Raw genomic sequence first — 57,671 nt, forward strand, 5'->3', positions numbered from 1 at the left:
TGTAAGCTTTTTGACTCCCCAATCAAGAAAATATGAAGAGAAGGAGTCAAAAGGTAATAAAGATAAACATTTACTTAAAACAGATTGATTTGTTATACTAGTGTTATCCATAAGAAATCTCCTTTATATAGAATTACGGATAACGTTGGTTGCGGATATCCTTCTACATTAGGAGATTTTTTTTATTTCGTCCAGTAATTATTTGGAAATTGAATTCATTTGAAAATGGATACCAGTTACGGGAAATATTTAACCTGTGGATACATTTGCAAGGCTAGTGATCCTCATTCCGTTATTTCCTTAAAAATGCCTGTTTTGAATGTGTTATGTAATCCTCATTCCGCTATTTACCCTTTTTAACCACATTTTTGATTATTATTAGGTAAATAACGGAACCAGGAACCGCTTCAACCTTCTAGAACGGATTTTTCACCCATTTAGCGGAACCACGATCCACTTAACTGATTTTGAAATTCACAATCCGCTCCCTTGAACCATCATCCATACTACTATGTCTTTAATACACTTTAATATTGGATCAATGACCTGTCCGATCGTGCCGCTGATAAATGAGGACTGTCTAACCAGCAATTAGTTGTCTTTTTTACCTAATACTCGATTCACACGCTTGCGAAGCATTTTCATCCCGCTTCCACCAGCTTGAAAATGTCTTAATTTCCCTTCAGAATCAAATACATAATAAGCAGGTACATACTTATTTTGAAAAGCATCTGTTAATGTATGATCATTATCTACAAATATTGGCTGTGTAATATCATGTTGATTCGCAACTTTTTTTATCTGATCAAGATCTAAATCTTTTTCGGAACGAGGCATATGAACCGCGATTACGTTTAAATCTCGTTTGTATTCGTCACGAAATTCATTTATTTTTGGCATCGCCTCTTTACAAGTTCCGCAGCTTACAGACCAGAAATGAATAAGTGTTGGTTTATTTCCAATTAAAGATTCTCTTTTAATCGCTTTACTATTAAACCACTTTGTAGCTCCTTCTAATTCGGGCATTTGATCTCTTAACCTCATAATGACTACCTCCTGTTAAATAAGCAAAAAGGCTGACTCTAATTTTCATTTTGTAAGCTATGAGCCAGCTCTAATAATATTTATACATTTATTATATATGATAATTTTTTTATAATGTTTCCTGGCCAGGTTTCCAGTTTGCCGGACAAAGCCCACCTGTTTGAAGAGCCTGCAGGACACGCAACGTTTCATCAACATCTCGACCTATGTTATTATGAAAAATTGTCTGATATTGCAATTCACCCTCTGGATTAATGATGAATAGTCCTCGTAAAGCAACGCCTTCTTCTTCAATTAATACCCCGTAATCCTTGGATACAATATGATTTGTGTCTGCAGCTAGTGGATAACCTAACTCTTCTAATCCATTATCATCACGAGACGTATTAATCCAGGCTTTATGTGTATGAATTGTATCGGTTGATACACCTATTACTTCCGCATCCAAATCTTCAAATTCATCATATCGATCTGACATTGCAGTTATTTCTGTTGGACATACAAATGTGAAATCCATTGGATAGAAGAAAAGTACTGTCCACATATCGTTTTTCATATTTTCTTCTAAACTAACTTTACCAAATTCCTTATCAGGCATTACAGCGTCCATTTCAAATCGCGGTGCTTGTTTTCCTACCATTCTTTCAGCCATATGTAATTCCTCCGTTTAAATATTTTATCAATCTAATATTAATTATAGATTACCCTGTAAACTGGTCTATATGGTACTTTAACCTTTTAAAAAGTACATATAAATGACACAATATGTTCTTATTATTGACAAAAATCTTCTCCGGTATAACCATTTATAGCGTGGATATTGTTTATAAATGAACAAATTGTGGTAAATTAATAGGGTCTGTCGAATTAGACACATTAAAATACTGGAGGGAAGATACATATGGAGATATTCGGAATCGAGGTAGATTTATCTAATCTGATAAATATAGGTTTAAAGATTGGTTTACTTATTTTAGCCTTCATTATTTTCATTCCAATTGGCAAAAAAATTATTGAACGAACAATAAACAAGGCTGGCTCTAATCAAAGAATATCAGAGAGTCGTGTGAAGACACTGGAAAAGCTATTAGTCAATCTGTTTTCCTATGTGATGATTTTTGTATTTATTGTTATGTTGTTTGCAATCTTTGCTATTCCAATTGGACCTCTACTTGCAGGTGCCGGTGTAGTTGGTTTAGCAATCGGATTTGGTGCGCAGGGACTTGTAAGTGATGTTGTTACAGGGTTTTTCCTATTACTTGAACGCCAGGTAGAAGTCGACGATTATATAACAGCTGGTGGATATGATGGGATTGTAGAGGAACTTGGCCTCAGAACAACAAAAATCCGCAGTTTTAATGGAACATTAAATTTTGTTCCAAACCGGGAAATCATTGGTGTTGCCAACCATTCACGCGGAAATATGCGTGCATTGGTTGATATAGGAATTAGCTATGATGAAAATATTGATGAAGCTATTAGTTTATTGGAAAAGGTCTGTGCTGAATTCCAGCAGGATGAACGATTTAAGGATGGCCCTAATCCAATAGGTGTTCAAGGTTTAGGTTCATCAGACGTTGTTCTCCGTGTTGTGGGACAAACCGAAAATGGAGAACAGTTCGGCTCCCAACGCGATATGCTTAAGCGGATAAAAGAAGCATTTGATGAAGCAAATATTGAGATACCTTTCCCACACCAGGTCAATATTCAAAAAGACAAGTAATACTTGGCATTTGTTTATGCTTAATTGCGAGTTTTTATAAATGCGAAAAACCCCCAGTTCATTACTAGAAGAACTGGGGGTTACTATTTTAACCATTTCCATTCAATTTCTGATTTACCATTTGGCACACATCTTCTGCACTATAACCTTCTGCATTAATTACAGGGCCGGCGATACTTGTTGTAGACATACCCATTACATTTTTATCCTGTCCTGTAATAACACAGCAATCACAATATTCAGTGTCATCCTCGGAGTGCAGATCAACTACATCATGTCCCATTTCCATCAGACCATCCTTCACATCTGAAAGACTTTCTTCAACACCAATACGCGCCATTCATATACCTCCTCTAGATACAAAGCATTTACGCATCTAGTTTTTCCAGAAGATAAAATGATATACAGAAATTAACGAGCAGATAGGGCTTGTATTGTATTTTTAACAGCCTTGACACCTATACCAAGCGCATCTTCATCAGGCTTTAATTGAGCATTGTGTAAACCAGCTGAAGAATCAACACCAAGCCAGAACATGAATCCTGGAATATCTTTTAGCATATAGCCAAAGTCTTCTCCAGTCATTGCAGGATTAGCCTCCTGATAATTAATATTATTAGTTTTCATAGCTTCAGCAAATATATCAACATACTCCTGCTCATTGTATACCTGATAATAATTTGCACCATAATCAATAGCAATCTTACATTCATGGGAGATTTCAAACCCTTGAATTAATCGTTCCAGCTTATGCTTAATTACATTAATTGTAGCTGGTTCGAGTGTACGGATTGTCCCTTCCAATCTTGCTGATTCAGCAATTGCATTTTGCACAAACCCACTTTCCATCTTCCCAACTGTAACCACTGCACTTTCCAATGGGTTAAGGTTTCTTGCGACAATTTGCTGCAATTCCACAACAAAGGAACTTGCTGCAACAGTCATATCCCTAGTTAAGTGTGGGTATGCAGCATGTCCCCCTTTACCCGAAAAATCAAGAAACAATTCACTCGTATTTGCGAATAATAATCCTGGACGACTGGATACCGTTCCAGTAGATAGATCAGGAGCGATGTGTAAAGCAAAGATAACATCCGGCCTCCATTCCTTAAAACTATTTGACTCCATCATTGGTAATGCGCCACCAGGTCCTTCTTCAGCGGGTTGAAACAGGAACACAACATCATTATCAATCGGATGATCAATTATGTGTTTAAGTGATCCTAGTGCAATTGTCATGTGAAAGTCATGTCCACAAGCATGCATTCGACCTTCATGTGTGGATTGGAATGGATAATCTGTCTGTTCCGTAATCGGCAGACCATCCATATCGCAGCGAAATCCAATCGTTTTATTGGGGTTAGTTCCTGAAACACGAACGAGGATTCCAGTTCGCCACTTTTTTACTTCCACCCTATCGGTTTGCATTGCATTAATCTTATCCAGCAAATAGCTTTGTGTTTTATATTCCTGAAAACCCAACTCGGGAATTTGGTGCAGTTCCCTTCTGATTTCTACTAAATCCATGCCAATCCCCTGCTTTAGTTATCTAATTTACGAAGCTCTTGTTTGATCTCTGTTTTTGATTTTGTACTATCATCGATTTCTTTTAATACTTTAGCAGGTGTACCTGCAACCAATGTATTTGGTTCAACATCCTTCGTAACTATTGATCCGGCAGCTACAATTGATCCCTTTCCTACTGTTACTCCTTCCAGAATAACAGCATTGGCACCAATAACTACTTCATCTTCAATGACAACCGGTTTCGCAGAAGGTGGTTCGATAACGCCCGCAAGCACTGTCCCAGCACCAATATGGCAATTTTTTCCAACAGTAGCACGACCACCAAGAACAACATTCATATCAATCATGGTGCCCTCACCAACAACTGAACCAATGTTAATGCTTGCGCCCATCATAATAACTGCTCCATCTCCAATCTCAACTTGGTCACGGATAATAGCTCCAGGCTCAATTCGTGCATTAACCTCTTTTAAATCAAGTAATGGAATGGCAGAGTTCCTGCGATCATTTTCCACTGCATAATCTTCAATTTGCTCTTTATTATTTTCCAAAAAGGATTGAATGTCCTTCCACTGTCCAAATAAGACACCACTATTTTTCTCAACAAATGACTGAATTGACTCACCGTAGTTTAATTCATTCAATTGATTACCTTTAATATATACTTTCACAGGTGTACTCTTTGTACTATTTGAAATAAAGCTGATAATCTCATTTGCATCCATCATTTTCATAATTTGTTCCTCCAATTTTATGTATTTATTTTACTTTAGCAGACCACACAATCACTCGCAAGAACAAGCTACTCCTGTCCTTTTTTTGGCAAAAAATAAATTAGGGTAAAACTAATCACTGCCAGTATTAACAGGCCTGTATAAACAAGATGTAATCCTGAAGTAAGACCTTCCTGCAATACAGATGTAACCTTCTGTGAAAGTGAAGCATTTTGATGTGGATCCAATAAACTGTTTGCCGTATCGACAGAGACTTTACTTTCCAGTTCTTTATTCTGAATAAAGGTTTGAATTCTGCTGTTTAGCAAACCTCCAAGTAATGCCGCACCCAGTGCACTGCCAATCGAGCGCATAAACATATTTGCAGCAGTTGCAATACCACGCGCTTCCCATTCAACCGCATTTTGTATCCCAACAATAAATGATGTGTTCGTTAAACCCATACCTATTCCCACAAAGAATGATCCTGCCGCCGCCCATACCGGCCCTTTATCAGGGGACAGCAGGAAAAACAATAGTGCTCCAATAATTAATGATGTACCACCAATTAATGATGTTGCTCTATATCCTATTACCAGCAAAAGCCTGCCCCCGACCATAGCTGCAATTGGCCACCCAATAGACATTGTTGTTAACGTAAACCCTGCTACTGTTGCAGAATAACCCATAACACCCTGCACAAAAGCAGGTAAGTAACTGGAAACACCAATAAGAATCATTCCAGTCGTCAGTGAAGTTAAATTTGCTATACTGATTATTCGATGTTTCCAAATTTCAAACGGCATCATCGGGTCCGCTGCACGCCTTTCCTGGATTACGAATAAAAGTAATCCCACAACGACTAAACAAATCAGACCATACATGGCACCAGAGTTCCACGAAATTCCTATACCACCTTCAACTAAAATGAAGAGCAAAGATGTAACAGCTATTACAATCCACACCGACCCAAGGTAGTCAACAGAACGTTTTTGCTTTTCCACATTTTCATGGAAAAAGAAAAATATCCCTAGCATAGCAAATATACCTAAGGGAATATTCATCCAAAATACATAACGCCAACTTAAGACATCGACAAAAAAACCACCAAGCAACGGCCCAGTAACAGCAGATATTCCCCATACACTAGACAGTTGCCCTTGGATTTTGGCCCGCTCTTCTTTGCTGTAAATATCACCAATTATCGTAGTTGCAATTGGCATCAAAGCGCCTGCACCAACCCCTTGAACAAACCTTGATATAATTAGCATTGTCATGGATTCACTAAAGCCCGAGAGCGTAGAACCAGTCAGGAAAATGGTAATGCCAAGCATAAAAATAGGCTTTCTTCCAAAAATATCAGAAAGCTTGCCAAATATTAATACTGTAGCAGCATTAGTCAGTAAATAAGCAGAAAAAACCCAACTGTAAAGTGAAAAACCGCCAAGATCTGCTACAATGCTGGGTATTGCTGTTGCAACAATTGTCGCCTCTATCGCAGCTAAAAACATGCCAAGCATAACGGCTGCCAATACAAAGGGGCGCTTCATCGTTTTTATTTTTTTAAGACTTGTTACCATAGGCTATCACAGCTTCTTCTGTTAGAAAACTTAAGGTTAATTAATAGGTAATTCTTATCTGCTAAAGAACAAAAGCGAGAAGCATCCGTTTAGCGACGTACGAAGGTGAAGGAAGTTGCGCTGGGCGCTGTAGCTGGACATCGCTAGATAGCTTAGTCAGTTATACACAGCACTCAAATTTTGTAGTTCCCCAAAATTTAAAAAACACCCTACGCATTATAATTCTGCAAGGGTGCAGCAATAACTCAATTTTATAATTGGTCATTTCTGTTTGTATAAAAATCTCGATTAGTCTGTTTTAGAATAGCACGTCTGGTTACAATTCCATCAAAATAACCCTCTTCATCAGAAACACATACAAATGTATTGTTAATAAGTGCTTTTAACCCATCCATAAATGAATCGTCTTTTGACAGTGATGGTATATCAGTATTCATAACTTCATGAACGCGCATATCAGAAAGTTTTTCAATCTCAAATCGCTCCAAACCTAAAATTTCATTCAGAATGATTGTCTTACCAATGGTTCCTACTAACTTATATGATGCATCTAATACCGGGACAGCGGAATAACCGGATTTCACCAATACTAATAATGCGTGTTCCAATGGATTATTCAACTGAACATGGGCAACTTTTTCAGATGATATCATTATATCTTTTATTACAATATCTGTTAATTGCTTTTCCTGTGTCGTACTCATACTAAATCGCTCCTTTTGAATACTAGCAACAACAATTTTTTTAGAGAACGTGACATCCGTTAAAGGGATTCTTAGGAAAGCGTGCTTTGCTTTCTTTAGACCCCTATACTCTGAAGTGCAAATCTTAATGACGAGTGACTAAGTTGCACCTATGGAGTAAGAAAGTATGTATACTTTCTTATCTTTAAATAAAGGAATTATAATCTACATCCACATCCTTAGTTTACCATAGTTAATGTTCGAGAAACATATATAGTTCCTACATATTCCTAATATTATCGAATAATTTTTAGAGTTTCATGTGAGTATACAATAACAAGTGACAATCAGTGGTGTGAATGATTGTGACTTTTGTAACTGTTTTTTTAATAATTTCAGTTTACAATAATTATATATCGAAACAGAAAGAGGCTGCGTAATTGGAAATACACACTTTTACAAGAAAAGAAGAAATTATCCATGCAATAACTCATGGTATAGGCGCATTATTAAGTATTGTTGGTCTTGTGCTATTGATTATTTTTGCTTCACTTAACGGAAACCCATGGCAAATTATTTCGGTTTCCGTATTCGGAACAACAATGCTGATCATGTATTTATCATCAACGATCGTTCACAGTCTGCCGGAAGGAAAATGGAAAGATATCTTTCAAATCTTTGATCATTCGTCGATATATTTGTTTATCGCAGGTACATACACCCCGTTCCTGCTTGTGCATTTACGTTATGAATTGGGCTGGATTTTGTTTGGTACTGTATGGGGAATTGCATTAATCGGGGTTCTCTTCAAAATATTTTTCGTTAAAAAATTCCTTGTTTTGTCAACACTATTTTATGTTTTAATGGGTTGGTTAATTACACTGGTATGGAATCCACTTACTACTATTATGGATGGAACAGGTATGCTGCTATTAATCATTGGTGGAATGTTATATACACTTGGGGCTATCTTTTATATATGGCGCGGTTTTATTTATCACCATGCTGTATGGCATTTATTCGTCCTGGCAGGATCCATTTTTCATTTCTTTACTGTATTTTATTATGTTATTTAAACAACTGAGCTGGCGTGCTATCCCAATGGATAGCACGCTTTAATGTTTAAAATGGGAACTTATTAAGCCACTGTCCTCCATCCATTGTTATAACCTCTCCATTAATATAGGCAGCCTTGTCGGAGAGTAAGAAGTGAGCAAGGTCAGCAATTTCCTCCGGCTTACCCAACCTCTGTAGCGGAACTGAATTTATGGTACGTTTCGCAGCTTTTTCTGACTCAAATAATTTTTCCGCACCGCCAGTACGCTCAATTGGTCCCGGTGCAATAGCATTTACACGAATACCATATTTTGTCCCCCACTCCACCGCTAAAGTGCGTGTCAGATTAAGCACCCCTGCTTTTGCTGCAGATGAATGGACAACGCCTGCCCCAGCATTCCAAGCATAAGTCGCAACCATGTTAATAACTGAACCTTTTATTTCATTCTCAATCCAATACTTCCCTACCTCTTGGCTGCAATAAAATGTGCCATTTAACACAATGTCAATTACTGAATTCCAGCCATTAATTGAAAGGTCTTCTGCTGCAGCAATAAAGTTACCCGCTGCATTGTTCACAAGATGATCAATTGACCCAAATTTTTCGACTGTTTTTTCGACCATCCGTTTCACGTCTTCAGGTTTTCTTACATCCATTGAAACGGTGTATATTTCACCGGTTGAATTTTTATCCAGCTCCTCTTTCGTCGCTTGTAACCGGTCGTCATTTCTGCCAGTAAGCACAACATTTGCACCTTCAACAGCAAACTTTTCTGCCATGTACTTTCCCATTCCACTAGAACTTCCTGTTACAATAACTGTTTTATTTTTCATATAATCCCCCTTTTATCCATTAGGTTATTTTCGTATGTTTTGTTGCACAACAAATACCCTGGGAACTGCGCTGCTTCCTTCGCTCGCAGAGACAATCATTACAGGAAATCATTCCCTTCATTTTCCCGCATAGATCTTCGTAAAGTCCCTTCACTAGCAAACCAAGTTCCTAACAACAATCATTTGGAAAACAACCTTCATCTATATTTATAATCATATTTATAACAATCACAAAAGTCAAAAAAATAACTGTAAACAGGATGCATTGATAAACCAGAATATTGTTTAATCTCCTAATAAAATAAGGTATGATTACTATCATACGAGAAATTAATTAAATCTGTTTTCTAATAGGTGTGGCTTTACCAAAGAAATGAAATCATAAAGAAGTAAACTGCCCCACAGAATATGGATAACCGATTCGTAGTATTTAGTGTAGCTCTCCGACCACGCAGCTGAAATATACTAGGCGCACCGAGGGCTCACCACGAGCCTCGACGCACAGGACTTGCTAGTGAAGACGTTCCTACAAGACGTGGCATAATTACTCTGCCACGATCGTGTGTAACGCTCAATTTGAGGTCTCCTAGAATCGCTGTCCCACAGAAGTCTCTCAATTTCCAACTGCTGGTTTAAATAGTTAAAATAAAGTGAGCATAATACAGCGCAGGAAATATACAGAGACTCCTGTGAGAGGAAAGGCATCGGCAAGACCCCGGACTGCGCAGCACGAGTAGTCTTGCCAGCGAACTAAGGTGCGCGGAGTGTTTTTTCACACTGTGTCGAAGTCTACATCAATTGCGAAGATTAAAAGACAACAAAGTCTGCAAAGAGCCTTATTAAAAGAATTTTAAACCCGGTGAAAGGTTTGACATATATGAACAGACGCACTTTCTTAAAAAAATCTATTGGAAGTTTACTAGCTTTGGTTGGCTTAAGTGGGGGTTCTTATTATTATGCACGAGAAATTGAACCAACAATGCTTGACATCAACCAGCAGATATTATCATCATCCAAGTTACCCGAATCCTTTAACAACTTTAAAATCGTACAATTTTCTGATACACATATTGGTTATCACTATTCACTAGAACAATTTACTGAACTGGTATCAACAATAAATGCCCAAAAGCCAGATATAATCGTATTTACTGGAGACCTTGTCGACAAACCACACATGTATAACTGGGACAGTGAACTCATCAAAACACTACGAAAGCTCAAAGCAAATCATGGTAAATACTGGATTTATGGTAACCATGACCATGGTGGATACGGAACCGACATCGTAAAGAATGTCATGGACAAAGCCGAATTTCAACTGTTAAAGAACAGCTATACATCAATTAACCTAAATAACGAAAAAATTGCCTTGGCTGGTATAGATGATGTAATGCTGGGCAGTCCGGATTTAGAAAAAACATTAACAAATTCAGACCCGAACCTGTTTACAATACTTCTTGCACACGAGCCTGATTTTGCTGATACGACAGTTCACTTCCCTGTAGATGTTCAGCTGTCAGGACATAGTCATGGCGGACAGGTTCGCCTTCCTTTTATTGGACATTTATATACGCCAATGTATGCGGAGAAGTATGTTCAAGGAAAACACATGTTACAAAACGGAAAGTTAACACTATATGTGAGCAGAGGCTTAGGGACAACCCGATTACCGTATCGCTTCTTATGCAAACCGGAAATCCATACCTTTACATTAAAAAGCTAGTTGTAAAGTCCCCTCCTTCTTCAACCTTGAATTGTAACAGTTTGTTCATAGTCTTTTCACCAAAAACATGCTACAATTGTTACGATTTCAATTAGGAGGAAATACATATGTCAAAATTAAAAATAATACTTCCTTTATTATTGGTTATTATATTAAGTGCATGTGGTGAAAAATATGAAGGTGACTATTCTTACGCAGTAAAGAATTTTACGTTTACAAATCAGGATGGTGAACAGGTCAGTAAAAGTGATATGGAAGGCAAGTTTTGGGTGGTAGATTTCATCTTTACTAATTGTACTACTGTTTGCCCACCGATGACTTCAAATATGGCTGATTTACAAAAACAATTAAAAGAGGCTGGTCTTGAAGAAGAAGTTCAACTTGTTTCATTTAGTGTTGATCCTAAGAATGATACCCCGGAAACACTAAAGTCTTATGCCAAGGCACGTGGTGGTACGTTTGACAATTGGCATTTGCTTACTGGATATGACTTTGAGACAATTAAAGAATTCTCTATAAAATCCTTTAAATCGGCAGTTGAAAAGGTTGCAGACTCCAATCAGGTGATGCATTCAACCAGATTTTTCATTGTGACACCAGAAGGAAATGCTATCAAAGGCTATGATGGCAGAGAACAAGCAAATATGGAGAAAATTGTTCAGGATATTGAAGATATGAGCTAAGAAGTTTGAAACAGGCCTTGCCCTGTTTCTTTTTTTGGCAGTTTTTTAAAATATTGCAATAGGACAAGCTTTACGATACGATATAGAGAAGTAATTCTAACAATTTAGAGAGGAGAGAATCCTATGAACGAGAAACAATCGATTCCTTTAAGCGAAATTGCCAAAGCACTCTTTACCATTAACCGTCATGCCAAAACTGCACCAGAACCAAAGCATCTCTATTTTATAAAGAAGGAAGCAATTAACCGCTTGTTAAAAGAAAGACGTGCTCAGAAAGTTGGTTTACACTTCTCAAATCATCCAAAGTTCAGTAATCAGCATTCTACACTTCTAGTAAAAGTGGACGACTATTTTTTTCATATTCCCCCAACAAAAGATGACTTCAAAAAACTTGACCATTTAGGTGATCTTGATTCAAGCTACCGAAATCCTCAAACAAAGATGTCACTTTCACATGCGAAAAAAATCGTCTATAACTATATTAATTGGCACCCCGCAGATAAACAGCAACGTGTTTCGCAAAAAAAATACACATCTTCTTATTTCACCCCTTCTTCTCTTGGGAAAATGGAATGGCCTCCTACCAAAACACGCCGCAATTATTAGAAAACTTGGCTTATCGCCAAGCTTTAATATAGATAAGCCTTAGTTGCACTTATGCAGTAAGAAAGGATTAATACTTTCTTACTGCTTAGAATATTGCCTGTACTGCTAATGGGTTAGAGTTTTGGGGACAAAAAATGCTAATTATATTAGAAGTCACATGATAATTAGCTTACATTTCGCCCCAGTTGTTGAAAAATCCATTGTTAGCAGAAGGAGAATCATGTTTACTAATTTGGCGGATCCTTATTCCGTTATTTGATATTTCCTCCTCAAATTCGGCTGATTTTCTGCTTTTAACGGAACAAGGATCTGCCTCACCCTTCCAAGAGCACCTTTGAGGATTCACTTAGACTGTTTGTCGGATCCTCACTCCGAGTGGCATTAATTCCTCCCCTTAGATTGTTATTTACAATGTTAATTAATGTGTTAAATCAAATAATTCTTATTCTATTAATTAGGATCACGAAACGGTATGTGTTTTATACACTTTACCCTCCTAAACCGTGCTGCATTCTCTTATTTATATGCTTTTGTTTTTTCTGAATAGATACTGGAGAGCATGAATAATAATAAGGCATCCACCAAAGATGGCAAGACACTGCAACGTCATAGCCAATAGCGTTAAATTAAGAACCGTAGTTAAACTAATACCTAACAGAAATAGTACCAAAAAAGCCAAACTACTCATGATATACGCCAATAATTTAGTCGATTGCATTGAAATCACCCAATTTACAAGTGGATGCACTATTAAATAGACTAATATAACTCCAATAAATATATATACATACTCTACTTTAATTTCTGCTGGTAACAGATTATTTATTATATTATTGGCTGTATTTAAACTTCCAATCATTTATTTCAACTACTTTCCAAAGATTTACTATTCAATATATACAATTTGCGTTAGGAATATACAAAACATACTAATCTGATATAATTGCTATTATTGAATGGTAAAGGGGGAATCTGCCATGAATAGAGCTTTCATCTATATCATCTTAGGTGCTGCGCTTTGGGGTACAATCGGCTGGTATGTAAAAAACTTATATTCGTTTGGATTCACACCTATGGAAGTTGTTACACTTCGAGCTTGGTCTGCTGCTATTATACTAGTCATCTATCTAATTTTTACTTCACCAAAGAAATTAAAACTTAACTCCATACGAGATATTAAGTATTTTATCGGTACCGGGATTTTCAGCATCATTTTTTTCAATTACTGTATGTTTACGGCAATTGAGCTATCGACAATTCCTGTTGCCACAGCTTTGCTATATACAGCGCCTGCATTCGTTACGCTTTTATCTTTTTTTCTTTTCAAAGAAGCCCTGACAAGACTCAAAATCATCGCACTTTTAATTACACTAATGGGAACTGCACTAGTTGTTGGATTAGTACCCTTGAATCTAGCGACGTTTCAGCTGACAAGTATTCTATTCGGATTAGGGTCAGGTATTGGATATGCCCTATATAGTATTTTCAGTAAATTTGCATTAAAAAAATACTCCAGTCTTAGTATCACAACCTATACATTTATTATAGCTGCTGTCACATTATTGCCATTTTTCCCTTATCAGGAAAAATTTCATATGCTACTGGACCCCACAGTATTGTTTTATGCATTCGGATTAGGCTTCCTCCCAACCGCATTTGCCTATATTATTTACACACACGGTTTAAACAACACAGAAGCTTCCAAAGCGTCTATACTCACGACAATCGAGCCTGTTGTTGCAACATTAATTGGGATATTCATTTTTCACGAAGCCTTTTCCTTTATACAAATGATCGGAATGGCGTGCATTATCGGTGCGGTAATCTTAATACAAGCCTATTCCAGCCCTAAATTAAAAAAATCGTAAGTAAGTGATATCAATCACGACATACAAACAATAAATCCACTATTATCTAAGTAAGTTCACTAATAGGAGGTAATAGTAATGAGTCAATTTACTACTGAACATACACCAGCTGAAATTGTAAAGGTATTTCCAAAAGCGAGTGATTTGTTCAAAGAACGTCGAATCGATTTTTGCTGTGGTGGGGATCGTCCGCTGGGAGATGTTTTTAAGGAAAAAGAAATAGATAAAACAGTTGTATTAGGGGAACTTAACAGTGCCTTTGATAGTTGGAAACAAGAAGATCATGAAGTAGTTGATTGGGATGCAGTCCCACCAGCTGAATTAATTGATCACGTTGTTCACACACATCACGCATATCTGAATGAAGAGCTTCCTGCTTTAGGACAATTTGTCACAAAGATTTTTCGTGTACATGGAGCAAACCACCCACATCTAAAAGAACTGCATCGCTTATATAACGAGTTTAAGGTAGACATGGAAGAACATATGATTAAAGAAGAAGGCGAAGTGTTTCCTTTAATTAAAGAATATCAAAAAAATCCTAGTGAAAAACTTCTGAATCATATCCATGAGGCTAATGGTGGTTTAGAAGACGAACATGAAGCATCAGGAAACATTTTAAAACGCATGCGGGAAATTACCAACGGATTTGAACCTCCAGCAGATGCATGCAGTTCATACCGAATCACATATGCCCGATTAGCGGAAATGGAGGCAGATACTTTTCAGCACGTTCATTTAGAAAACAATATACTTTTTAAAAATTTATAATAGTAAACCTGGCATCGTTAATGGGGTTCTTATGAAGCTTATTTGCTTCCTTAGAGCCCCTTCGCATTTAACTTTACTTAACTGCATAATAAAACAGGGGAAGCATTTTTATTAAATGTGCCCCTGTTTTTTGGGGTTCTAAAGATAGTCTCGGCTTATCAACCTATGTTATGATTATCAGTAGAAAAATTGACCTGAATGAGTGTTCAAATCATAAGGTTTTCATTTCTATCTGAATAATTATTAGGAAGAAAAGCGTTTTAGTTTATTGGGCTTTATATCTGATTGCTTCTTTTCCAGACGAAGTTCAATTTGTTCTAACTCATTCTCGTCTCTTAATAGCTCTTGCTTGTTTTGCTGTACTAGTTCTTCAAAATTTTGGTATTTTATTGGGCGCATAATTCACACTCCTTTATATTTGCTCATTATCTATTATACCCTATATGTTGTACAACAAATCAAAATTATTTGAACATTTTATGAAATTTTTTCATACTGGAGGTTAACTGATGCGACCAAATCTTAATAATTCTGTTAAAGATGTTGAAATATCAGGGATTCGGAAGTTTTTCAATATGGTCTCTGATGAACAGAATGTGACATCCCTAACAATAGGACAACCCGATTTTCATACACCAGAACACGTTAAGGAAGCTGCAAAAATAGCACTTGATCATAATAAAACAATGTATACTCATAATGCAGGAATAATTGAATTGCGAACTGCCATTTCGGGGTATTATAAGTATAATTATGGCATTAAATATGACCCGAAATCAGAAATCATTGTTACATCAGGGGCTTCACAAGCTATTGATATAACATTTCGTACTATTTTATCTCAAGGGGACGAAGTGATTCTGCCTGCGCCAATATATCCTGGATATGAACCACTCATAAAATTGGCTGGAGCAGATGTTGTTTATGCAGATACTACCAATGATAATTTTAAACTTACAAAAGAAAACCTGGAAAGACATATCTCAAGTAAGACAAAATGTGTCGTTCTCCCCTACCCTTCCAATCCAACAGGGGCTTCATTTACTAAGGATGAATTACAGGAACTTGTTTCAATTCTGCAGTATAAAAATATATTTATTTTAGCTGACGAAATATACAGTGAACTTGTATATGATTGGAAACATACGTCTATAGCAGAGTTTGATAAAGTTAAAGATAGAACAATAGTCATTAATGGAATATCCAAATCACATGCAATGACTGGTTTTCGAATTGGATATACGCTGGCACCAGAATGGCTGACAAAACACATGTTAAAAGTTCACCAATACAATGTCTCTTGCGCAACATCCATTAGTCAATATGCGGCATTAGAGGCGTTAACAAACGGGTTGGATGATCCCGCTAAAATGCGCAATGAATATAAGAAAAGACGTGATTATGTATATAATCGGTTAATTAACATGGGTCTTTATGTCAACAAACCTGATGGAGCATTCTATTTTTTTCCTAAATTTCCGATAAAAGATAAAATATCATCATTTCAATTGGGAGTAAATTTAGTTCGTGATGGTAAAATCGCATTAGTTCCAGGGGATTCTTTTTCTTCCTTAGGTGAAGGTTATATGCGTCTTTCTTATGCATATGATATCGAAACAATCAAAATTGGGCTTGACCGTCTTGAGGCTTTTTTACAGAGGAAAAAAATAATTTAATTAAGTCGACTTTAATCTATTCTTCTCTGATGTTTAGTCTTCTTTACGTCATCGAAAAGATTTAAAAGCCTGTCTAATTCTTGACTGATATTAATTGATTCAACACTTGTAAATCCTTTTTCAAAAGCAACATCAGTCATTTTATTACGTAGGAATTCTATTCTTTCCAGAAGCTTTTCTGTAGTGCACATATTAATTAGTACAGTACCTCCTTTCAATGCTTACTTAACTTTAGCACAGGTGCACAAATAATGACAAGTTTCTGCTTAAGTAATTTAAAAGCCTATTCGGAATGCACTGAAAATGATATTTTAGAAATGTGGATGCTAGACTGTAGGAGGGTCTCGATGTATTACAAAAGAAATGAAGCATACCGCTTCGTATTTAATCAGCCAATTGAAGGAAAAATGACTAAAAGAGAAGAAAACAGTACAGTAACTGCCAATGTTCATATTCTTGATGTAAGTAACGAAGGGGCTAAGATTAACTGTAAAAATGTAATTGATTTGAAAAGAGATACGAAAATAAATCTTTCCTTTATCTTAGAATCTCATACTTTTCACGCATCTGGCAAAATAATATGGACTAAAAACTTCCACCATTCTTCTGAGGTAGGTCTACATCTAAATACAGATAATGAATACAAGGACAACATGATAAAGGAACTTAAGAAAATTGCAAAACAAAACAAGAAAAAAAATTAAAGTATGCCTTATCCAGAAATGAATTTCTGTTATACTTTGATGTACGGGTTAAGAAAGGATGTCTTCTTTGACTACACCAAAAAAGAAAAATGAATGGCTGGAATGGGGAAAAGCTATATTAATAGCGATAGTTCTTGCCTTTTTCCTTAGATCATTCGTATTTGCAACATCGATTGTGGACGGTGAGAGTATGGAACCTACTCTTGAAGATGGAGAAACAGTACTTTTCAATAAGTTCACCTATTTATTTGATAAACCAGAACGCGGCGACATCGTTATTATCGAAAGACCTTTAAAGAATTATGTCAAGCGAATTATTGCGATGCCTGGCGAAACTATTAAAGTAGAGGATAATACATTGTATATCAATGGCGAAAAATATGGACAACCATTCATAAATATAGATGCAAGGAACAATACTGGTGAAATTGGTCCTGTTAAAGTACCTGAAAACAGTTATTATGTTATGGGAGATAACCGAATAGTAAGCAAAGATAGCAGAAATGGCTTAGGGTTTGTTAATGAAGATAATATTATTGGAAAATCAGAGGTTGTCATTTTTCCACTTGACGAATGGGCTATGACAAAATAAAGAAAAAGGGTCAGGTATCAACATTGCCTGCCCTTTTTAGTTATTAGGAAACCGACATGGGTGCAGATGGCGCAGTCACCTTGTTTAATTAAAAGGCTGTTTCAAATGTAACGGACTCTGTCTTGAAAAAGAAAAATGCTAATAACATTGAACATACATTTTTCCCCAGTTGTAGAAGAACCCATTTTATAAAAGATTGAGGATCCGTCTCATGGTTCCGTAAGCATTAATTTCTCCTATTTAGCGGAAAGAGGATTCACTTCAACCATTTGCCAGATCCTTGTTCCAAGCGGCAATACTTCAACCTCTTATTTTATATATCGGCTTGCCTTCCAAAGTATAAGGGACTCCTAGAAAGCAATTTAAGCTTACATAAGAATCCCAAGTTTTCTACTATTGGAGTATTATTCATTATCAAAAATGCAGTAACCTATATTTAACGCAACTAATCCGAAGCAAATGATACCAAAAGCTGTTTCCCAAAGTTCCATATGGTGTACCTCCTCTATTGTATTTATGTAAAAACCTAACAATTTAAATTATATTCTTCCTTTTCCTATCATATCAATTTCCCTTTCCTAAATAAAGCAAAAATATGATAAAATAGAAAAGAAATATTAGAAAAACTTGGCTTTTCTCTAAGCTTTAATATAGATAAGCCTTAGTTGCACTTATGCAGGAAGAAAGTGTTTACACTTTTTCATCTGCCTAGAATATGCTTAGACAATGAAAGTAGGTTTTGTTATGCATCACTGTCCTTATTGTGGCACAAAAGTGAAAGAAAATGAGTTATATTGTATAAAATGTGGCAAACAACTGCCAGAGGATACAGACGAACGACTTAACAACCATAAATCATTCAATAAGTACTGGTATATCCCTATCTCAATGTTAGCCATAGTTATCTTATCTGCTGGTATTTATTATATATTCCTGCAAAACCAAACAGCTGAAGCTAGCGACTTATACAATAAAGCCGAAGAAAACGTCATGGATGGCCAGTATGAAGAAGCAAAGGATTTACTCCGTTCTGCACTTGAAAATAATAAAGAATTTACACAAGCAACTGTTGCATTAAATTATGTACAGGAAGCCTTAAAAATTAAAACCAGTATAGAAAAGGCGAATAATTACTTGCAAAAACAGGAATTTCAAAAAGCACTAACTCTCATTAATGATGCCGAGAACTCATTAAGCAACTATAACGGCAATGCTGTGACACAATTAATTAATAAACTTACATCAGAACGTAATTCGATAAAGCTTGAAGAGCTTAAACATAAATTAAATCAGGATCCAAGCATTGATGACATGAAAACTTTGCTGTGGGAAGCTGAGTCGATTAAGCACGACGAGGCGGAAGAAATTACAACTAGGATCCGAAATCAAATTATTGATTACACCTATTCAAAAGCTAGTGAAAAACTGAATGATAAACAATTTTCAAATGCGATTGTAATAGTTGAAGATGGTTTAAAATATGCGCCAAACTCTGGAAAACTGCAAAGCCTGAAAACAACAATTGATAAGGAAAAAACAGCCTTCGAAACAGCCCAGCGTCAACGAATTGAGCAAGCGATAAGCTCGGCAGAAGAAGAACGAAAATTAAATGAAAATGATGCGATTGAACTTGTTTCAGTAAATGTGGAAAATAATGAACAAGGAAAATTGGTTGTAAAAGGTAAAGTAAAAAGTGTTGCAACGATTCCTATTAATACAATATTGGTCGAATATGCATTGTCTTCTAAATCAGGAAGCGAATTTTTATCAAATAAAGTATATGTATACCCAGAAACACTATATCCCGATGAGGTTGGTGAATTTGAGTTTACCCATTTTGACATTGATCAAGAAGGGAAAAATATTGATATTAAAGTAGAAAAAATAAAATGGTACACCAATCAATAGTATCTATGTATTAACGAGGTGAACAGATGCATAAATTGCAAACCAAACCATTAATAGTAACAGGAGTTGTCGTTATAATCGGTGCTGTCCTATTATTTTACATTCATAACTTATGGAGTACTCAAAGCGTAGCTGTAAATAATCCTGTTGTTAGTAAAGTAGAGTCAAGCTCCCGAAGCATTGATTTAAAAACAATTATCCACGAATCCGAAAAAAGTGTTGTTCAAATAGAAGGGCGAAATGAATTCAATACAATCACTGGGTCGGGATTCTTATATAACAATAAAGGCGATATTATTACCAATGCACATGTGGTAAGAGATGCTGATGTAATATATGTAAAAACTGCGAATGCACGTGCTTATCCTGCTGCAGTAGTAGGAATGGGAAAAGATACAGATATTGCTGTTATTCGCGTTCCACAGCTTGCTGGTCAAAATTCCTTATCAATCGAAAAAGATGTGCAAGCTGAAATGGGCGATGAAGTTATAGCACTTGGAAGCCCTCACGGATTTCAGAATACAGTAACATTAGGGATAATATCTGGTACAGAACGAAATTTTTCAGTTGATGGATTTAATTATGAAAATGTTTATCAAATATCAGCACAGATAACACATGGTAATAGTGGTGGACCACTAATAAACAGAGAAACCGGCAACGTTATTGGAATTAATTCTGTAGGTACCGAGGATGGGACAATTGGATTTAGTATTCCGATAAGCGAGGTTATTAAAAAAGTTACAAAGTGGTCGAATGAAGCACAAAACGAACAGTTGGACTTTGCTAATACTTCCGAAATCGGCAGCAATACAAAACCTAAAAAGCTAAAAGAAAATGCTGAATACATCATTGATTATTTCTTTGAAAGCATTATTATAAGAGATTATGTAGGTGCATATACATTACTGGGAAGTTCGATGCAATCTGAGAACTCATATTCAGACTTTAGGGAGCGATATATTCACATTATTGACCTCCAGTACTCTGATTTTTCCAGCAAAATTAAACAGAACGACCAAGTAGAAACAACCGTTAATGTGACTGTGGAAACAAATCTGCAGAATAAAGAAGGAACAAAAAAAGAAGTCTATAAATATGTACTTACCATTGGTAATGAAAATAATCAATTAAAAATTTTAAACCTGTCAAAAACCCTTGTTGAATAGGTCAGCCACTCATTCATGTTAAATTAATTAGTCAAACGTCCATACGTTTTGTTTCATTTGTCATATAGTATAAGTGTAAACACACGTAGGAGGTGATAATGAATGGGTGGTTATGGTGGATCCCACGGATATGGTAACAATTTCGCGCTAATCGTTGTGCTTTTTATCCTGCTTATTATCGTAGGTGCAACTTTCTATTACTAAAAAAAGCTTGTGCTATTCCTAGCACAAGCTTTTTACATATGTTAATTTTTTTACCCTACTGTTTTGAACAATTTGGTTAATTTATCGGGAGGCAATGGTTTGCTAAAGTAAAATCCTTGCATTTCGTCACACTTCTCACCTTCCAGAAAGTTAAGCTGGTCAATCGTTTCTACCCCTTCTGCAATAACTTTCATATCGAGGGAGTGTGACATATGAATAATTGACTTTACAATCGCCTGATTTTGTTTTTGATTTTCGTTCATAAACATTTTATCAATTTTTAGCTTGGTTATTGGAAATAAGCTTAAATATTTTAGTGAAGAATACCCCGTACCGAAATCGTCAATTGAAACCAGCACACCGAGTGTACGTAAACGTTGAATTGTTTCCAGTATATACTCTTCATTTGTCATAGCCATACTTTCCGTTATTTCAAGTTCCAGATAAGACGGGTCGAGACCAGTATCATGCAGGATCTTTTCTATTTTTTCTACCAATCCCTTTTGGTGAAACTGCTTTGCAGATAAATTAACACTTACAATTACCGGGGTATATCCGTTGTCTTGCCATATTTTATTCTGTTTACATGCTTCTTTTAGAACCCAGTCTCCAATATCAATAATAAGTCCGGTTTTCTCAGCTAGTGAAATGAAATCATCTGGAGGAATATATGCTTTTACAGGGTGATTCCAGCGAAGTAATGCTTCCATACCAATAATCTTTCCAGTATTAAGGTTCTTTTGCGGCTGATAATGCAGTTCAAAATGTCCTTCTTTTAACGCTTCCCTTAATTCACTTTCCATCGTGAGCATTGCTTTGAAATTCTCTGATATAGAGGATTCAAAAATATTATAATTATTATGATGCTGTTCCTTTATGACATACATCGCTGAATCAGCATGTTTAATTAAATCATTTGGTGTTTCTCCATTTTTAGGATACATACTGATGCCGATACTAATGGAGATAAACATTTCGTAATCATCAATTTTAATAGGTTTTTCAAACTCAGAGATCAAACTCTCTGCTAAATCAATTGCAGCGTCCTCACCCGCAGTATGGCGTTGCAGTATAAGGAATTCGTCACCGCCCATTCTGGCGATAAATGTATCCGTCTGTAAAAATGCTTTAAACCGATTACCACATGCCTTTAGCAATTGATCACCAAAAGAGTATCCCAATGTATCATTTATTTCCTTGAAGTAATTTACGTCAATAAAGTATACAGCCAGCATTTCATCATTTAATTCAGCTTCTTTAATCGCTTCACCTAATACTTTATAGAAAAAATTCCTGTTTGGTAAATCAGTAAGCTCATCATAATATGCCATAAATTCGATTCGTTTTTCATTTTCTATTCTATCTGTAATATCTTTAATGATTGCAACGCGGATAATGTTACCAAGGTTATTATACGGGTGTTCCATGAATTCCATGTAAAAAGACGTGCCATCTTTTCTTACACCCGTTAATTCATAGGGTTTATCAGGGTCATTATGAATGATTTCAGCCAATTTACAGGTACTGTTGGCATCCATTAATTGTGATATTTTCATATTTTTAATTTCATCTTCAGAATATCCAAACATATCGGCAAAGGTTTGATCACAATCAATTATAACCTCATTATCATACATAACCATCCCCTCAGCACTAGCGTGAATTAAGTGATTAATATATTTCTTTACTTCATCTGTCTTATCATGGATGGGTAAATCACTCATTATTAGACAATAAATATTATCATTAACTCGTATGGATTTTACTTCGATAAGCTTCCCATTATTATTCTTTTGTTCCATCAAGAGATGGCTTTCATCATTTTCTGTAAGCAGGTTGAAGTCCAAGTAATCAAAAACAGATGTATACTCCTCCATCTTCAATAAAGCTTGAGCAGCGTTGTTACCTTTTATAATAACTCCGTTTTTTCGAACAAAAAGAATGGCGTCTTTTAAACTTTCAAAAACCTGATTATGTATTGGCAATACATCTTCCTTTGACATGGCATTCCACTCCCAGCAGCCTCAGCATTTTTATCCAATTATCATTTTTTCCTTTGGATAATGAAACTTTCCGATCTTCTTACTATTTTTAAACATAAATAAAAAGGTAATAATTCCTACTCTTCCTATAAACATTAAAATCATCATGACAACCTTGCTGAATGTCGTAAGCTCACTCGTGATTCCCAGCGATAAGCCAACTGTGCCGAAAGCAGAAGTAATTTCAAATAAAATTTCTGATAATCGGAATGGCTCAACAATAGACACAACCAGAACAGAGATAAATACAAATATTCCGGCCATAAGTGTCACCGTTACTGCTTTAAGCAAGTCATCATCATAAACCTCTCGCCTGAAAATCCGAATACTTCCCCCGCCCCTCGCATAAGTAATCATAAATATGATAACCAGCGCGAACGTCGTTGTGCGAATCCCTCCACCAGCACTGCTTGGAGATGCACCGATGAACATAAGAAATGACATAAAAAAGTGGTTGGATTCAGTTAATTGACTGACATCCATTGTAGAAAGTCCGCCACTTCGAGTTGTTACTGACTGAAACAAGGAATAAAACAAGATTTCGTGCCATGATTTATCCGAGAAAAAATTCCCGATATCCAAAAGCATAATAAATACAGTCCCAATAACGATTAACACAAAAAAAGTTAATGTTGTTACTTTCGTAAATAATGTGAATCGTAAGTGTTTTCGTTTTTCCTGGTTCGCAAACATATACTCCTTTAATTCAATTAGAACAGGATAACCGATTGCTCCGAAAATAATCAATAGCATATTAATAAATTGGACAAAATAATCATCCTTAAAAGGAATTAACGATTGACCTGTTATATCAAATCCACCATTGGTTGTCGCACTAATTGCCCCAAAAAAACCTTGCATGTATGCTTCTTTTGCTGTAGGAAAATATGGAAGGAAATGAGTTCCCAAAATTATAAAACCGACAAATTCAATTGTTAAAATAACGAGGACAATTTGCTTAATTAACCTGACAAGGCCACCAAAGGTTGTTTGGTTTTGGTCTGTCATTATTAACCGGCGTTCGCGGAGTCCAATTTTTTTACCAATTAATAACCAAATAAATGTACCAACGGCCATTACACCTACGCCGCCAAGCTGAAGTATTATGGCTATCAAGAAAAAACCAGTTGTACTGAAAGTTTCTGCAATTGTAATTGTACTAAGTCCCGTTACACTGATGGCACTTACTGCAGTAAATAACACATCAATAAATGGAATATTCACCCCATCCTGATGGGCAACTGGCAACGCTAACATTATCGTAGAAATAATTACAGCGATTAAGTAAAATAGTAGAATTAGCTGTACTGGTGATAGTTTATTTATCCAGCGAAAAATAGGATTATTGTAAAACATAGCGTTGCTCCTTAGTATCGTTCATTAGTTATATCGGTTAATAAATTAAAATCTTAATAACATTATAGCAGTAGAGTGCAATATTTGCTTTCATTTTTGATATTTTCCGACTTATTTTGTCAAATCGGTATAATCACGCTTCTGGTATAAATTAGTAAGATTACGGGACAAAGGGAAAAGGTCAGATTCCTCAATCCAACCCTTTTATATGTCCTCTTTAAATTTTGTTAATAATTCGTCACCACTGTACCCTTCATCAATTAGTGATTTCAACTTATCCTCAACAATACTTTTTCGTTGGTCCACAATAGTCCCTTTAAATAGGATATTCATATGTGGCCCAATTTCATTAATACCGATAAGACTTGTAATAAATGTTGCAGGCTCATTACTCTCTTTGGTAATCTTCACCTGAACTAATATTTCTTCCTGTTTATCTTTCAAATTCTGAAAAAAACTATAATATTCATGGAGAATGTATGCCTCTATTATCCAGCGGTTTTGTTCATCCTCTCGGTTTATAACCAAACCGTCCAATAAGGGAAAAGACTGCTGAACCATACTTGAATCCTGGCTATTAAGAATTTCCAGTGATGCAAGCTTAAAAGTTTTCATTTATCCGCTTCCTCCCTCTATCCACCAATGTAAGACATTTCGATTTTTTTGCGATTATTATTTTTTTGCCAAGACCGTTCTTCAGAATAACGATCCTTTCTATTCCCCCATAAACCTGTAACTTCTTCCTCTAGCTGTTCATCAGTCAATTCATTCCGCATTTTTTCTCTAATATCAAAGCCACTTGACGCAAATAGACACGTATATAGCTTACCGTCTGCTGACAAACGAATTCTGGTGCATGTTCCACAAAAAGAATCGGAAACAGAGGAAATAACACCTATCTCTCCCCCACCATCCTTATATCGATATCTTGAGGCTACCTCCCCATAATAATTCTCTTCTGCAGGCTCAATTGGCATCTCTTTATCGATCATATCAATTATTTGTTTTTTGGTAATGACATTTTTAAAGTCCCATCCATTATGATTACCAACATCCATAAATTCAATATAACGTAAAATGACATTTGTTCCTTTAAAATACCGTGCCATCGGAAGAATCTGACTTTCATTCATTCCTTTCTTGGCGACCATATTAATCTTCACTTGTAGCCCAGCTTTCTGTGCTGCTTCAATTCCTTTTAACACAGGACGGGCTACGACACCCTTCCCATTAATTTGCTTGAAAACCTCGTCCTCGATAGCATCAAGGCTAATATTAACACGCTTTAGTCCAGCCTCTTTTAATTTTGCAGCTGTTTTTGGTAAAAAAACCGCATTTGTTGTTAATGCAATATCCTTAATTCCGGGAATTACTGTTAACTGTGCAATCAATTCATCCAGGTTTCTGCGCATAAGCGGTTCGCCACCTGTTATACGAATTTTTTCCACACCTAATTTCGCAAATGTTTTAGCCAATCGGACAATTTCTTCAAAGCTAAGTAACTCACTTTCTGATAAAAACACATGATCCTCTCCGAAAATTTCCTTTGGCATACAATATGTACAACGAAAATTACATTTATCAATAACAGAAATACGAAGGTCCTTCAATGCTCTACCGAAATGATCCTTTATTGGTTCTACTTGATTTGGCATTGTAACAGCTCCTTTATAGTAACTAAAACTCCAGTTGACCCTCACTATCATTTAACAGCAATACTTCAATCTCGTCACCTGACTTGAAACCACGTGTTCCACCCGGTAATACCATTAAACCTGTTGTATGTGCTAATGACGTAACAACATTAGATTTATCCATACCAGCTAGTCTTACATTCACTTTACCATTTTCATATGTTATATAATTTCGAACAAATCGCGTAAATGGATTGGGCTTTGGAAAATCATCAGCTAATGTGCCCTTAATGCGCTTCAAAAAAGGCTTATGACTAAATAAGTTATGCTGTATTATTGGTCTCACAAATAACTCAAAGCCTACATAACACGCAGAGGGGTTCCCAGATAAGCCAAATAGCAATTTGTCTCCGTTAGATGCAACTGTCGTAACACTTCCTGGCCGCATCGCTACTTTATTAAAAAGTACACTTGCGCCAAGTTCCTCATATATGGCTGGCATTAAATCAAAATCACCAACAGAGACGCCCCCTGTTGTAATTAATATATCTACTTCTTCCAAAGCTTGTTTTATCGTTTGAAAACTTGGTTCAAATTCATCTGCAAGCTTTCCAAAATATTTATATTCGGCTCCAGCTCTTAATATCTGTGATTCAATCATATATGCATTGGAATTACGAATTTTTCCCGGCTTTAATATTTCATCAACATCCAGCAATTCGGTACCAGTAGCAATCACCCCGATAACAGGTTTCTTTGCCACTTTTATTTTACTATATCCAAAAGTAGCCAATAACGCTTTAACACCTGGATTAATTAGAGTCCCCCGGTCAATAAGCTTTTCACCTTCAATTACCTCTGATCCTTCTTCAATTATATTTTGACCAGCCTTCATTCTTCGTTTAATCGACATGCAGGACTTATTATCTTTCTCATAAGTCTTACAAACTTCAAACATAGCAACACAATCCGCACCCTCTGGAATTTTTGCTCCTGTCATAATTCGCGTTGCCTGTCCTTGTCCTAATCGTATTGTTGGTACTTGACCTGCACCAATATGTTCCACAACCTCAAATTCTATCGGGTTTTCTAAACCGGCTTGGAAAGTATCTTCAGCGCTAAAGGCAAAACCGTCATACGGTGACTTATTAAATGGCGGAACTGCATGATTAGCGATAATGTTTTCTCCAAGTCTTCTATCATCACAATCATTAATTGACACATATTCGGTACTGCCCTGTTGACGATGACTCCATAAGTGTTCAATCGCTTCTTGTACGGGAATTGGTTTCCGCATTTCTACCATTATGATCAAACCTTCCATTTCTAATCATTACCATCAGTGTAACAAATCTGGCCCAAAATTGATATTTACGCACAAGAAATTATACGTAGTTGATATAAACTGCGAACTAACATGGAAAAATGGTTGAGTGCTATGACACCGCTTCGGAAATACACTACGCGCACCTAGGGCGGCTGATGAGCCTCCTTGCTCCTACGTCGCTGCGTAGTCTCATCTAGGCCTCAGCTCCCACAGGAGTCTCCGTGTATTTCCTGCGCTGTTGACTTTAGTAGGAATCGCTATAGAATAATTATGTGACAGCACTACCCTAGTCCGGGTGAGCGGAGGGCGGTGACTCCTGCGGGAAAAACAACAGCTGAAGATCCCGCAGGAAGCGGTTTTGGCTTCCGAGGAAGCTGAAGCGTTGCCCGCGGAAAGCATCCGCCCGGAGCGACCCCGGATGGCGCCGTGAGAGTTTATAGAGATTATTCTGGCAGTTAGTTCGCAGTTTATATCAACTGCGAAGATTAAAGAGCAACAGAACTTACGGAAAGTGTCAAAGAATATAAATGTTTTAGTGTTCTGCCCACTGGGTATTTAATTACTAACACCCTAGAAATAATCATAGCGATTACCAAATGTGACTTAAAGGAGTGCTAAACATGGATGAGCATAAAGATGTAGAAGTGGAACGTGTAGAAAAAAAGTCCGACTCAAGTAAAGTTGGAGTTGCTGTAATCAAATACGTAACATATTTAATCATATTCTTTGGAATCTTATGGTTCCTAATCAACTATGTATTTCAATTATTCTAAAATCAGGTTTTAAAAAAACACACATGACCACTAAAAACATCACTTACGAGTGGTGTTTTTTTATATAAAAGCAAATTCAGGCAAAGTAGATTTTTATAATAAATGCCTTAACAAGAAGGCATATTATCTATTAAAGTTTTTGACCTACAAAAAGGTTTTCTATAATGTATAATTAGATTAGCTGAATGTGGGGGGATTACAATGTATATACGATTGTTATGTCTAAGTGTGCTTTTACTATTGGCTGCTTGCAGTGAAGAGCCAGTAATTGTACAGAAAGATACGAAATTAGTCGATCCTAACCAGGATCCTGAGTTTGTGGAAGAACAAAATGAAGATGAAGAAGTTGATCAGTATATCGAGTTCGCCCTTCCTGAAGAAGAAGTTATGATTAACCTGGAAATGGTTCCAATTTTGGATGCATATCTACAAGCTACCCAAAGTCGCCAACAAGCACTGGAAAAAATGAATATGTTTCGAATAAGTGCTACGGATAAAAATCTTTACTTACTTGAATTTTCCTGTCACGATGAATTATGCTCATACTTATTACTTGATCAGACAATGGACAATCAGGCATATTTAGTTGCTGATTTAGCAAAATACATACAGGCAAAGGTATCTCCAGAAAATACAAAAATATTACTGCGCTTTAACAGAAATCTTAAAACGCCTTCTCCATACTCCAACATTGCTGTTATAGACCTGGAAGAATGGGAGCTATTACCACTGGTTAACGAAACAAACGATAAAGATCTTTTGAACTATAAATGGCCCATCTTAGCTGCAAATTGGGTGGATGATGACACAATCTCAGTATTTCATCCAGATATAACAGAACCATCACCTGAAAATATTAAAAAGTGGCAGGAAAGTGAAAGGCCCACGGTAAGTACTAATCTAACACTAAACGCAAATAATTAAAGGAGATTTAGATAATGAACGATACAATAAAGGTAATTAGTAATCATCGCTCTATTAGAAAATTTAAGAAAGAACCATTAACCACTGATCAAATACATACGATTATTGGCGCAGCACAGCAAGCTTCAACGTCAAGTTATGTCATGGCCTATACCGTTATTGGTATTACAGATGAAACTGTAAAGGCAAAACTAAAAGAAGTATCCGGGCAGGAATATGTAGAAGAAAATGGACATTTCTTTGTTTTCTGTGCTGATTTAAATCGTATCTACCAGCAAGCTTCTGCAGAGGAGCAAAAGGCAATGCAGGAAAGTCTAGAAAGTACAGAACAGTTTCTTGTTTCAACGATAGACACAGCGTTAGTCGCCCAAAACACTGTCATTGCTGCAGAATCAATGGGGTTGGCAACATGCTACATAGGTAGTCTCAGGAATAATATTAACCGAGTTAATGATATATTGGAACTTCCCGATTATGTTGTTCCACTATTTGGTATGGCTGTTGGTTATCCAGATGAAAATCCTGACCGGAAACCTCGTCTTCCTATTGAGGTTGTGTATCACGAGAATAAATATAATAAAGACCGCCAGTTTCAGCAGAAATTAATAGACAGTTTTAACGAAGAACTCAAAATGTATTACCAAACAAGGTCAAAAAATACGCGTACAGACACTTGGTCAGAGCAAATGGTTCGAAAATACAAAAAAGCAATCCGAATGGACGTTACCACATTTATTAAAAACAAAAAGCTAAATAAGCGTTAGAAGTAAAAAACAGCATCCGTTTTTATTCGGCATGCTGTTTCTTAATTGAATGTTAAGTTTTCCTGATAATTTATTTTTATTTCTTCACCTTCCACTTTAAATCTTGATTCGCAAAACAGTGTATATTCACCTCTGTCAGGTGATTCAAACGTTTTAGAACCTTGAGGATGATAACTGCTTCCTGAAGTTAGCGTTCTTGATACATTACTTCCGGTATAATCATGATTTTTATGTTTCAGTGAGACAGATATAAGTGGAGTTTGGTGTGTTATTTCAACCTGTTCCTCCCCTACGTACTGGATGGAACGGAAAACTTGAAATCCCTCATCCATTTTTTCAACCCGTATATGTAATATAAAGTTATCTTTTTGAATCTCTTTGCTTTGGTTAACCGCAAGCTCTGCTCCAGCCTGCTCGTAAAACCAATAAAATGAGATTAGAAAACATATCGACAAAACAGAAAGAATAAATACCCCTTTTTTCATTTTCCACTCTCCTATCTTATATATAAGACGTATAGACCTGGTAAAAAGTTTCCATTTATTAATAATTTTTTTAAATAGAAAAAGTAATAGGTAAAAAATAGAAAGTATAATTACTGTCATTATATTGAATTATATATAGTGAAGCGCAATTAAAGGAGGATATTTATGACAGTTTCAAGCCAGGTTAAACAAACAATAGCTGGTCTTAAAAGTGCACAGGCTAGCTTTGAACAGTTCGCACTGGAAACAGAGAATAAACAAGCGAAGCAACTTTATGAGAATGCAGCACAGCAAACTGAGTCTATTTTACAAAGTGTTGAACCTAGAGTAACACAAATTGAGCAAGAGGAACCACAATATAAAGGAATGTAAATACTTGATTTGTGAGGTTGGTTCCATTTGACCAGCCTCTATCAATGGGAGGATTGTTTATATGAATGCATATCGATTTTTGTTTATAGTCGGCATGATACTTTTCCTAATAGGGTGTAGTCCAAATACTGATTCCTCCCAGAGTGGTCCGAATAATGGAGTAAATTTCACCAACATTTCTACTAAAGGATCGCTTGATCAATCCATTTCAAATAACGCTAAGCAAAGTCTAAGTCAGCATAAAGAAATTACGACTATAAATGCAGTAAATACGGAGAAAATATTGGTTATTGCATTTGAAGTACATCACAATAAACGCTTCCAATTAGCGAAGTTAAGGAAAAAGATGCATAAGAAATTGGAAAAAGTTTTCCCTGATCAAAAAGTTGAACTATCAACTGATAAGAAAATAGTGATTGAAACAAACCGACTCGAAAACAAAATACGGCAAGGTGATATCTCAAAAAAGAATCTTAAGAAAGAGGTAAAGCATTTAATTAAACTTATGAATGAACAAACATAAGGAAATGAGTGAGCAATTTATGGCAGATAAGAAAAAGAAAAACCTACCTCCTAGTGCACAAGAGTACCAAGCATTTCAACAGGATAGAGAAGTTAAGAGACCCCTTTTAAAAAATTGTATTAAGGCTTTTTTTGTAGGTGGATTCATTTGTTTTATCGGCCAAATAATTTCAACAATCTATATTTATTTCTTTGATTTTACTGAGCAAACTGTTGGGAATCCAACTGTTGCCACTCTGATATTTATTACAATGCTTTTAACTGGCTTTGGAATATATGACCGAATTGGACAATTCGCCGGTGCTGGTTCAGCAGTACCTGTCACCGGCTTTGGAAATGCAGTAATATCTGCTGCTATCGAACACCGTACCGAAGGATTTGTGTTAGGAGTCGGTGGAAATATGTTTAAATTAGCTGGATCTGTCATTTTGTTTGGCGTTTTTTCGGCTTTTGTTATTGCTTTAATTAAAACAATTCTAATTCAGTGGGGTGGATTATAATGCTGACTGGACATCGCACTTGGATTTTTGAAAATAAACCTGTCATCATTTCAACCGGCACTGTTGGTGGGCCTTTTGAAGCAAAAGGGAATATCTCCAAAGATTTTGACCTTTTACATGATGATATGTGGCTTAAGCAATCGACCTTTGAAAAAGCGCAACGAACAATGATGGAAGAAGCAACGCAAATTGCAGTAAAAAACAGTTTTATTGATAAAGAACAGATCCAATTTTTTATTAGTGGCGATTTAATTAATCAAATTACACCAACAAGTTTTACAGCTAAAACATTAGATGTGCCATATTTCGGCTTATTTAGTGCCTGTGCAACCTCTATGGAAAGCCTGGCACTGTCGGCACTTATTATTAATGGGGGTGGAGCTGATTTTATTTTAAGTGGTGCTTCCAGCCATAATGCCGCAACTGAAAAACAATTCAGGTACCCAACAGAATATGGAGGACAAAAACCACCTACCGCACAGTGGACAGTAACGGGCGCCGGATGTGCATTAGTTGCTAAAGAAGGAGATGGACCAAGAATAACTTCTGCAACTATTGGTAAAGTTGTTGATATGGGTATGACTGACCCTTTTAACATGGGTGGTGCAATGGCTCCAGCTGCTGTTGACACGATTGAGCAACATTTAAAGGAACGTGATGTTGACCCATCATATTACGACTTAATCATTACAGGAGACCTTGGTCATGTTGGTCGCGAAATAACGATAGACCTTTTGCAAAAAAGGAATATTGCAATTACAGAAGAAAACTTTAAAGACTGTGGGTTAACCATCTACCGGGAAGATCAACCGGTTCTAGCAGGAGCGAGTGGGGCAGCTTGTTCCGCAGTTGTCGTATATGGGCACTTTTTAAATCTTATGAAAAAAGAGAAGCTTAAACGAATTCTTGTTGTTGCAACAGGTGCCCTGCATTCACCACTTAGCGTGCAGCAAGGTGACCCAATTCCGTGTATTGCACATGCAGTTTCTATCGAATCAGGAAGTGATATACAATGATTTTTTTCTGGGCATTTGTTGTCGGAGGGCTTATTTGTGTAATCGGCCAAATTATGTTTGATGTATTTAAATTTAATCCTGGACTAACTTTAAGTATTCTCGTTGTCGCAGGTGCAGTATTAGACGGGTTTGGTCTATATGAACCATTAATTGACTTTGCAGGTGCCGGTGCAACAGTCCCCATTACAAGCTTCGGTAACTCACTTGTCCATGGAGCAATGGCAGAGGCTGAAAAACATGGTCTGATTGGTGTTGTAACGGGAATGTTTGAAGTCACCAGTTCTGGTATTTCAGCGGCTATCATTTTTGGAATGATTGGTGCAATTATTTTCAAACCGAAAGGATAAATAAATATGACTGTAGGATCACAAGTTAAAGGTTGTTATTCGTCTGTTAAAAGTGTAGAAGCCTCACTTCTTACATTAGAAAGTAAAACACAGGATAGAGAAGCACGAGAATGCTTCCATGAAGTGCAAAGTATTATTACTGAAATAAAGACCGACCTGGAAAAACAGGTAATATATTTATCACAGCAAGAACCACAATATAAGAATTAAAGGAGAGGTACAATGCCAGGATGGGTTGAAATTCTAATACGATCAGTAAGCTTATTGGTTGCTCTGTTTTTTATTACCAAAATGCTTGGTAAAAAACAAATGTCCCAACTTGATATCTTCCAATATATAACCGGTATTGTTATTGGAAGTATTGTGGCAACACATGTTACAGATTTGACAACCCAATTCGAGTATGCACTTATTGCGCTTTCCGTTTGGTTCCTGGTCCCATTCGGGTTAGAATTTATCGCATTAAAAAGTAAAAGAGTACGCAATTTTACACAAGGGAAAGGCACTGTATTTATTCAAAACGGTAAAATAATGGAAGAAAATCTAAAAAAAGAACGTTACACAACTGATGATCTGCTTGAAGAATTGCGTAACAACAACATGTATAAGGCAGCGGATGTCGAATTTGCTGTTTTAGAGCCAACAGGAAAGGTTAATGTATTACCTAAAAAGGAAAATCAGCCAGTAACAATGAAGGATATTGGCTTAAAACCATCTCCAGAAAAAGAACCTCAAACAGTTGTTATGGACGGAAAAGCATTACTCGAGCCTTTATCAAATGCTTCACTAAACACAAATTGGCTTGAAACCGAATTAGACAAAATGGATGTCAGTATTGAAAATGTGTTTTTAGGTCAAGTTGATAGCAATGGACAATTAACAGTAGATTTATATGATGACAAAATTGCTGTACCGACTCCAAGTGAAAAACCACTGCTTCTTGCAACAATGAAAAAAAGCCAAGCAGACCTTGAATTATTTGCACTGGCTACCATTAATCAGGAAACGAAGAATATGTATGAAAAAAATAGCCAGAAAATGCAGGAAGCAATTGACAAAGTTTCTCCATACCTTCAATAATAGAAAACTTAGCTTAGCTAATATAGATAAGCCTTGATAGATAGGAATTATACTTTTGCAAGAAAATACCTCTCCAGCCTTCGATTACAAATTTATTTTCATAACAAATCGTGGATGTTCATGCGAAGCCACGAAGGTTTAACTAATAAAGGCTATTCTTTCTAATCCTTGCTTTTTCAGCGGACACTGAAGCTCTTATTTTACATATATCATGGTTAATAACAAATAAGGTCTCTCGTGTCCGCAAAACCTGTATGAAAGGCTGCCATGTTGTTTTCTTATCTGCAAAAATGATAAACTCTTCTAATCCTGATAAAGACATGTTAGAATTCAATTGCACGCACCTCCTTTTGTAGATTGTTTATTGGTGTAAACAAAGTCTAACAAAATTAGGAGATTGGGTGTTTTCTTTTATCAGAATTCTTTCTGTACCCCAACATATATTTTAGAGCCAAAAAAAGACTCTCTTGCCATAAAAGAGAGCCTTTACTGTCTATTCACTTACTACAATTGCAACATTTCCAAACTGCTTGCCTTGTTCAAGGTAGCTCATCGCGTCGTGTGCGTTGTCCAGTGAAAATGTACGGGCAACAACTGGATGTGTATTAAAGTTCTCAATGTGCTTCAGCATAGCACGAAGCTCTTGCCTGCTTCCCATTGTTGAACCGAATAATTGATATTGTCCATAGAAAAATTTCCGTAAATCTAAATCGATTGTATCCTCAGTCGTAGCACCAAATACGACAATACGACCACCTTTCTTCAGTACCTCCAATGAGCGATTAAAGGTAGCTCGTCCCACACTTTCAACTACTAAATCAATTGTTTCATCTTGCAGCTCCTCATTCCAGTCACTGTTTGTATCCAGGACAATATCAGCACCTAATTCTTTGGCCTGCTGCCGTTTATCCGCACTGCGCGAAGTAACAATCACTTTTGCCCCAACATTTTTGGCGAACTGAATAAGATATGTCGCAACTCCACTTCCAGCACCAGGAATAAACAATGTATCCCCTTCTTTAAGCCCGCCTTTTGTGAACAATGCACGGTAACCTGTTAACGCAGGTAATGCTAGAACACCCGCCTCTTCCCATGTGAGATGCTCAGGCTTTGCTTCCACCTGTTCAGCTGGAAGTACGATTTTCTCCGTAAATGTTCCATTATCAGGCATTCCAAGAATGTCAAATCCCTTTGGAGGTGCATCACTATTGTCATACCATTGAAGTGATGGATTAATAATTACTTCATCTCCAATTGAAAAATCTGTAACGCCTTCCCCCACTGATTCAATTATACCAGCACCGTCAGATCCGAGAATCAAAGCAGCCGCATCATTCCCTCTACGCTTTGGAATCGAGATATCACGTCGATTTAATCCTGCAGTTCGAATTGATACTGTAACTTGTCCGTGATCTGCAAACGGAACTGCCATATCTTTTAATTTCGTTTCGCCAAACTCATGTACAAATGCTTTCATAGCCAATCATCCTTTCACAAAATATTTACTGAAATCATTAAGTTGCTGTTTGTCCATTATATCGCGTGAAAATAATGGCACATAAATCAATTGCTGTTTCGTAAACGTTTCTTTTATCGTATCCATATATTGCTGTTCATGCCCTTTACGTTGAAGCAGGAAATCACCATCCACATTATCTGGTAGTACTTTATTTACGATTAATGTTTTCACATGAAGATGATATTTATCAAGTAATTCAATTGCTTTTTGTGTTTCCAAAATTGGTAAACGCTCAGGATTCATCACAAAGACAAACCCGGTAACCTTCCCATCCAGTAAAACTTCTCTTGCTTTAGAGAATCTTTCCTGACGTTTCTTCAGCACATCATAAATAGGGTCTTCAATCGGTTCTCCATCATTTAATAATTGTGTATAATTTTCATTTGTCTTTTGCCGCTTTTGTAACATTCCTTCAATCCATACTCCCATTAGCTCTGGTAATGAAAGCAGGCGGATCGTGTGCCCTGTTGGTGCTGTATCAAAGATAAGTTTATCATAATACTCGCTTTCTTCTAAAATGATTGAAATTAATTTATCAAACAACGCAGCTTCATCTGCGCCTGGGGAAGCTTTTGCAGTATCCAGCTGGCGATATACCTCTTCCATCATACCAGAATGGACTACACCCTTTATATTTTCTTTTACCCCTTTAATGTAATTATCTGTCTCTATTTCGGGGTCAATCTCCAGTGCTGATAGGTTATCTGAAACCTTAGTTGTCTTACCTCCAATTGACTGATTAAAAATATCCCCTAGATTATGCGCAGGATCTGTAGATATAAGGAGTGTATTATGCCCTTCTTCTGCAGACTTCCAAGCAATTGCTGCAGCCGAAGTTGACTTTCCTACACCGCCTTTTCCACCAACAAAAATAATTTTTTTCTCTAAGACTTCCATATTTAAACTCCTTTTCAGCTGAATCAATTTCATAAATAAAATAGGAAATCCAAACTATTTGCAAATGTGCTTAGCCTGTTGATTTCCTCTGAAGACGGGAGCTTTCCTCGGGCATGGATTGAGCCTCCTCACGGCAACATCAACCCACCCGCCGCTAATCAGGGCCATCCGCTTTTGTATTTAACAGCAGCGGATCCCTGTCATTGGTGATTTCTCCATTCCCATGCGTAAATGCCAATCGTGGAAACGCTCAATCATATATGGATACAATTCGAGTGTATAATAGTATACAGGATTAGGAATTCCAATCATCTCAGAATACAAAAGCAGCAAAAACAGGTCATCCTGGTCCCTTAATTCCCTGGCAATTTCCTGACGATGCGGCATATTTAATACTTCTTCATAATATTCGATTAGCTTCTTTAATTTATCTAACACGTTTCTCACCTCTTTTTCGGTTATCAGAAAAGGGATCATTGTTTAGATGATCCCTTCTCTTTAACTTATTTCATCTTATTTAATCATTTTGTCATCCGTATTAATATTCTGATCCATTTTACCCGTTAATGCTGTAAATGCGGTTAAAATAATCCAAACCGCAAATACGAATATGATAGCCCCGAAGACAAAGAGTAATGTACTTGATTCGGAACCCCACCAGGACCATTGAAATACGACCTGCTGGAACATAGCCCACAGTGTCATAAACATCAAGAATACCATCGGAAGGAATGTTATCATATAGTTTCTGCCTTGCCGCTTCAGCCAAATAGAAATCAGCAATAAACTAATCCCTGCAAGTAACTGGTTAGATGTCCCGAATAACGGCCAAAGCAGATATCCTCCCGAACCAAAACCTTTTGGACCTTCTGGCAGTAATACTAACGCCGCACTTGAGACAACAGCTACTGAAGTTGCAACATGTGTTTTTGTAAGTGCCGGCATTTTATATTCAACACCAAGCTCAGCTATAATATAGCGCATTAAACGAACCGAAGTATCCAACGTTGTTGCAGCAAAGCTTACTACGATGACAGATACAATGGTAGCTGCTACATCTGGAGGAATCATTAAGCCCGTCGCCAGTTGTCCAGCACCTTGAACAAACACATTAAGTCCTGCACCGCCTGCTGCTGTGAAGCTGCTGTACGTTGCCAGGAATTCGTCGGTACTGGAGAAGAATGTCACAACAGCTATGATTGAAATTAATGCTAATGCGCCTTCACCTACAGCACCCAAATACCCAACAAATCTTGCATCTGTTTCGTTATTTAATTGTTTACTGGAAGTACCGCTCGACACTAAACCGTGAAAGCCTGATATGGCACCACATGCAATCGTGATAAATAATAGCGGGAACCAAGATACGTCTGTATTTGTATGCGTTAATGGTGCTGTAATTTCCGGATTCGAAAATAGTAAGCCCAAATACAGAATTGCAAGTCCTACAATTAGCTGATGTGAATTAATGAAGTCCCGCGGCTGCAGTAACTTCCAAACAGGTAATGTAGAAGCGATATATACGTATATCATAAGTATAATGATCCAGATGAAAAATGCTGTTGAAACCGCACCAAGACCAAATAGTCCTGCAGAACCTTCACCGCCCATATACTGTACTAAATCGATTTGCATAAAATCGACTCTGCTTGCTATTACTGCAGTGAGATACATAACTGCCAAAGCCAGCAACGATGGTACAAGCATTTTTTGTTTGCGTTTATATACCGCAACACCTATCCATATTGCTAATGGAATTTGAATAAATACCGGAACAACACTGGCCGGGAACGAAATAAACAAGTTAGCAATTACCCATGCAAATACTGCATTAACCATTAAGACCAGTATAAGAATAATAAATAAAAACAAGATCTTTGCTCGTTGTCCTATAAGTTTATTTGCAAGTGTTCCAATCGATTGACCTTTGTTACGAACAGATAATACAAGTGTTCCAAAGTCGTGCACGCCTGCAGCAAACACTGTCCCAAGAACTACCCATAGAATCGCTGGGAGCCACCCCCAATAAACTGCAATAGCTGGTCCAACAATTGGTGCTGCTCCCGCAACTGAAGTAAAATGATGCCCCCACAAAACAAATTTATTCGTAGGCACAAAATCCACACCATCTTTATACTGATGTGCAGGTGTTACATAGTTGGGATCTAACTTGAAAATCTTTTCTGCAACAAATTTTGAATAATAACGATAACCCAATGCGAAAACAAGTATCCCGATTACCGCAACCAAAATACTACTCACCTTTTCAACCTCCCCCAAGTTATTTGGTCTGTCTTTTGTGAACTTTGAGACATACCTAGTAAAATCTATGTGTAAACGATAATAAATAGTACAACTCCATCTTACTGAATAAATATTCATTAATGCAAATTTTTTGAATCGAAAACGTATTCTTACTTATTTTACATTTCAGAACCTAATAAACCTCTTATAAGATTGCCTCAAAAGTTGCTTCTAGCACCTTTGAGGCTCACGTACTTTATTCTCGTCCCATCCCACGCAAAAACTGCAACAGCATCGTAACACTCCTATTGATTTCCGGATCCTTCAATGCCTTTAAAAGGTCCATATATGATGTCTTATCTGAATCCTCAGATGTACTTGCTACTTCCATTCCACGATTAAGCCTATCAGCAAAATATTGAATTTCATCCACTTTAAGGTCACCAATAAACAAGAATAATTTGCTCAGGTTTTCCAGTGTTCCTGAATATTGCGGTTTATTTAACTCACCCATCACATTTTCCAATGCATCCTCTTTATGTTTTACCAAGGCATTTACTGTATCCAACGAGCCACTTTTATTAAGCGTTGCCAAAAAATCAATTCCTTTTAAAATTGCCTCTTTGTTTTCGCTTACCGCCTGAGAGACTTCGTCAAGGTTCCGCTCTTTCGTGGTTTCTTCTGGGATTTCCATTCGCTTAATATTGGTTATTGGATTAGACATCATGCTTCACCTGGCTTCCTGGGAAAATATAGTCATCACGAGTCCATTTATCCTCTACCTTCACACTAATCTGCGGTTGCGGATTTCCTCGCCTGTAGTTATTTGGTGGCAAGGGACTTTTCCCTTTTTTCTTTATAACATCCATTTTTACAGCTATCTCCTTGTAAGAAGGAGTGTTCGTATCCTTATCCACATTGTTGTCAGTTAAATAATTGACAGCTAATTTCCCATTATCATTTAATGGCAGGTACAGTTCTTTACCGCGTACACGATCTGTAATGTGAGCAATTCCGGTTGCTTCCCCAGCTTCCGAAGTCAGCTTAACTTCTGCGCCTTCTTTAATTCCCCGTTCTTCAGCTAATTCAGGTGAAATTTCAATAAACGCATTTGGCATTTTACTTGTAATCCCTATTGATTTATATGTCATATTACCCTCATGAAAATGTTCCAGTACTCTGCCATTATTCACATGCAAATCATATTTTTCATTTGTATCATATTTTAATTCATATTTGAGTGGGTACAATCTTGCTTTATGATCATCAAACGGGAAACCGTCAGTATATAACAGCGGTGTATCGGTCCCATCCGCTTCAACTGGCCATTGAAGGCTATTATAGTCTGTTAATCTAGTATAACTTACCCCAGCAAATAATGGTGCAAGTGTTGCAGCCTCATCCATAATTTCTGAAGGGTTTGCGTAATCCCATCCGTATCCTAATCTGTTTGCAATGTCCATAATAATTTGCCAATCCGGACGGGAGTCTCCCACAGGATCCAGCGCTTTATACAAGCGTTGAATACGTCTTTCTGTGTTCGTGAAGGTTCCTTCTTTTTCAAGACTTGGAACAGCTGGTAAAATAACATCGGCATATTCTGCTGTCTTCGTTAAAAATAAATCCTGAATAACAAAGAAATCGAGTTTTTCAAATGCAGCGGTAACATAATTAATGTTTGCATCAACTATCCCAGTATCCTCTCCCAGCACATATAAAGCGTTCAAACTCCCTTCATGGATAGCCTTAATCATTTCATGGTTATCTTTTCCAGGTTCGCTTGGAATCTCTGCACCCCAGGCATCCTCATAGCGCCCGCGAACATCATCATCTGCAACCAGTTCATATCCAGGGAAGAAGTTCGGCATACTACCAAAGTCACTGCATCCTTGGACATTATTATGACCCCGTAATGGATATGCCCCTGTACCGTTTCGCATATAGTTTCCGGTGATTAATAACAGATTTGAGATTGCTGTACTCGTATCACTGCCAAGCTGATGCTGGGTTACTCCCATAGCCCAGCAAATTGCAAGTTTATCAACACTGACAATCTGTTCCGCAATTTCTATTAATTCCTTTTTGGATATACCTGTTAATTGTTCAGCATATTCCAGCGTAAACTTTTGCAAAGATTCCTTATACGCCTCAAATCCATTCACCCATTTATCAATAAACGTACGATTTTCTAGGCCTTGATCGATAATATATTTTGTCACCGCAGACAGCCAAACTAGATCTGTTCCACTTTTAGGCTGAAAAAACCTATCAGCACGCTGCCCCATTTCATGTTTTCGTAAATCAAATACATACAGCTTTTGACCAAATAATTTTTGTGAACGCTTTATACGCGAACCAAGCACGGGATGTGATTCGGTAGTGTTAGAACCTATTGTTATAACCATTTCCGCCTTACCAATATCATCAATTGAACCTGAGTCCCCTCCATGTCCTACTGTTCGAAAAAGACCTTTTGTAGCCGGTGCCTGACAATAGCGTGAGCAGTTATCGATATTGTTTGTTCCAATTACCTGTCTTGCCAGTTTTTGCATCAAATAAGACTCTTCATTTGTTGCTTTAGATGAAGAAATAAATCCAAGTGCATCTGCACCATTACCTTCCTTAATCTCTGAAAAACGCTTCACAACATAATCCAGTGCTTCATCCCATTCTACTTCCACAAAAGATTCACCATCACGAATTAATGGCTTTGTCAGTCGTTCATCCGAATTCACATAATCCCATCCGAATTTCCCTTTAATACAAGTAGAAATCCCATTTGCGGGTGAATCTTGCTGTGGTTCTACTTTTAGTACTTTACGATCCTTTGTCCAAACATCAAATGTGCATCCGACACCGCAGTATGTACAAACAGTCTTCGTCTTTTCGATCCTTTCTTCCCGCATAGACGCTTCCGTGTCAGATACCGCAAATAGAGGTCCATATCCTGGTTCTGCCTTTTTCGTTAAATCAATCATGGACCGTAAAAGTCCAGGGCTATGATCAGTCATATATCCCGCTTCGCCAACCATTGATGTTTCCATTAAAGCATTACACGGACATACAGTGACACATTGTCCACATCCCACACAAGATGATTGATCAATAGGTACATCGTTATCCCAGACAACGCGAGGCTTCTCTCGCTTCCAATCAATTAATAGTGTTTCATTGACCTGGATATCCTGGCATACTTCAACACATCTCCCGCACAATATACACTGGTCTGGATCATATCGGTAGAACGGACTTGAATCATCAATTTCATATGGTTTTGGCTCAAACGGTCTTGACTGATACTCCAACCCAAATTCTGCAACCGTATTATGAATTTCGCATGAGCCATTGTTATAGTCACAGACAGTACAATACAACTCATGCTTTTCTAGTATTCTGTCGAGAGCTTCCTTTTGAGCTGCATTCACAGGCTCAATTGTTGTATTCACTTCCATACCAGGTGTGACTGTTGTTCCACATGCACGAACAATCTCATCGTCAACCTTTACCATACACGTATCACAAGTTTGCACAGGTCCCAACGACTCGTTGTAACAAATTTGTGGCACAAATTCGCCTGTTGTGTTAATCAAATCCAATAGATTCTGGTTATGTTCTGCTAGGTATTCTTCTCCATTTAGCTTAATTACAATATGATCCTTATTTTGCACATTATCGCCTCCCCAAAAAATGTATATTCTGCTCTGTGTTGCCATAAACTCTGTTTTCATGAGTATATACATTCAGACTAGTGTCACGAGCGAAACCAACAGCAGTAATTTGCAAATCATCAGCAAGCTTCAATGCAAGATCTGTTGGTGCTGACTTGGCTACCAATAGCCCTGCACCGATTTTGGAAACTTTTAATACTACCTCAGACGAAATTCTCCCACTGAACAAAATACATTTATTTTTCAGGGTTAGACGATTTCGCAATATATAGCCATACAGTTTATCAAGCGCATTATGACGTCCAATATCAATATAAGAAGCTATAATTTTATCACCAGATGCCAATGCTGCCTGATGTACACCTCCTGTTCTATCGAATACTTCTGACCTGGAGTCAAATTCCTTCATTAATTGATAGATTTGCTCAGAAGAAATTTTTGTATTAGACATGATAGTTTTAGCAGTTTTTACATCCTGTTTTAAATAGAATTCCCTGCTCTTCCCACAGCATGAGCCAATCCATCTTTCCGTTCGTTCAGGAATTGAAACTGGGATTGACAAATCAACATATGCAAAGCCCTTAACTTCATCAATTGATAGATTTTCCACTTGATCAACTGAACGGATAAGTCCCTCAGATGCCAGATACCCAAACGTCATTTCATAGATATCACTTGGTGTGCAAACAATTGTGGCATACTGCTCTCCATTAATCGTTATTGTAATAGGGGCTTCTTTGGCAATCTCATCCTCTTCTGTTGCTTTTAAATGCTGATTATACTTCGTTGTCTTCCATAACGACAGGGTTTTATCATTCACTTTTAATACCCCTCCTTGTATCCGCTTACATTTTCTTCTTTAATAATAATTACCCCATTCAAATTACGTTTAAAACAGCTTAACTTAATTACTGAATATTATAACATATTCAGTAGTATAAAAAGACATTCCGTATGAACCGATGTAGTTCAATTTTGAGTAAGGGCGATGAATTGCAGCTTCAGGATATTCCGAATAGTTCTTAACTGCTAATAAAAGCAGTTCAATTAAGGAAACAAGTTCAGTTTTTGACTGAGAAGGCAAAAAAACTATTTAGGAGTATAAAACGCATAAGTTTGTGACTTAAACTGGAAGGATTCTCGGAATTAGGATCCGCCAAACAGTCGACGTGAATCCTCATTCCGTTAAATAGCAGAAAACGTGCTATCGGAAGGGTGAGACGGATCCTCGTTCCGCTATATGCAGAAAATCAGCTAAATTTGAGGTAAAAATGGTAAATAGCGGAACGAGGATCCGCCTCCAAGCCAAAAACGAGGGTTTTCAAGGAAATAACGGAATGAGGATCCGTCAAATCAGTAAACCGGACCTCATTCCGTTAATAAAAGGGTTCTTCAACAATAGGGGCAAGACATATGCTAATTATTCTTTCTCTCCCAAAACTAAACTGCTTAATTTCTAATATAGTTTACCTTGCTTATATAGAATTGTTGATATTTTCATTACAGCATGAATATAACAGTTCTGCCGCAACGGAAACGGATCCCCAAAAAATTGTGGAAAGATTGTATCAAACGTTTGCTGCATTTTATCAAATAAACGCTTAAAGATTTCTTCTTCACTGAAAAATTGCGTTTCTCGGCCTTGCAGCCATTCAAAATAAGAAACGATGACACCACCAGCATTTGCTAAGATATCAGGAACAATAATGACACCTTTTTCACTCAGGTATTTATCTGCTCCACTGGTTACTGGTGCGTTTGCTCCTTCCACTACGATACTTGCCTTTATGTCTTTCATGTTTTCCTGATGCACCTGATCTTCCAGGGCAGCCAAAAATAATACATCAACATCCAGACCTAATACGTCATCACGATCCTTAATGGTAGCTTTCACATCAGCTTCTTTTAACTGTTCTTCATCAACTGGAAGATCCCCACCACTATTGGAAGTGAATTTAACAAGGCCCGGAATATCCAAACCATCGGAATTATATAGCGTTACATTCCGATCACTAACTGAAACAATTTTATTATTCAAATGTTTGCATTGAAAAGCCTCAAGTGCGGCAACAGAGCCAACATTACCAAACCCTTGTACTGCCATTGTCAGTGTTTTATCCATATGTTTTAAAGCTGTTTTTGCAAAAACATTCTCGCGTTCTGAGAGCCACTTTTCCTGATTCTTAACAAAGTTATGGATCATGTAGCGAAATGCGAAATAAACACCTTTACCAGTTGCTTCCCTCCGTCCTAATGACCCACCATTCTCTACACTTTTGCCAGTAAAGCTGCCACGATATGGGCTTCCAGGACGAATACTTTTATATTCACCCATCATCCAGTCCATTTCACGGTCACCTGTACCAACATCTGGTGCTGGAATATCTTTATCAGGTCCAAGAATTTCACCAAAATACTGTACATATTTTTTACAAATCATATATAATTCTTTGACACTATAGTCTCTCGGGTTAATAACAACTCCGCCTTTTCCACCACCAAACGGTACCTCATGAAGCGCATTCTTTAGTGTCATGAGTGATGCAAGGTTAATCACTTCATCTTCATTAACAGATTCATGAAAACGAATACCACCCTTATATGGACCAAGAATATTATTATGCTGAACCCGAAAAGAAGGCACACGTGTTACCTTTCCATTTTCGAGTGCAATTCGTAAAAAGGATTTGTTTACATGGTTAGGAGTGGATAAGATAGATACCAACGACGTAAATGCCTTCTCACGTGTTTTGTCCGTCAGTTCTGGTAAAAAGGATTTATCATCCAATAAAGCTTCTAGCGACTCCTGAACAATTTTTGTGGTACTGTTTGCCATATTGAAAACCTCCATCAGTAGTAAATTTTTCCTAATTTATTAAAGTGTATCAAACAAATATACGATAAACTAATAATACTGTTCTACTTGGAGGATTTACTTGTTTATATACAATTATTCAATTCCTTATAAAATTAAAACAGCAAAGACGGTAGAAATGATTAAACCAAGAATAACCGGAACAAAGTTTTTCCGGACCAAATCCATAACTGAAACGCCACAAAATCCAGCAATCGCAATCATAGAGGACCAAGCAACAATTGTACCTCCACCGGTCCAAATTGAACCCATTTGGCCAATGGCTGCGAGTGTTCCAGAGTCAATAGCCGAACTTTCTAGAGAAGCAGCAAGAGCTCCAGTCAGTGGCAAACCTGAGAACCCTGATCCATCCAGCCCAGTAATAATACCAATAATCAATACACTAAATGCTGCAAATAACGCACTTTGCGGTAAAAAGGCCTGTGAGGATTGTACAAGGTCAAACAGTAATCCGGGCGCTTTTTCACCCACACCTAGAATACTTCCGGAGAAGTCTGCACTGCCAAGGAAGAAGAACCCTGCAATTGGAATAACCGGACCCATTGCCTTAAAAGCAAATACAAAGCCATCTGTAATATGGTTACTAATATAATCAAGTGCATGGTGTCGACCAAAGGCGACCGTAGATAATAACAATAAGATTACAGCAACGCCACCAATAAATGCAGCACCATCCCCACCTTCAAAACCACTCATTCGTCCTGATAAAAGTTTTGTATACATCATGTAGATTACTACTGTCAAAAGGGCAATGGGAACAAGTACTGCAAATACTTTACTCCACGTATTCAGATGTGTTGAATGTGCTTGATTCGTTGACTCCTGAGTTGCCTGTAATGCCTCCAGCTCTTTTTCATTCAGTTCACTGCTTTTTGAGCGGATTGTTTTTCGATAAAAGAGATATGCTAACCCTATTGCAACTGCGCCAGTAATAACAGATAGGATTAATGCCTTATCAGCAACCAAACCAACATCGATTCCGGCTGATTTTGCTGATAGCCCTGGAGCAACCTGAACAATATAATCAGAAGATAACGCCATTCCCTGTCCAGCCAGCGCAACAGCAACTGCTGCAGTTAACGCTGGGAGTCCCGAGCGGATGGCTGCGGGTACCAGCAATGCACAAATAAGCGGTACTGCCGGTGTCGGCCAGAAAAAGAGCGAAATTACATAGGTGACAGCGATTAATACAAAAAATGAAACATGGCCATTTATCATTACTTTTTGGATTGGCTGGATCATTCTTCGATCGGCACCCAAATCACGTAATGAATGAAGTAATGCCATCATAAAAGTAATGATCAGAAATATACTGAACAGTTCTTTTGCTGCAACAAGATTGGCATTAAATATGGCGGTAAAACCGTCGATTAAACTCCCGTTATAAACCCAGGCAATCACAAATGTCCCAAGTAACGAAGGAAGCACAACACCTCTTCTGAAAATCATTGTGAAAATAATTATTAGTGTAAATATACCGTATAGCCAATGCGATATAGTTAGCTCCACCGATAACACTTCCTTTCTTAAGTGTGCTATAGCCTATGCACACTGAAAGAAAGCGGTGAGAGTTTATTCCAATGTTAGTTGCCTATTTTGATTCCTTTTCATTAGCACATTCATTGCAAAGTAGCTTTCCATTTTGTTGAACACCGTCAAAAAAACCATCCTTGCAATATACGTTTTGTCCACATGACTGGCACTGTCCGATTAATTCTTTCATAATAATCACCTCTGCCTTAAGTATAAAAAAATAGCCCTTATATTACAAAGGACTATTTTCTGTGAACGGATTTTATTAATTTACGATGCAGTTTGCATTAATGTTTTTGGTTGTTTGTAGAACAATAGAAAAACAATAATTGTACAGATGATAAAGGATGGCAGCATGTAAGATCCACTGTACAGTAACGAATATAACCAGACTGGCTGGCCTTCTGGTGCATATTGCCCAAAGAACACGATACCGGCTGTAAAATGTGCCAAAAAGCGTAGTGCTGACCCTATAAAAACACCTGACATAATTAGGAAGAAGCTTATCTTCGCTTTTCCTTCCTTGACAGCATGTTGAACTGGTTTAACAAATATTCCTGCCATACCAATTAAAGTGAAAGCAACAATATAATCAAGAAATCCCTGGACAGGTGTTAAAATTATTGGTCCGGACATTACGACCTGCATGACTCCTAGCAGGAAGCCAGCCACCAGACCACCTTTCAATCCCCAACGGAAAGCCATAATGAATATGGGAATCATAGCAAAAGAAACAGATCCACCCTGTGGCCAAATAGAAAACTTTAAAAAAGGAATTATATCCAACAGTAATGCCATGGCAGCAAATATTGCCACCTCAATCATAAATAACGTGCGCTTTGAACTCATTTTAGATTACCTCCCCCTTTGAATAAATACAAAAAAAGCAATGCCAAGGGGAAGCTTCCTGATGGGGAATCCGCTCACAACATTGCTTTTTATTCCATCAAAAAAGCCACCATCCCTACGTTAGTACTAACTAACAGGTTCTAAGGGTAAGAACTAGTATCACGTTCACTCTCAGCCAAACGGCTCCCCCTGTAGGCTTCTATTATTCTGCTTTTTTCATTACATTTATTATAACGTATCGATTTACAATTGACAACGGTTTCTTATTTAGCTGAAACAATAGCTCCTGTATTTGGATGCGCATATATTTGAACCTTGCCAAAATCCCGGGTTTGAATAAGGTAGACATGTGCCTGCGGGCTGCCAATAACTTTATACGTTAATCCACCAAATTTATCAGGGCGTAAAAAACCTTTTTCATTACCTTTAACCGGCGTTGCATCTATTGGATAAACTCGCCAGCTTAAAGCTTCCGGTGGCAGACTTAAGTATTTAGTAAGTGTTTCACTAACTCCATTACCTTTATAGGAAAATCCACTAAACGTGCAAAATGCCCTTACAACAGATTCAGCTAACTCCTGCCAATGATCCTTTACCTGGTCAACATCATCACCTCGTGAATCGGCAAAACCATACTCAATTATGTTTGTTACAACTTTTCCCGTGTCACGATTCATATAATAAAAGTCGCGTGCACGGTCATTTGGCAGTGTTCTTGTAAAAATCCTGCGTATATTTTGACCTGCATGCTTTAATTCAAAAGCTATCTCTTCGGCCATATCCTCTCCACCATAGATAGAATGAATAATCTCGCCACCATCCCCTCCACCAGCATTGATATGATTTGAATGACAATACCTTGCACCACTATCCCGAACAATCTTAGTTCTTTCTGCCGGTGATAAGGTGACATCCTTCTGCCGTGTAATAGCAACCGGAATTCCTAACTGCTCATACCGTTGATACTGATAGAGTGAAATAGATAGATTCATATCTTTCTCAACCCAATACCGATTGGATCCACCACCTGGGTCTTTTCCTCCATGACCTGGATCAATTATTAAGACTGGTTTCATTTAATTACCTCCATTTTTGCCTATTAGGCCTTTTTCCTGTATTACTTCTTTTTGCTTCATGCCTGTTTTAGTTACATAGTTATTTTTAAACCAAGCGGAAATTGATGTTACAACCAGGAATGAAAATGACATTACTTGTTCCAACATTTCACTATCAATCGGTAACGGGGATTTTCCAAACATAACAAGACATTGGTTCACAAGGGCCAAAAGAAGTGCAGCCGTTCTTATTACAGTACCTTTATCCACTTTTTCACCTCCGGTAAGAAATTTGTCTTACATTAGTATTTTCAAATTGGTGTAATAATGGAACGGCTAATGTAAAGGGCAATCCAAATTATCTGTTCTACACAAACAATCGAACCCCAGGCTTAAAAAGTGGCATTAGAACAGAAAATTTTGGTTTATCGTAAAGGGGTTTTGTTGAAAGCTTATTTAGGAGACTTGGTTTCGCCCAGTAAAAAATAGATATACATAATTATCTGCACAAACAAGAGGTCAGGACAAAGGTGTTTCAGTCAAAGGAAAATCCGAACTAAGATTCAAATTCTTAAAATAGAATTCGAATTAGTTCGGATTTATTTTGGAGTTAAGAAAGCACCATGGCTGCTAAAATGCTTAGCCACCACCTATCATGAAAATTATTTTGCATATAGCAGATTTGAGGTTTTGCGGACACTAGGGACGTTATTTAGCAGAAATCCACGAAAATGGGGGTGTTTGCGGACACCAGAGACCTTATTTTACATAAATACATTCAAATAACCATGATATAAGTGAAATAAGGGCTTCTGTGTCCGGATAACTTCGAGAAGGTTTCTTTTATATAGAAATAGCGTCTCCTGTGTCCGTTAAAATCAAGTCAGAGAGGTTTTTTCATATTTCTTACTGCATAAGTGCTACTAAACATTCACCAAAAGGCTTGGCGAATGTCTAGTTTTCTAATGTTGCATATTAGATATAAACTGCGAAGTAGACTGAATGTAAGTGTTGTTCTCTAACCACGCAGTTGGAATATACTCGCGCACCTAGGGCTCACCACGAGCCTCCTCGCTCGCAAAGAACGCTCCCTGTAGGGTCTCTTAGGATCGCTGTCCCACAGAAGTCTCGCATATTCCAACTGCTGGTTTAGTCGTATAAAATCTTATTTTGTTAAGTTCTAGTGAGCAATACATAGCGAAGGAAATACACGTAGACTCCTGTGGGAGCCGTGGCCTAGATGAGACTACGCAGCGACGTAGGAGCAAGGAGGCTCATCAGCGCCCTAGGTGCGCGGAGTGTATTTCCGGAGCGGTATAGTAACACTCAAACTTTTTAAATAGTAGTTCGCAGTTTAAATCAACTACGTATTAGAGCCAGCCATTGAAAATGAACGTTCTAAACATCCTAGCCTATTATTAGTATAAGTAAAAAATTTTAGTCCTATCTTTTTCAGTATTATTTTCGTTTTCGTTCAATTGGTAATATACCATTTGTTATTTTATAAGCAATTGCACTAAAAGTAAGTACACTTATGACCAATACAACTAAAGCAATTATAAATTGAATAATCATACTGAATATATCATTAGATACAGCTGCATCAAAATAACGAACACTATTAAATAAGATATAACACCCGATTCCAACAACACCAAGGAATGAAATTGCTACCCCTGCTTGCTGCGACAATGACAACTTCTTCACAGTCTCTTTATGCTTAATTGTGATGTATATCATGTATCCAATTAAAATAATAGCTATCAAAACTACGCGATTCATTATGTCTAGTCCCCTATCTAATTAGTGAATGGGTGTATTTTTCTCCAGAGATTGCTTTAATGCCTGCAGAATATAACCAATTCCTCCATATTGTGAAAGAGGAAATGTCCGTGACTGATCATCATTAAAACACCCATTAATAACCGGTTTATATTTTTTTCCTGTTAAAACAACCAATTGATCAAACATATCCAGCTTCATGTCATGAACTTGTTCTCTCAACCTATCAAATGTAATTATCTGATCACTCTTTTGATTAAATGTCACATCGTATTGGCCATCAACAATATCATCTGCGAACAGAAAACCATGCTTGGCAGATAGTATCACCCATTTATCTGTAAACTGTTCGGCGTAACTTCTGCACAATTTATGTAATGTGCCAATATACGCTTCTTTTGCCGGTACAGCGCCTAAGTCCGGGTTTTTGTCCCATATTTTTTTCCTGCCACATGGAATTATACTTAACTGACTCATTTTTCACAACCTCTTAGTCTATGACTTCTGCTGTTTATTATAGCACGGTTAGATTGTTTAATAATATGAAAATACGGGTAAACATATTTTGAAATCAAAATTTTTATTTAAAAATTACTTGACAATACCTATTTATTATTTTAAACTAAGTTACATAAAGTAACTATTGAAAATTAACGGAGGGATTTTACATGGCAAGAACTACATGGAGTGTAGATACAGTACACAGTGAATTAGGATTTTCAGTTAAACATATGATGATTTCAAAAGCGAAAGGAAGCTTTGATGATTTTGATGCTGTTATAGAAGCTGATGTAGATAATTTAACAGATTCAAAAGTTGAACTAACAATTGATGCAAGCAGCATTAATACTCGTAATAAAGATCGTGACGATCATTTACGTTCAGGAGATTTCTTTGATGTTGAGAATTATCCAAAGATCACGTTTGTAGCAACAGACATCAAGAAAAAATCGGATAACAACTACGATGTTACTGGCGACCTTACTATTCGCGGAACAACGAATCCAGTAACAGTTGATGTAGTATTTGAAGGACAAAGTAAAGATCCAATGAGTGGTAATACAGTTGCTGGCTTTAGTGGCGGAACTAAAATTAGCCGTAAAGATTTCGGTTTAACTTGGAACGCTGCAGTAGAAACTGGTGGCGTACTAATTGGTGACGAAATTAAGATTAACTTCGAAATTGAAGCTCATAAAGAAGCGTAACCAAGACAGACAGGATGTCACCAAAAAGGTGGCATCCTTTTTTGGTGCCTGTCACTTCCCGGTTTTTAGCGAACATTGTCGAACGCACCAATATTAGTTAAACTCCAACCTCCCCTGTTTTATTTTCCGTAATTTGAGGTAAACACTACTATGGATACAATTCAAAAGGAGGATTAAAATTGGCCTTAAATGTAGCTCAAAAACTCATTAATAAACATCTGAAATCAGGAGAGATGGAACCAGGGTCGGAAATTAGCCTGGACATAGATCAAACACTAACACAGGACGCGACTGGAACTATGGTCATGCTGGAACTTGAAGCAATGGGATTGGACTACGCCAAGACAGAAGCTTCTGCACAGTACGTTGACCACAACCTTATTCAGGTAGATAACAAGAATCCGGACGACCATTTATTTTTAGAAAGTGCGGCACAACGGTTTGGATTGTACTATAGCCGTCCCGGAAATGGCGTTAGTCACCCAGTTCATATGCAGAGACTTGCTGTGCCAGGTAAAACACTCCTCGGTTCAGATAGTCACACATGTGCAAACGGCTGTATGGGAATGCTCGCAATGGGTGCTGGCGGAATTGACGTTGCTATGGCCATAACTGGTGAACCGTTCTTTATTAAAATGCCTGAAGTAATGGGGGTAAAATTGACCGGTGACTTACCAGATTGGGTGAGTGCGAAGGACGTAATTTTAGAAATGCTCAGACGATACGATGTTAAGGGCGGTGTCGGTAAAATAATCGAGTATTACGGACCAGGACTGGATAATTTATCTGCCATGGATCGTCATGTCATCGCAAACATGGGAGCAGAATTAGGTGCAACCGCTACAGTATTTCCATCAGACAATGAGGTGAAACGATTTTTAGCCCAGCAAGACCGCGAGGATGACTGGGTTGAACTGGTTGCAGATAATGGTGCCACTTATGACAGTTATGATGAAATCAATTTGTCAGAACTGGTACCGTTGATTGCCAAGCCATCCAGTCCAGGGAATGTTGTACCAGTCAGTGAAATTGCTGGAACCCCAATCTATCAATCATATATTGGTTCATCAGCTAATCCTGGCTATCGTGATTTTGCTGTAGCAGCTGAAATTGTAAAAGGACGGCGCATTGCGGATGGAATGTCATTCGATATCAATCCGACATCAAGACAAATGCTAACAAATCTCGTAAAAGAATTTCATATTGCCAGTTTATTGCAGGCAGGCGCCAGATTACATCAGGCAGGCTGTAACGGCTGTATTGGCATGGGTCAAGCTCCAGCTTCAGGCAGAAACAGCCTGCGGACAACACCACGGAATTTCCCTGGCAGATCTGGGACAAGTGAGGACAGTGTATTTTTATGTGGTCCAGAGACTGCAGCAGTATCGGCGCTGACAGGTGAAATAACCGACCCTAGAACGATGGATTTCGCCTATCCAAAAGTAAGTGAACCAAGTGATCCAAACGTAGAGGATCTATTAGATAGACCACTACCACCTGAAGAAGCAAATAGAGTAGATTTAGTAAAAGGATCAAATATTGTTTCCATTCCTGAAATGGGGGATCTACCAGATAAATTGGAAATTCCAGTTCTTCTTAAAGTTGGCGATAATATATCTACTGATGAAATACTCGCAGGCGGGGCACGCGTTCTTCCATACCGCAGCAACCTGCCTGAAATTAGTAAATTCACATTTGAAGCTGTTGATTCAACTTATGTTAATCGAGGCATGGAAAGTAAAAGTTCCGGAGGTCATGCTATAGTCGGCGGGTATAACTATGGTCAGGGTTCCAGTCGTGAACACGCTGCATTAGCTCCCCGTTACCTTGGACTACGTGCTGCCATTGTAAAAGACTATGCTCGAATCCATTGGCAGAACCTGATAAACTTTGGCATTCTTCCATTGAAATTTACCAATGATGCCGATTACGATAAGCTTACCCAAGGGGAAGTGCTGACTTTTTCAAATCTGCGACAGCAATTTATGGAAGGTGATAAATTGACTGCCACACTCGCTGATAAAGGTGAAGATATTACTGTTGAACATAACTTAACACCTCGCCAAAAAGATATTATTATGCATGGCGGACTGATAAATTGGATCAAAGAAAAGCAAGTTTAGTTCCCAGCAATATTAAAAGAGTGTGCTCCCCAATAAATTCGGAGCACACTCTTTTGCATTTTCATATGTTTAACTGCTTTCCCATCAAGCACGTTTCTTCATTAGCCACAAAAAGTATGGTGCACCAATTATTGCAACAAGTATCCCGGATGGTATCTCATTTGGAGCTAATAACGTACGGCTAAATAAATCAGCTATCACTAACAGCGCACCACCGACTAAAATCGTAACTGGCAGCAAGCGCTGATTTGACGGCCCTACAAGCAATCGAGCAGCATGTGGTGCAATAAGGCCAACAAATCCTATTGCCCCTACTGCTGCCACACTGAATGCAGCCAATAATGTTGCAATTAGAGCCAGCTGAAACCGTGCAGACATTATATTTAATCCTAATCCTTTTGCAGTGTCATCACCTAACGACAATGTATCCAGCACACGGATTCGTATTAACAATAACGGGAACAAAATTACTACAGGCCAAATCAGGAAATCAAGAAGTTCTGACCACCCTTTGGCATAAGTTGTTCCGGATAGCCAAGTAAGCGCCGAAGCAACTCCCATATCAGCCTGAACAACTAATATCTGGATAATAGCTGAACCAAACGCTGAAACACCTATTCCAAGCAAGGCCAAAATGGTAGGTTGAAATTGGGCGCGAATCGCCAAAATCATAACGAATACAAAAAATACAAATGAACCAGCCATTGCTCCAATCGGAACCCATACTGCAGAAACTCCAAAGACATACATTGTAAGCAGTGCCCCAACCCCAGCTCCTGAAGTAATTCCGATAACGGATGGATCTGCCAACGGATTTCGTAATACACCTTGAAAAATTAACCCGCTTACAGCAAGTATCATCCCGCTAAGTAATGCCACAAGTGCCCGAGGTAATCGTAAATCCACTATTAAGCCAAGCATAAAATCATTTGATTCACCGAAAAACGTATTCCACAGCAGTACTGGTTCAAAACCATAATTTCCTGATGCCAAACTAACGATCATAGTGAGGATAATAATACTGATCAATAAAGGAATTACTACCTTCAGTGGCATAGAAATAGTTTTTTTCCCAGCCATAACTGCTGAATTCTCTTCCCCATATTTTGACCGCTTCATCCGTAATACCAGATAAATCAGCCACGGTGCTCCAATAAGTGCCGTTATCGCACCGACCGGCAGTTCCGAAAATGACGGATCAATCACTCTAGCCAATACGTCAGCAAATAACAGAACATTTCCTCCCCAGATAAACGAGGCGATAACCAATGGCAAATGTTTTCGATAGCCAATTAGCTTTATAATATGTGGTGCTACCAGGCCGACAAATCCTATCGGCCCGACTACACTTACCGTTACTGAAGTCAGTAATACAGCTGCAACAATCGATACGAACTTAACGACGTTCACATTTTGGCCCAGCGCAACAGCAACATCATCACCCAATGTCAATGTATCCATCTTGAATGTAAATCCCAGAATTACTGCTAAACCAATTACTACAAACGGTAAGGAAAAATTCACACCGCTCCAATCATTTTGAACAAGCGTACCAGATCCCCATAAAAATAACCCAGCTGTTTCATTTTCATAAAAAATCTGCAGCACGCTGGTCAGGGAGGAAAACAGAAATGTAACAATCATCCCTGCTAAAACCATGCGTACCGGCGTGGCACTGTTACCACCTGACAATATAAACACGATTAAAAAGGTTAAAATACCGCCTAGAAACGCGACAATAATTCCATTTCCCACTAAAGCTGCCGGAAAGAAAACCGTACTAAATACTACTGCAAAATAAGTACCAGAATGAATTCCTAATGTACTTGCAGATGATAATGGATTTTTGGTTACTGTTTGCAGAACAACACCAGCAACTGCCAGTGCGCCCCCGGCAATAATGCCCATTACCGCACGCGGCAGCCGTAACATACGAATTGTATGATGCTGTAATGTATCCTCCGGTGCAAAAACAGAATCAATAATTGTACCAGTTGGAATAGATACACTTCCCTGATTTATATGTATAAAGGTTAATATGCATAAAAGCGCGGTTCCACCCCCAAAGGTTAGAACCGCAACCATAGATTTTCTTACTGCCTCATTCATCAAATCACTCTTTTACCATAGCATCGACTAACTGTTTTGTTAAAACTTCTGCTGATAACACACCACCAAATGTCCACGTATCTCCAGGTAATTGATGAGTATTACCTTTTTTGACAAAGCTTAAATTTTCCCATACAGGATTTCCTTTAAGCTGATTTTCGAAGATATTGTCTTCTTCCTGCACAATATACAGAAATTGGAGGTTATTCTCTTGGAAGTTCTGCAGCGCTTCCACCGTAACTTCGCTATACCCGTATACTTCTGTTTTGTCTGTTGAATAAGCATTCTGAAAGCCGAGTTTACTCATTAATTTCGCAACGATAGAATTCTCGGTGAATAACCTTAATGTCGGTGTGTTTTGTGCTGTAAATGCCTGTGTTGCAATGTATTTCGTGCCTTCCAGCCCTGCGTCAGCTACACGCTGCTTTTGTTCATCGACAAACTTATTCAAATCCGATAACGCTTGTTCTGCTTCTTCCTGTTTATCCATTATTTTAGCAATCGTGTTAAATTCGTCAACCATATTCTGATAATGGTCCTGCACAGCTTCTTCACCATATGGAGCAAACGTAACAACTGGAGCAATTTCTTTTAATTTATCCAGGTATTGTTCATGACGGAATTTAACCGCAATAATTAAGTCTGGATTTAATCGGGAAATAGCTTCCAGATTTGGTTCCTGACGTGTTCCCACATCTTTAACACTCTCATCAAATTCCTTATCAATGTTTACCCACTGATGAAAACCATCCAAATCGGCAACACCAGCTGGCTGCACACCTAGTGCCAAAAGATTTTCAGCATACGACCACTCAAGTGCTACTATTTTTTCAGGTGTCCCTTCAATTGTTTGTTCACCCAAAGCATCCTGGATTTTTACTTGGCGTTCATCATCCGAATTATTATTCTCATTCGCATTACCATCATCACTATTCCCACCACATGCAGCTAAAATAGACAATACTAAAATTAACATAAAAATGGCTAATTTCTTCATGTAAATCGCTCCTTTATACTGTTTGAATCCACTCGATGGAATTACGTATCGGTGTTCGTCCACGATTGCGCGGGATTCTGTTAGGGTACCCAATCTGAACAACAGCTATTAACCGGTGTTTGTTTGGTGATAAACCAATATCTCTTATAAATTCTTCATCTAAAAGTGTCGGCTTCGCTGTCCACATCGTACCAATCCCCTCCGACCAGGCTGCTAGCTGAAAATTTTGGATGAATGCACATACAGCAGCATAGTTTTCGTCATCTAGGTACCCGCCATTATCCTCTTTATCCATATAAAAAAGAGCATGGTGTGGTACGGACTTGAAAAATCGATCATACTTTTGTCGTGCTTTCTTCAACTTTTCATCTGAAAGAGTGTTTAAATATCCGTATCGTATGTAACTATCTACAATTTTTTCACCAAAGCCAGAACGTGCTTCATCTTCAAAAATTTTTATTCTCCATGGTTCTTTCAGGTGGTGATTCGGTGCAAATGCTGCATGGTCAAATAATTTAACAAGTAAATCCCTATCAACCTTTTCTTCTTTGTAATCAAGGATCGTGCGCCGGCTACGCATAAGTTCAATCAGATCGATCTTTCTCA

59 protein-coding genes and 1 riboswitch (1 of these 60 running past the window's edge) are annotated in these 57,671 nt (G+C 37.6%); of the genes, 25 read left to right on the forward strand and 34 right to left on the reverse strand.

Features of this window, described 5'->3' with window-relative positions:
- Positions 1-591: 591 nt before the first annotated feature.
- Positions 592-1,044 carry a TlpA family protein disulfide reductase gene (locus ACE1TG_RS16210; protein ID WP_375053451.1) on the reverse strand — a complete coding sequence of 151 codons (453 nt, stop codon included), beginning with the start codon at positions 1,042-1,044 and terminating at the stop codon, positions 592-594.
- A 109-nt stretch (positions 1,045-1,153) separates the two neighbouring features.
- The gene (locus ACE1TG_RS16215) at positions 1,154-1,696 is read right to left on the reverse strand and encodes a peroxiredoxin (RefSeq protein WP_375053452.1); all 543 of its coding nucleotides are present in this window, start codon (positions 1,694-1,696) and stop codon (positions 1,154-1,156) included.
- A 249-nt stretch (positions 1,697-1,945) separates the two neighbouring features.
- On the opposite strand from ACE1TG_RS16215, the gene ACE1TG_RS16220 reads away from it, so the two are divergent.
- Positions 1,946-2,767: a mechanosensitive ion channel family protein gene (locus ACE1TG_RS16220; protein ID WP_375053453.1), complete on the forward strand. Its 822-nt coding sequence runs from the start codon at positions 1,946-1,948 to the stop codon at positions 2,765-2,767.
- Between the two features lie 88 nt (positions 2,768-2,855).
- On the opposite strand, the gene ACE1TG_RS16225 is transcribed toward ACE1TG_RS16220, so the two are convergent.
- The 5 genes from ACE1TG_RS16225 to cbpB form a co-directional block, all read right to left on the reverse strand.
- The gene (locus ACE1TG_RS16225) at positions 2,856-3,107 is read right to left on the reverse strand and encodes a YkuS family protein (protein WP_375053454.1); all 252 of its coding nucleotides are present in this window, start codon (positions 3,105-3,107) and stop codon (positions 2,856-2,858) included.
- Between the two features lie 71 nt (positions 3,108-3,178).
- Positions 3,179-4,294: an N-acetyldiaminopimelate deacetylase gene (locus tag ACE1TG_RS16230; RefSeq protein WP_375053455.1), complete on the reverse strand. Its 1,116-nt coding sequence runs from the start codon at positions 4,292-4,294 to the stop codon at positions 3,179-3,181.
- A 14-nt stretch (positions 4,295-4,308) separates the two neighbouring features.
- Positions 4,309-5,028, reverse strand: coding sequence for a 2,3,4,5-tetrahydropyridine-2,6-dicarboxylate N-acetyltransferase (gene dapD / locus ACE1TG_RS16235; RefSeq protein ID WP_375053456.1), 720 nt, complete (start codon positions 5,026-5,028; stop codon positions 4,309-4,311).
- Between the two features lie 68 nt (positions 5,029-5,096).
- Positions 5,097-6,557, reverse strand: coding sequence for an MDR family MFS transporter (locus tag ACE1TG_RS16240; protein WP_375053457.1), 1,461 nt, complete (start codon positions 6,555-6,557; stop codon positions 5,097-5,099).
- A 281-nt stretch (positions 6,558-6,838) separates the two neighbouring features.
- Complete coding sequence (cbpB, locus tag ACE1TG_RS16245) at positions 6,839-7,291, reverse strand: cyclic-di-AMP-binding protein CbpB (protein ID WP_375053458.1); 453 nt, start codon at positions 7,289-7,291, stop codon at positions 6,839-6,841.
- A 419-nt stretch (positions 7,292-7,710) separates the two neighbouring features.
- On the opposite strand from cbpB, the gene trhA reads away from it, so the two are divergent.
- On the forward strand, positions 7,711-8,346 hold the full coding sequence (trhA, locus tag ACE1TG_RS16250; protein ID WP_375053459.1) for a PAQR family membrane homeostasis protein TrhA: 636 nt from the start codon (positions 7,711-7,713) through the stop codon (positions 8,344-8,346).
- Positions 8,347-8,392: 46 nt separating this feature from the next.
- On the opposite strand, the gene fadH is transcribed toward trhA, so the two are convergent.
- Positions 8,393-9,160, reverse strand: a complete 768-nt coding sequence (gene fadH, locus ACE1TG_RS16255; RefSeq protein ID WP_375053460.1) for a 2,4-dienoyl-CoA reductase — start codon at positions 9,158-9,160, stop codon at positions 8,393-8,395.
- A gap of 877 nt (positions 9,161-10,037) precedes the next feature.
- Between fadH and ACE1TG_RS16260 the strand changes: the two genes are divergently transcribed.
- The 5 genes from ACE1TG_RS16260 to ric all read left to right on the forward strand — a co-directional run bounded on the left by ACE1TG_RS16260 (position 10,038) and on the right by ric (position 14,814).
- Entirely contained in the window at positions 10,038-10,886 is an 849-nt protein-coding gene (locus ACE1TG_RS16260) for a metallophosphoesterase (RefSeq protein ID WP_375053461.1), read from the forward strand.
- A 107-nt stretch (positions 10,887-10,993) separates the two neighbouring features.
- Positions 10,994-11,569 carry an SCO family protein gene (locus ACE1TG_RS16265; RefSeq protein ID WP_375053462.1) on the forward strand — a complete coding sequence of 192 codons (576 nt, stop codon included), beginning with the start codon at positions 10,994-10,996 and terminating at the stop codon, positions 11,567-11,569.
- 123 nt (positions 11,570-11,692) lie between these two features.
- Positions 11,693-12,175 (forward strand): YkyB family protein, encoded by a 483-nt coding sequence (locus tag ACE1TG_RS16270; protein ID WP_375053463.1) that lies wholly within the window; start codon positions 11,693-11,695, stop codon positions 12,173-12,175.
- 977 nt (positions 12,176-13,152) lie between these two features.
- On the forward strand, positions 13,153-14,043 hold the full coding sequence (locus ACE1TG_RS16275) for a DMT family transporter (RefSeq protein WP_375053464.1): 891 nt from the start codon (positions 13,153-13,155) through the stop codon (positions 14,041-14,043).
- A 78-nt stretch (positions 14,044-14,121) separates the two neighbouring features.
- Complete coding sequence (gene ric, locus ACE1TG_RS16280) at positions 14,122-14,814, forward strand: iron-sulfur cluster repair di-iron protein (protein ID WP_375053465.1); 693 nt, start codon at positions 14,122-14,124, stop codon at positions 14,812-14,814.
- Between the two features lie 243 nt (positions 14,815-15,057).
- On the opposite strand, the gene ACE1TG_RS16285 is transcribed toward ric, so the two are convergent.
- Positions 15,058-15,213 carry an FbpB family small basic protein gene (locus ACE1TG_RS16285; protein ID WP_375053466.1) on the reverse strand — a complete coding sequence of 52 codons (156 nt, stop codon included), beginning with the start codon at positions 15,211-15,213 and terminating at the stop codon, positions 15,058-15,060.
- Between the two features lie 110 nt (positions 15,214-15,323).
- On the opposite strand from ACE1TG_RS16285, the gene ACE1TG_RS16290 reads away from it, so the two are divergent.
- Positions 15,324-16,490 (forward strand): aminotransferase A, encoded by a 1,167-nt coding sequence (locus ACE1TG_RS16290; RefSeq protein WP_375053467.1) that lies wholly within the window; start codon positions 15,324-15,326, stop codon positions 16,488-16,490.
- Positions 16,491-16,501: 11 nt separating this feature from the next.
- Here the strand turns inward: ACE1TG_RS16290 and ACE1TG_RS16295 are convergent, their stop codons facing one another.
- Positions 16,502-16,681, reverse strand: coding sequence for a Spo0E family sporulation regulatory protein-aspartic acid phosphatase (locus ACE1TG_RS16295; RefSeq protein WP_375053468.1), 180 nt, complete (start codon positions 16,679-16,681; stop codon positions 16,502-16,504).
- 156 nt (positions 16,682-16,837) lie between these two features.
- On the opposite strand from ACE1TG_RS16295, the gene ACE1TG_RS16300 reads away from it, so the two are divergent.
- The 5 genes from ACE1TG_RS16300 (at position 16,838) to ACE1TG_RS16320 (ending at position 21,067) form a co-directional block, all read left to right on the forward strand.
- Positions 16,838-17,194: a PilZ domain-containing protein gene (locus ACE1TG_RS16300; protein ID WP_375053469.1), complete on the forward strand. Its 357-nt coding sequence runs from the start codon at positions 16,838-16,840 to the stop codon at positions 17,192-17,194.
- Positions 17,195-17,252: 58 nt separating this feature from the next.
- A complete protein-coding gene (gene lepB / locus ACE1TG_RS16305) occupies positions 17,253-17,786 on the forward strand; it encodes a signal peptidase I (protein ID WP_375053470.1) in 534 nt (177 codons plus the stop codon).
- Between the two features lie 726 nt (positions 17,787-18,512).
- Positions 18,513-19,694: a zinc-ribbon domain-containing protein gene (locus ACE1TG_RS16310; RefSeq protein WP_375053471.1), complete on the forward strand. Its 1,182-nt coding sequence runs from the start codon at positions 18,513-18,515 to the stop codon at positions 19,692-19,694.
- A gap of 26 nt (positions 19,695-19,720) precedes the next feature.
- Positions 19,721-20,863, forward strand: a complete 1,143-nt coding sequence (locus tag ACE1TG_RS16315) for a S1C family serine protease (RefSeq protein WP_375053472.1) — start codon at positions 19,721-19,723, stop codon at positions 20,861-20,863.
- Between the two features lie 102 nt (positions 20,864-20,965).
- Positions 20,966-21,067 carry a YjcZ family sporulation protein gene (locus ACE1TG_RS16320; RefSeq protein ID WP_375053473.1) on the forward strand — a complete coding sequence of 34 codons (102 nt, stop codon included), beginning with the start codon at positions 20,966-20,968 and terminating at the stop codon, positions 21,065-21,067.
- Between the two features lie 50 nt (positions 21,068-21,117).
- On the opposite strand, the gene ACE1TG_RS16325 is transcribed toward ACE1TG_RS16320, so the two are convergent.
- The 5 genes from ACE1TG_RS16325 to ACE1TG_RS16345 all read right to left on the reverse strand — a co-directional run bounded on the left by ACE1TG_RS16325 (position 21,118) and on the right by ACE1TG_RS16345 (position 27,405).
- Entirely contained in the window at positions 21,118-23,070 is a 1,953-nt protein-coding gene (locus ACE1TG_RS16325) for a sensor domain-containing protein (RefSeq protein ID WP_375053474.1), read from the reverse strand.
- A gap of 30 nt (positions 23,071-23,100) precedes the next feature.
- Positions 23,101-24,465: a TrkH family potassium uptake protein gene (locus ACE1TG_RS16330; protein WP_375053475.1), complete on the reverse strand. Its 1,365-nt coding sequence runs from the start codon at positions 24,463-24,465 to the stop codon at positions 23,101-23,103.
- A gap of 204 nt (positions 24,466-24,669) precedes the next feature.
- Complete coding sequence (locus tag ACE1TG_RS16335; protein ID WP_375053476.1) at positions 24,670-25,080, reverse strand: YwpF-like family protein; 411 nt, start codon at positions 25,078-25,080, stop codon at positions 24,670-24,672.
- Between the two features lie 17 nt (positions 25,081-25,097).
- A complete protein-coding gene (gene moaA, locus ACE1TG_RS16340; RefSeq protein WP_375053477.1) occupies positions 25,098-26,120 on the reverse strand; it encodes a GTP 3',8-cyclase MoaA in 1,023 nt (340 codons plus the stop codon).
- Positions 26,121-26,142: 22 nt separating this feature from the next.
- Positions 26,143-27,405 carry a molybdopterin molybdotransferase MoeA gene (locus ACE1TG_RS16345; protein WP_375053549.1) on the reverse strand — a complete coding sequence of 421 codons (1,263 nt, stop codon included), beginning with the start codon at positions 27,403-27,405 and terminating at the stop codon, positions 26,143-26,145.
- A gap of 641 nt (positions 27,406-28,046) precedes the next feature.
- On the opposite strand from ACE1TG_RS16345, the gene ACE1TG_RS16350 reads away from it, so the two are divergent.
- The 3 genes from ACE1TG_RS16350 to nfsA all read left to right on the forward strand — a co-directional run bounded on the left by ACE1TG_RS16350 (position 28,047) and on the right by nfsA (position 29,887).
- Positions 28,047-28,199, forward strand: a complete 153-nt coding sequence (locus ACE1TG_RS16350; protein WP_175476805.1) for a hypothetical protein — start codon at positions 28,047-28,049, stop codon at positions 28,197-28,199.
- A gap of 201 nt (positions 28,200-28,400) precedes the next feature.
- On the forward strand, positions 28,401-29,123 hold the full coding sequence (locus tag ACE1TG_RS16355; RefSeq protein ID WP_375053478.1) for a hypothetical protein: 723 nt from the start codon (positions 28,401-28,403) through the stop codon (positions 29,121-29,123).
- 14 nt (positions 29,124-29,137) lie between these two features.
- A complete protein-coding gene (gene nfsA, locus ACE1TG_RS16360; RefSeq protein WP_375053479.1) occupies positions 29,138-29,887 on the forward strand; it encodes an oxygen-insensitive NADPH nitroreductase in 750 nt (249 codons plus the stop codon).
- Positions 29,888-29,928: 41 nt separating this feature from the next.
- Here nfsA and ACE1TG_RS16365 read toward each other — a convergent pair whose 3' ends face one another.
- Complete coding sequence (locus ACE1TG_RS16365; protein WP_375053480.1) at positions 29,929-30,372, reverse strand: hypothetical protein; 444 nt, start codon at positions 30,370-30,372, stop codon at positions 29,929-29,931.
- Positions 30,373-30,537: 165 nt separating this feature from the next.
- Here ACE1TG_RS16365 and ACE1TG_RS16370 point away from each other — a divergent pair, with 165 nt between their 5' ends.
- The 7 genes from ACE1TG_RS16370 (at position 30,538) to ACE1TG_RS16400 (ending at position 34,209) form a co-directional block, all read left to right on the forward strand.
- Positions 30,538-30,744, forward strand: coding sequence for a DUF1657 domain-containing protein (locus ACE1TG_RS16370; protein WP_375053481.1), 207 nt, complete (start codon positions 30,538-30,540; stop codon positions 30,742-30,744).
- A 61-nt stretch (positions 30,745-30,805) separates the two neighbouring features.
- Positions 30,806-31,267, forward strand: coding sequence for a YhcN/YlaJ family sporulation lipoprotein (locus ACE1TG_RS16375; protein ID WP_375053482.1), 462 nt, complete (start codon positions 30,806-30,808; stop codon positions 31,265-31,267).
- Between the two features lie 19 nt (positions 31,268-31,286).
- Complete coding sequence (gene spoVAC, locus ACE1TG_RS16380) at positions 31,287-31,766, forward strand: stage V sporulation protein AC (protein WP_375053550.1); 480 nt, start codon at positions 31,287-31,289, stop codon at positions 31,764-31,766.
- A complete protein-coding gene (spoVAD, locus tag ACE1TG_RS16385) occupies positions 31,766-32,782 on the forward strand; it encodes a stage V sporulation protein AD (RefSeq protein WP_375053483.1) in 1,017 nt (338 codons plus the stop codon). Before spoVAC ends, spoVAD begins: the two co-directional genes overlap by 1 nt.
- Complete coding sequence (gene spoVAE / locus ACE1TG_RS16390) at positions 32,779-33,129, forward strand: stage V sporulation protein AE (RefSeq protein WP_375053484.1); 351 nt, start codon at positions 32,779-32,781, stop codon at positions 33,127-33,129. Before spoVAD ends, spoVAE begins: the two co-directional genes overlap by 4 nt.
- A 6-nt stretch (positions 33,130-33,135) precedes the next feature.
- Positions 33,136-33,339 carry a DUF1657 domain-containing protein gene (locus ACE1TG_RS16395; protein ID WP_375053485.1) on the forward strand — a complete coding sequence of 68 codons (204 nt, stop codon included), beginning with the start codon at positions 33,136-33,138 and terminating at the stop codon, positions 33,337-33,339.
- 12 nt (positions 33,340-33,351) lie between these two features.
- Complete coding sequence (locus ACE1TG_RS16400) at positions 33,352-34,209, forward strand: DUF421 domain-containing protein (RefSeq protein WP_375053486.1); 858 nt, start codon at positions 33,352-33,354, stop codon at positions 34,207-34,209.
- A 142-nt stretch (positions 34,210-34,351) separates the two neighbouring features.
- On the opposite strand, the gene ACE1TG_RS16405 is transcribed toward ACE1TG_RS16400, so the two are convergent.
- The 15 genes from ACE1TG_RS16405 to ACE1TG_RS16475 all read right to left on the reverse strand — a co-directional run bounded on the left by ACE1TG_RS16405 (position 34,352) and on the right by ACE1TG_RS16475 (position 51,108).
- On the reverse strand, positions 34,352-34,543 hold the full coding sequence (locus tag ACE1TG_RS16405) for a hypothetical protein (protein WP_375053487.1): 192 nt from the start codon (positions 34,541-34,543) through the stop codon (positions 34,352-34,354).
- Positions 34,544-34,702: 159 nt separating this feature from the next.
- Positions 34,703-35,686 (reverse strand): zinc-binding dehydrogenase, encoded by a 984-nt coding sequence (locus ACE1TG_RS16410; RefSeq protein ID WP_375053488.1) that lies wholly within the window; start codon positions 35,684-35,686, stop codon positions 34,703-34,705.
- A 6-nt stretch (positions 35,687-35,692) separates the two neighbouring features.
- Entirely contained in the window at positions 35,693-36,625 is a 933-nt protein-coding gene (locus ACE1TG_RS16415) for an ArsA family ATPase (RefSeq protein WP_375053489.1), read from the reverse strand.
- A gap of 180 nt (positions 36,626-36,805) precedes the next feature.
- Positions 36,806-37,102 (reverse strand): cory-CC-star protein, encoded by a 297-nt coding sequence (locus ACE1TG_RS16420; RefSeq protein ID WP_483887892.1) that lies wholly within the window; start codon positions 37,100-37,102, stop codon positions 36,806-36,808.
- A 36-nt stretch (positions 37,103-37,138) separates the two neighbouring features.
- Positions 37,139-38,887, reverse strand: a complete 1,749-nt coding sequence (locus ACE1TG_RS16425; RefSeq protein WP_375053491.1) for a carbon starvation CstA family protein — start codon at positions 38,885-38,887, stop codon at positions 37,139-37,141.
- A 238-nt stretch (positions 38,888-39,125) separates the two neighbouring features.
- Positions 39,126-39,596, reverse strand: coding sequence for a helical membrane plugin domain-containing protein (locus ACE1TG_RS16430; RefSeq protein ID WP_375053492.1), 471 nt, complete (start codon positions 39,594-39,596; stop codon positions 39,126-39,128).
- Positions 39,586-42,537, reverse strand: a complete 2,952-nt coding sequence (gene fdhF / locus ACE1TG_RS16435) for a formate dehydrogenase subunit alpha (RefSeq protein WP_375053493.1) — start codon at positions 42,535-42,537, stop codon at positions 39,586-39,588. Before fdhF ends, ACE1TG_RS16430 begins: the two co-directional genes overlap by 11 nt.
- Before the next feature lies 1 nt (position 42,538).
- The gene (fdhD, locus tag ACE1TG_RS16440; RefSeq protein WP_375053494.1) at positions 42,539-43,357 is read right to left on the reverse strand and encodes a formate dehydrogenase accessory sulfurtransferase FdhD; all 819 of its coding nucleotides are present in this window, start codon (positions 43,355-43,357) and stop codon (positions 42,539-42,541) included.
- Positions 43,358-43,993: 636 nt separating this feature from the next.
- Positions 43,994-45,373, reverse strand: coding sequence for a Glu/Leu/Phe/Val family dehydrogenase (locus tag ACE1TG_RS16445; RefSeq protein WP_375053495.1), 1,380 nt, complete (start codon positions 45,371-45,373; stop codon positions 43,994-43,996).
- A 126-nt stretch (positions 45,374-45,499) separates the two neighbouring features.
- The gene (locus ACE1TG_RS16450) at positions 45,500-46,921 is read right to left on the reverse strand and encodes a hypothetical protein (protein ID WP_375053496.1); all 1,422 of its coding nucleotides are present in this window, start codon (positions 46,919-46,921) and stop codon (positions 45,500-45,502) included.
- A gap of 294 nt (positions 46,922-47,215) precedes the next feature.
- A complete protein-coding gene (gene thiT, locus ACE1TG_RS16455; RefSeq protein WP_375053497.1) occupies positions 47,216-47,794 on the reverse strand; it encodes an energy-coupled thiamine transporter ThiT in 579 nt (192 codons plus the stop codon).
- A 95-nt stretch (positions 47,795-47,889) separates the two neighbouring features.
- Positions 47,890-47,994: riboswitch (TPP riboswitch) on the reverse strand.
- Positions 47,995-48,057: 63 nt separating this feature from the next.
- Positions 48,058-48,870: an N-acetylmuramoyl-L-alanine amidase family protein gene (locus tag ACE1TG_RS16460; RefSeq protein WP_375053498.1), complete on the reverse strand. Its 813-nt coding sequence runs from the start codon at positions 48,868-48,870 to the stop codon at positions 48,058-48,060.
- On the reverse strand, positions 48,871-49,119 hold the full coding sequence (locus ACE1TG_RS16465; RefSeq protein WP_375053499.1) for a phage holin: 249 nt from the start codon (positions 49,117-49,119) through the stop codon (positions 48,871-48,873).
- A gap of 1,188 nt (positions 49,120-50,307) precedes the next feature.
- On the reverse strand, positions 50,308-50,631 hold the full coding sequence (locus ACE1TG_RS16470) for a hypothetical protein (protein WP_375053500.1): 324 nt from the start codon (positions 50,629-50,631) through the stop codon (positions 50,308-50,310).
- Between the two features lie 21 nt (positions 50,632-50,652).
- Positions 50,653-51,108 (reverse strand): DUF6884 domain-containing protein, encoded by a 456-nt coding sequence (locus ACE1TG_RS16475; RefSeq protein WP_375053501.1) that lies wholly within the window; start codon positions 51,106-51,108, stop codon positions 50,653-50,655.
- Positions 51,109-51,299: 191 nt separating this feature from the next.
- On the opposite strand from ACE1TG_RS16475, the gene ACE1TG_RS16480 reads away from it, so the two are divergent.
- Both ACE1TG_RS16480 and ACE1TG_RS16485 read left to right on the forward strand, forming a co-directional pair.
- Positions 51,300-51,836, forward strand: coding sequence for a YceI family protein (locus ACE1TG_RS16480; protein ID WP_375053502.1), 537 nt, complete (start codon positions 51,300-51,302; stop codon positions 51,834-51,836).
- 179 nt (positions 51,837-52,015) lie between these two features.
- Positions 52,016-53,959 (forward strand): aconitate hydratase, encoded by a 1,944-nt coding sequence (locus tag ACE1TG_RS16485; RefSeq protein ID WP_375053503.1) that lies wholly within the window; start codon positions 52,016-52,018, stop codon positions 53,957-53,959.
- 84 nt (positions 53,960-54,043) lie between these two features.
- Here the strand turns inward: ACE1TG_RS16485 and ACE1TG_RS16490 are convergent, their stop codons facing one another.
- The 3 genes in view from ACE1TG_RS16490 to ACE1TG_RS16500 are tightly spaced (at most 13 nt apart) and all read right to left on the reverse strand, a layout consistent with a single transcriptional unit that may run on beyond the window.
- On the reverse strand, positions 54,044-56,068 hold the full coding sequence (locus ACE1TG_RS16490; protein ID WP_375053504.1) for an iron ABC transporter permease: 2,025 nt from the start codon (positions 56,066-56,068) through the stop codon (positions 54,044-54,046).
- A gap of 4 nt (positions 56,069-56,072) precedes the next feature.
- Entirely contained in the window at positions 56,073-57,065 is a 993-nt protein-coding gene (locus tag ACE1TG_RS16495) for an ABC transporter substrate-binding protein (RefSeq protein WP_375053505.1), read from the reverse strand.
- Between the two features lie 13 nt (positions 57,066-57,078).
- Positions 57,079-57,671 carry the 3' portion of a nitroreductase family protein gene (locus ACE1TG_RS16500; protein ID WP_375053506.1) on the reverse strand. 1 nt of this gene lie beyond the right edge of the window, so the window shows 593 of its 594 coding nt (coding positions 2-594); the start codon is cut by the window's right edge — 2 of its three bases fall inside, at positions 57,670-57,671; its stop codon occupies positions 57,079-57,081.

Source organism: Virgibacillus sp. JSM 102003, from assembly GCF_041949995.1.
Taxonomy (GTDB): Bacteria; Bacillota; Bacilli; order Bacillales; family Amphibacillaceae; genus Lentibacillus.

Coding starts and splice junctions, on each gene's coding strand:
- ACE1TG_RS16375 (WP_375053482.1), top strand. CDS start 30,806: ATGAATGCATATCGATTTTTGTTTATAGTCGGCATGATACTTTTCCTA.
- ACE1TG_RS16480 (WP_375053502.1), top strand. CDS start 51,300: ATGGCAAGAACTACATGGAGTGTAGATACAGTACACAGTGAATTAGGA.
- ACE1TG_RS16355 (WP_375053478.1), top strand. CDS start 28,401: ATGTATATACGATTGTTATGTCTAAGTGTGCTTTTACTATTGGCTGCT.
- ACE1TG_RS16350 (WP_175476805.1), top strand. CDS start 28,047: ATGGATGAGCATAAAGATGTAGAAGTGGAACGTGTAGAAAAAAAGTCC.
- ACE1TG_RS16225 (WP_375053454.1), bottom strand. CDS start 3,107: ATGGCGCGTATTGGTGTTGAAGAAAGTCTTTCAGATGTGAAGGATGGT.
- ACE1TG_RS16470 (WP_375053500.1), bottom strand. CDS start 50,631: ATGAATCGCGTAGTTTTGATAGCTATTATTTTAATTGGATACATGATA.
- ACE1TG_RS16325 (WP_375053474.1), bottom strand. CDS start 23,070: ATGTCAAAGGAAGATGTATTGCCAATACATAATCAGGTTTTTGAAAGT.
- fadH (WP_375053460.1), bottom strand. CDS start 9,160: ATGAAAAATAAAACAGTTATTGTAACAGGAAGTTCTAGTGGAATGGGA.
- ACE1TG_RS16395 (WP_375053485.1), top strand. CDS start 33,136: ATGACTGTAGGATCACAAGTTAAAGGTTGTTATTCGTCTGTTAAAAGT.
- spoVAC (WP_375053550.1), top strand. CDS start 31,287: ATGGCAGATAAGAAAAAGAAAAACCTACCTCCTAGTGCACAAGAGTAC.
- ACE1TG_RS16290 (WP_375053467.1), top strand. CDS start 15,324: ATGCGACCAAATCTTAATAATTCTGTTAAAGATGTTGAAATATCAGGG.
- ACE1TG_RS16275 (WP_375053464.1), top strand. CDS start 13,153: ATGAATAGAGCTTTCATCTATATCATCTTAGGTGCTGCGCTTTGGGGT.
- ACE1TG_RS16300 (WP_375053469.1), top strand. CDS start 16,838: ATGTATTACAAAAGAAATGAAGCATACCGCTTCGTATTTAATCAGCCA.
- ACE1TG_RS16260 (WP_375053461.1), top strand. CDS start 10,038: ATGAACAGACGCACTTTCTTAAAAAAATCTATTGGAAGTTTACTAGCT.
- ACE1TG_RS16230 (WP_375053455.1), bottom strand. CDS start 4,294: ATGGATTTAGTAGAAATCAGAAGGGAACTGCACCAAATTCCCGAGTTG.
- ACE1TG_RS16330 (WP_375053475.1), bottom strand. CDS start 24,465: ATGTTTTACAATAATCCTATTTTTCGCTGGATAAATAAACTATCACCA.
- ACE1TG_RS16310 (WP_375053471.1), top strand. CDS start 18,513: ATGAAAGTAGGTTTTGTTATGCATCACTGTCCTTATTGTGGCACAAAA.
- thiT (WP_375053497.1), bottom strand. CDS start 47,794: ATGAGTTCAAAGCGCACGTTATTTATGATTGAGGTGGCAATATTTGCT.
- ACE1TG_RS16270 (WP_375053463.1), top strand. CDS start 11,693: ATGAACGAGAAACAATCGATTCCTTTAAGCGAAATTGCCAAAGCACTC.
- spoVAE (WP_375053484.1), top strand. CDS start 32,779: ATGATTTTTTTCTGGGCATTTGTTGTCGGAGGGCTTATTTGTGTAATC.
- ACE1TG_RS16295 (WP_375053468.1), bottom strand. CDS start 16,681: ATGTGCACTACAGAAAAGCTTCTGGAAAGAATAGAATTCCTACGTAAT.
- ACE1TG_RS16400 (WP_375053486.1), top strand. CDS start 33,352: ATGCCAGGATGGGTTGAAATTCTAATACGATCAGTAAGCTTATTGGTT.
- ric (WP_375053465.1), top strand. CDS start 14,122: ATGAGTCAATTTACTACTGAACATACACCAGCTGAAATTGTAAAGGTA.
- ACE1TG_RS16210 (WP_375053451.1), bottom strand. CDS start 1,044: ATGAGGTTAAGAGATCAAATGCCCGAATTAGAAGGAGCTACAAAGTGG.
- nfsA (WP_375053479.1), top strand. CDS start 29,138: ATGAACGATACAATAAAGGTAATTAGTAATCATCGCTCTATTAGAAAA.
- ACE1TG_RS16475 (WP_375053501.1), bottom strand. CDS start 51,108: ATGAGTCAGTTAAGTATAATTCCATGTGGCAGGAAAAAAATATGGGAC.
- moaA (WP_375053477.1), bottom strand. CDS start 26,120: ATGCCAAATCAAGTAGAACCAATAAAGGATCATTTCGGTAGAGCATTG.
- ACE1TG_RS16370 (WP_375053481.1), top strand. CDS start 30,538: ATGACAGTTTCAAGCCAGGTTAAACAAACAATAGCTGGTCTTAAAAGT.
- ACE1TG_RS16490 (WP_375053504.1), bottom strand. CDS start 56,068: ATGAATGAGGCAGTAAGAAAATCTATGGTTGCGGTTCTAACCTTTGGG.
- ACE1TG_RS16430 (WP_375053492.1), bottom strand. CDS start 39,596: ATGATGTCTAATCCAATAACCAATATTAAGCGAATGGAAATCCCAGAA.
- ACE1TG_RS16420 (WP_483887892.1), bottom strand. CDS start 37,102: ATGATCCCTTTTCTGATAACCGAAAAAGAGGTGAGAAACGTGTTAGAT.
- ACE1TG_RS16265 (WP_375053462.1), top strand. CDS start 10,994: ATGTCAAAATTAAAAATAATACTTCCTTTATTATTGGTTATTATATTA.
- ACE1TG_RS16495 (WP_375053505.1), bottom strand. CDS start 57,065: ATGAAGAAATTAGCCATTTTTATGTTAATTTTAGTATTGTCTATTTTA.
- ACE1TG_RS16445 (WP_375053495.1), bottom strand. CDS start 45,373: ATGGCAAACAGTACCACAAAAATTGTTCAGGAGTCGCTAGAAGCTTTA.
- ACE1TG_RS16335 (WP_375053476.1), bottom strand. CDS start 25,080: ATGAAAACTTTTAAGCTTGCATCACTGGAAATTCTTAATAGCCAGGAT.
- ACE1TG_RS16285 (WP_375053466.1), bottom strand. CDS start 15,213: ATGCGCCCAATAAAATACCAAAATTTTGAAGAACTAGTACAGCAAAAC.
- ACE1TG_RS16220 (WP_375053453.1), top strand. CDS start 1,946: ATGGAGATATTCGGAATCGAGGTAGATTTATCTAATCTGATAAATATA.
- ACE1TG_RS16345 (WP_375053549.1), bottom strand. CDS start 27,405: ATGGTAGAAATGCGGAAACCAATTCCCGTACAAGAAGCGATTGAACAC.
- ACE1TG_RS16415 (WP_375053489.1), bottom strand. CDS start 36,625: ATGGAAGTCTTAGAGAAAAAAATTATTTTTGTTGGTGGAAAAGGCGGT.
- ACE1TG_RS16315 (WP_375053472.1), top strand. CDS start 19,721: ATGCATAAATTGCAAACCAAACCATTAATAGTAACAGGAGTTGTCGTT.
- ACE1TG_RS16215 (WP_375053452.1), bottom strand. CDS start 1,696: ATGGCTGAAAGAATGGTAGGAAAACAAGCACCGCGATTTGAAATGGAC.
- spoVAD (WP_375053483.1), top strand. CDS start 31,766: ATGCTGACTGGACATCGCACTTGGATTTTTGAAAATAAACCTGTCATC.
- ACE1TG_RS16320 (WP_375053473.1), top strand. CDS start 20,966: ATGGGTGGTTATGGTGGATCCCACGGATATGGTAACAATTTCGCGCTA.
- cbpB (WP_375053458.1), bottom strand. CDS start 7,291: ATGAGTACGACACAGGAAAAGCAATTAACAGATATTGTAATAAAAGAT.
- ACE1TG_RS16410 (WP_375053488.1), bottom strand. CDS start 35,686: ATGAAAGCATTTGTACATGAGTTTGGCGAAACGAAATTAAAAGATATG.
- dapD (WP_375053456.1), bottom strand. CDS start 5,028: ATGAAAATGATGGATGCAAATGAGATTATCAGCTTTATTTCAAATAGT.
- ACE1TG_RS16240 (WP_375053457.1), bottom strand. CDS start 6,557: ATGAAGCGCCCCTTTGTATTGGCAGCCGTTATGCTTGGCATGTTTTTA.
- ACE1TG_RS16460 (WP_375053498.1), bottom strand. CDS start 48,870: ATGAAACCAGTCTTAATAATTGATCCAGGTCATGGAGGAAAAGACCCA.
- lepB (WP_375053470.1), top strand. CDS start 17,253: ATGTCTTCTTTGACTACACCAAAAAAGAAAAATGAATGGCTGGAATGG.
- ACE1TG_RS16365 (WP_375053480.1), bottom strand. CDS start 30,372: ATGAAAAAAGGGGTATTTATTCTTTCTGTTTTGTCGATATGTTTTCTA.